We start from the raw sequence: 57,671 nt of genomic DNA on the forward strand, positions 1-57,671 counted from the left end.
ACAAAAATGGTTTTAAAAAAGGAGGCGGAATTATGAGAGAATTGGAATACGACGGTATAATTATCGGCGCCGGTCCTAACGGGCTTACCGCAGCGGGTTATTTGACAAAGGCAGGCTTGAAGATTGCTATTCTGGAAAGGAGATATGAGATAGGCGGTGGATTAGCCACAGAAAACCTTCTCCTTCCCGGTATGCTTGTAGACAGTCATGCCATTTATCACATGATGGTAGAATATGCTCCACCAATGAGAGATTTCGAACTTGAGACAAAGTATGACCTGCAATGGATCTACCCTGATCTTCAGGTTGTCATGCCTTTTATGGATGGAACCTATATGGCCCTGTACAAGGACCCGGAAAAGACAGCCAAATGTATTGAGAAGTTCTCTATGGCTGATGCAGAATCATTCAGGAATTTCGTAAAAATCACAGACGAAGCCATGGATCTCTTCCTGGCTCCGGCAAGCTATGTGAACCCCATGCCAAGCCTTGAGCAGGTGGCAAAGTTAGAGACTCATCCGACAACGAAATGGGATGACGATCTCGCCGGGTACACACCAAAACAGATAATAGATTCCTGGTTTGAAAACGACAAGGTAAGGACAATGATGCTCTATTGTGCCACTATGTGGGGTCTTGATTATGACCTTGAGGGTCTCGGATACCTTGTACCGCTGATGATAAACCGGGCATGGCATTTCCGTCTTTCTCACATGGGTTCTCACCATATAGCACATCTTATGGGTAAATATATCTCTGAGAACGGCGGCAGGGTAATAAGCGGATGCGAAATAAATAAAATCATTGTTGAGAACAATGAAGCCAAGGGAGTTGAACTTAAAGATGGTACAATTCTCAGGGCAAAGAAGTTTGTGTGCAGCACCCTTAACCCCCATCAGACCTTCTATGACATGGTGGGCAAGGAACATCTCGATCAGGATCTGATCACAAGGCTTGACCAGTGGCATTATTCTGATATGAGCTTTTTCACTACACATCTTGCACTTACAGAGAAACCAAAGTTCAAGATATTCGAAAAGCATCCGGAACTTGAGAATGCACTTATCTATGTAATCGGATATGAAAGCGAGCAGGACCTTGTAGATCACTTTGAAGCATCAAAAAGAGGAGAACTGCATGACGGCGGTTTTAACTGTTGTTTCCCCTCTATTCATGATCCTATCCGTATGCATCGTCATGAAGGCAGCTTTGTCAAACACATTGGTCTTATCTCCCTGGAGTGCGCTCCCTATAATCTGAAAGATGGAGGCCCCCTGGCCTGGAACAAAATGAGAAGACCCTATGCAGAACGCTGCAAAGCCATACTTGAAAAATACGCACCCAATATGAATAAGGATACCATAGTCTGGGACTATATCAGCACACCCCTCGATACGGAAAACAAGTTTCCTGATATGAAGCAGGGTTGCTTTAAACAAGGCGCATACCTTCCGCTGCAGATGGGTTATATGAGGCCCAATGAATACTGCTGCCAGCATGATACTCCCATAAAGAATCTTTACATGGGCGGGGCAAGCACCCACTCAGGCGGCATGATTACCTACGGTCCCGGCTTTAATGCAGCAGAAAAAATTGCTGAAGACCTGAAGATTAAAAAATGGTGGCCTGAACCACGGGGCGTCAAAGAAGCAAGGGATTTAGGGTTATTTTAGCAACTGGAATATAAGGAGGATACCATGTTTATGCGATCAACCGGTTTAGGAAGGACGTTACTCAAGGCTAAAGTTTCAAATATTTTGGCTACGCACATTGTACCAGCCACATTAGAAGAACCTCAGGAAGGGACCACTGAACCCATGCGTATGATTCTGATGATGGAGGTTATTCATCCTGTACACTGGATTGTACGTGGATTTCTGGATCCATCTGATTTGAGGAAGATGATTAAGATAATATTAACGAACCCAATACTCATACTCAAGGGCATAAAGTTCTTTTTTTCAAAAGATCCTGTGTACGGGGACGTATCAGAAGCACATGCACCGGCCCCTAAAGCAGAGGCAGGAAAAGCAGCAAAAGGACCAGGCGCTGTACCTGGACCCGGTACTATACCAACAAGGGCATGAATTTAATGAAGATATAAGAATAAGGAGGGTTTTATGGCAGACAAAAAGTACGATGCGGTTATAGTAGGTGGTGGACACCACGCTACAATCATAGCCTGCTATTTGCAAAGAGCCGGTTTAAAAACGGCTATGTTTGAAAGGTGGCATGAGATGGGTGGTGGCGCCTGCGGCGAAGAATTGCCGGTACCCGGTTTTATTCAGAATGTATGCGCGCATTTTACCAGATTTTATACAAACCCGGCATATAGTGATTTTGACCTGAGAGATCACGGACTGGTCTACCTTTTTCCTGAGAACAATGAGGCGTGGATTTATCCTGACGGGAGCTATATACTGGGCAAGACGATCTTCCCTGTTGTTGATCCTCTTACAGGAAGGGCAGAGTTCTCTCAGGAAGCTGCTGATTATACCATTAAAGAAATCGCAAAAATCAATAAAGATGATGCAAACACTGTTGAAGATGTTATAAGAAGATTTAAAAACAAGTGGAGAAAGGCATTTGGATTGTACCGCTACACGGGCCCGGAAGAATGGGGTAATGGACCTGACCCTCTTGAAGCGCTTTTTGATGACCCGGTTGATGGACTTGATCGTGATATCGCGTTAGGGACAGTTGGTGAAATTGCTACGAAGATGTTCAAGAGTCCTGAAATGCAGACATTTTATATGAGGGCAATTCAGACTTCAAACGGTCTCTTTCCACAGGACAGGCCTGGGCCATATTGGCATATTCATGCCTTGGGTCTCATTCTTTCAGTAGATGCCGCAGCAATCGTAACCGGTGGAACTCATAGTATTACCCATGCACTTCTTCGTGCCTTTGAAAGATACGGCGGTGAATTCTTCGTTCTTAACGAGGTAAAGAGGGTACTGAGTGACAATAAAAAGGCAACCGGAATAGAATTGGTAAACGGCGATAGAATTATGGCCGATATCGTAATTAGTGATTTAAGTATAGAACTTACAATGGACGTGGCTGGTAAGGAAAACTGGCCGGCTGATCTGTGGGCAAGAGGCCAGAAGCTTAAAGAAAAACCCCCTACACTTGATGATAAAGCATATGAGAGAACCCAGCTTCTATGGGGTAATGTTGCCCTAATGGAGGCGCCAAAATATCCTCAGAATCCGGAACTTGGCATGGTCCCGAGATTGTACTTTGGTGAAGCAAACCCCGAGTACTTCCTGAGCGGACAGTACCAGAGGGATCGGTGGGCAAAAGGTATTTCCGACAAGTTGTATCTCCTCGTTGCGCCTGATGTTCAGTGGGACAAGACCCGTGCCCCAGCCGGCAGGTTTGCAGCTCTTGTCGAAGAGTTTACCTGCCCATGGAGGAACTTTTCAGAGAAAGAATGGCTAAAAATGAAAAAGGAGATCGAGTTCAGGATGGTCGAAGAGTGGGGTAAATATGCTCCTAACGTTAATATGGAGAATTTTATATCTGCATGGATCGCCACCCCTGATGATGTAGTAAACAGAAATCCTTGTATGCCACAGGGTGGTTGGGGTGCATTAGATGCCCATTATGAATGCTCCGGAAGGTTGAGACCGTTCCCGGAAATATCCGGATATCGTTTGCCTTTAAAGAATTACTATCTCTGTTCCTCGGCAGCACACTCTGCACATGGTATAGGACGCGGGAGCAGCTATGCATGTTACAAGACTATTGCCAATGATTTTAATCTCAAATATAAACCTTGGGAAGAACGCGGGTGGTAGAAGATTGAAAAAACTTATGATTCAGCAGTGAAAATGTATAACATATGAAACCTCATTCGGAATGCGGCGCATGTCTTGTTCATTGGGTATTTGAAAGGACGGCGCCGTATACCCCTGAAGGTGAAGCAACTCTCCTAGTCAGAAAAATAGTTGGAGTACTGCTCAGCGATGTATCACCAGTAGCTAACGTTGGTTCCCTGTGCAATGGAACAGTCCATGCTGTTTTTTATTCAGCACAAGGGCTTCCCCAACATTATGAGGATCTTAAGCAGAAAAGCAATGAAAATGCAAAAAAGATCCTGCCTGAAGCTATGGAATACATAAATAAAGAAAAAACGCTGGAAGGCAGAATGGCAAAGGCCTGTTTTCTTGCCGCTGCCGCCAATGTTGCCCCTCTGAACGCGCCTTCAAGCCCTTACACTTTTCAAGAAATACGCGATTTGATGCATCACGGAGATGCTGATAAGGCTGTAGTAGGTGACCTTTTCGGGACACTTAAGAATGCCCGCCATGTATTTTATGTAACAGACAATGCAGGTGAAATCGGTTTTGACTCACTTGTTATGCGCCTGATAAAGGATGCTGGTCCCAGGATAACTCTCGTGGTAAAAGAACAGACCTTTTTTGAAGATGCCACCATGGTTGATGCCCGTGCCTTCGGTCTTGATGGGCTTGTTGATGAAATTTTGACTGTTCCCGGTTTTCTGGCACCAAATGAAATGGATGAAGTAACTGAAGCAGCCTTTAAATCGAGTGACCTTGTTATCGCCAAAGGTACAGGAAGTTACGAGGCCTTACGCGGCGAGATACCTGATAAGAAAGCAATTTATATGTTGAAGATAAAATGTAAACCGATTGCAAGAGAATTGGGGATGGATGAAGGAAATATTATTGTAAAAGTTGAATAAAATCTGTATACAATATTTTAATTTTTATGTATTTAAATTCAAAGAAAGGGGGTATACTAATGTTAGATATGAAGGGAAAAGTTGCGATTGTCACCGGTGGCGCTAAAGGACTCGGAAGGGCGTTTTGTGAAGGATTTGCCCGGGAAGGAGTAAAGGTTTTAGCGGTTACCCGTAAAGACATGAAAGGATTGGAAGAAACAGTAAAAGCAGTGAGAGAAGCAGGATCTGAAGCGGAGTATCTCCAAATTGATGTGACATCCAGAGCAGATACAGAGAAAATGGCAAAATTTGCAATGGAGAGATTCGGCCGAATTGATATCCTGGTAAACAATGCGGCATTCTACTATGGTGTTGAACGTAAGGGATTCGACCAAATAAGCGATGAAGAGTGGGACATGATGATGTCAGTAAATGTTAAAGGTTCCTGGCTTCCCACGGTTGCAGTCTTTCCTTTTATGAAGCAGGCAGGAAAAGGGAAGATTATCAATCTCACATCAGAAGTCTTTTTTACTGGTTCCCATGGTTTTGTTCACTATGTGGCAACAAAGGGCGCTATTGTTGGGATGACCAGGGCTCTGGCCATTGAACTCGGGCCGCATAACATCTGTGTCAATGCAGTTGCACCAGGTTTCACAGACACAGAAGCGAGCCGCACAATTGCAGATGTCACAAAGTACGATACATCCAAAACACCTCTAAAAAGACTCGGGGTGGCAGAAGATATCGTAGGAGCTACTATCTTTCTTGCATCAGATTCAGCAGATTTCATAACCGGACAAACCATCCTTGTGGATGGAGGAAAGGCAATGCATTAAAAAAGAGCAATGCACCAAAAAAAATAAAAAAGGGGAGGATTCATGAAGATTTATGATTGTGTTCCAGGTCTTGAGTTTGATGAAAAATTAGATTTTGAGGTTTCGCCGGCTTGGTTTCTGGATGCTACGCACTCTGTCCCGCCATGGACACCTATGTTCGGTTGGTTCTGGATACATTTCTGCAGGCATGGCATGCAGTATGGCGCAGAAAAACTTTCATTACCCACGGTTAAGGGATGGGACTGGAGGTTTAAGGACGGAGGGGGGTATCTTGCACTACTCATAGTAAAGGACCCTGAGGAAAAAAAGGCACGTGAGGAGCGTTTCAAGACTGCAATTATGCCTTTCATCCAGGATTTCAAAGGCCTGTGGGACGGTTTTGTGAAAGAGATTGTGGGTAAGTACGATGCGCTGAAGATCAATCTCGATACAGCCTCCAATATAGATCTTCTGGAGAATTTTGAAGGAACAATTAATGTCTGCATGCGTATGTGGGAAATACACATGTATATGATGTACGGTGTGTATACTGCTTTCGTACTTTTTGAACAGATGACGAGTCAACTTCTCGGCTTTAATGATACAGACCCTCGTTTTCACAAACTCACAAGCGGTTTCGACAATAAGAGTTTCCAGGTAGATAAAGGCCTCTTTGATCTGGCCAATAAAGCTGTAAGTATGGGACTCAAGGATGTATTTATTTCCTCGGCTGCTTCAAATATGAGAAGTGCCCTCAATGCAACGCAGAACGGACAGGAATTTCTCAAAGCCTTTGATGATTTCATGGAAAAAGAAGCAGGGTGGAGACTGGAGAGGATGGCGGAAATCAATGTCCCCACATGGCTCGAGGATCCGACGCCTGCCTTTAATGTGATAAAAATGGCTCTTGAGAAGGGCATTGTCTACAACCTTGAGGAAGAAATGAAGAAACGTGAAGCCGAAAGATTAGCAACGGAAAAAGAGGTGCTTGAAAAAATAGCCCCCGAACAGCGAGGCTGGTTTACGACACTTCTAAGGCTTGCACAGAACTGCGCTTGGTTCAGCGAAGAACATAACCACTATCTTGATCTTTATGCACATGCAATGGTCAGAAGGAGCGTCGTAGGTGTTGGAAAACGCTTTGCAAAATTAGGTACGATCGAAACCACTGATGACATATTTTTCCTGATGCCCGATGAGGTAAGAAAGGCATGCATTAACCCTGACATGTTTAATCTCAGGCCGATTGTAGACCGCAGAAAGGCGGATTGGAAGGAGTGGGGTACAAGAGACAATCCACCAGCATTTATGAAGGAAGGTTTTACTTTTGAGGATGCAATGGGAGGACTTGTGGGATCCATGGATCCTATCGCCCTGAAGGTAGTCGTGGGTACCATGCCTGTAGCAAGACCTGAGCTGAAAGCTGATCTATATGGTGTATGCGGTTCACCCGGTGTAGCTGAGGGTACTGTAAAGGTTATCTGGAAAGAAGAAGAGCTGTCAAAGATCGTTAAGGGTGATATTCTGGTAGCGCCTACTACATCTCCAAGCTGGACTCCTGTTTTTTCATTGCTGGCAGGCGTTGTGGTAGACAGAGGTGCAAGCCTTTCGCATGCCGCTATCGTTGGCAGGGAATTCGGCATACCAGTTGTGATGAATACCTTCGAGGGCAGCAAGATCCTGAAAGACGGGATGAGAATCAGAGTAGACGCAAATATGGGTGCAGTATACATTCTTGACAAGTAGCATTAACAACAAGAGATAAATCGAAAGGAATGCTTCCATTCGATGGATTGGATGAAACTTGAAAGGATGTTTTGAATTTAAGGATCAGAGGGTCCAGGCTCATCGCCTGGCCCCTCGGCCTTTAATCCTTGATTGTGTTTTTGGCCGTACCAATCTGTTCGGGATGGTGGCTTATTAGGAGAGCGCTATGGATATGAAAGAAATATATTGGCTGGACGAACTATCCAAGGATTACAGAGAAGTTGTGGGGAACAAATGTGCAAACCTGGGAGAGCTTATAAAAATCGGCCTTCGTGTGCCTTATGGATTTGCTCTTTCCGTAAAAGCCTATGAAACATTTATGGAACAATCAGGGCTAAAGGAAAAGGTTGACCATATAGTTGAAAAGGAAACAAAGGCAGGTCTTGATGTAGATAAAGAAATTGACAGGATGATAAAAATGAGCGCAACAATAAGGGAGGCTATCGAGGAATGTGAAATGCCCCCGGACATGGCAAGGCAGATCGGTGAATTTTATACGGGGCTTCAAAAGAAGGTTGGCATTCCTGATGTAGCCTGTGCAGTAAGATCAAGCGGGGCTGTAAGTATGCCTGGCCAGATGGAAACCTATCTGAACATAAGCGGTGAGTCTGAGATCATCAGGAATGTGAAGAAGGTTTGGGCAAGCGCCTATACAACACGGGCAATCGTCTTCAGGCTGAAAAGCAACATGCCGATGTCATATGCGCCTATCGGTATTGCGGTGATCATGATGATCGAGGCAAACAGTGCAGGCGTTACTCTGACAGTCCTGCCAAGCGCCGGTGATCTCGATCGTACCATAGTTGAGGGTAACTTTGGTCTTGGAGAAAGTGTTGTCAGTGGTGATATAACGCCTGACTCTTTTATAATAAACAAAATTGATATGGCAATAGAATCAAGATCTGTGGCTGAAAAAACAAAGATGGTTGTCTTTGGAGAAACAGGGACGATAATCGTAGAAATACCTGAAACTCTTAAAAAAACACCTTGTCTTGATGATAATGAAATACTCGAGATAGTAAGGATTGGCAAGGAAGTTGAAAAATATTTCGGTTTCCCCCAGGATATGGAATGGGTAACGGATAAACGGTTTTCTTTTCCTGAAAATATTTTCTGGGTGCAGGCCAGAGCAGCAAAATATACAAAGAAAGAAGCTGGAAAGGATGAAGCTTATGTAGCAGACCTTATGCTTCAACTCTTTAGAAAGTAGGAGGTTCACATTTATATAAAAATGACTTTTTTTAAGGTTAAATCCGGTTAAATGGATGGATTGCGTTCTGAATGCCGATGAGGTCACTGCGAGTTCTGATCCTATAATTTTACCAATTTTTTAATAGGGAGGTATTATGGCTATACTTTTTGTACAACACTGGGGTGTTATGAAGAACAAGGAAAAAGAATATGAAAATTTCATTATGAACACCCATATGCCTGTTATGGAGAAACTGGGACTAAGAGTTGTCGGAGGTTTTTACGTGGTAGTAGGGGCAGGACCACACATAGCCGCCATATCCACAACAGAAAATGTTGAGGATTTCCAAAAAATTGTGACTTCTGCTGAATATACTCAACTTCTTGAACAGCTTTTTCCTCTTATATTGAACTATTCAAGTAGACTCTATGTATCTTATGGTCCAATTGAAGTAAAAAAATACGATATCCAGTTTGGTATGTGGAAATTTAATCAATATTTTGACATTATTCCAGGTATGGTCGATGAATATAAAATATTTGTCCGTGATAAGTTCATTCCAGAAATGGAACGGTTAGGAATAAAGATAACGAATATCTGGAAGGCAGTCATCGGTTCAGGTCCGTTCATTCTTTCTGAAGGCAGTAGCCCTGGCTTACAGGAGATTGCCAAGGCTATCGATACAGATGAATATAGGGCTCTTATGAGAGAATTAAAATCAAAATATATTATGAATTTTCAAAGCAGGATAATGGCTCCAACGAGAAGGGTAGAAATACCATATTTTATAAAAAGTATGACTACAGGATTAAAAAACTTGACTGGAGGAATATAAAATAGCCCCTAAAACATATTCCTACATCTCAGCTTGAACACCCAAATACACCACCACAAAGACGGCCAAAAAATTATTTTTTTGGCCGTCTCCTCCCTTGAAAAATTTCACAAAAAATGGAGTGTTCGATATTCCGATAATAACAAAATGTGACCTGCCTATATTTATAGGCAGGTTCGGCAAGCTTATGAGCAACAAAATTACAGCATGTTTATGTGACAGAAAATTGAAAAGAAATCGAAGAATTATTGCAATATGAATGACCTTTATACTTTTATCTTTTTCATTAAAGTTAGTCAGTAACAAATCGCTCCGGAGGGGCGTGTTTCACTAATACGTTTTTTACAAATGTGGAAAAACCTTGGCTTTCCATCTAATAATATAAAAAGGGGTTTTACAGATAATCAAAGCCGGTAAATGTTTTATTCTGGCAGTTCTATTTTTTTGCATTATTCTTGGACAGGCGCAAGCAAGGGATTTAACGGTAAGTCTGCCTTATATCCCTCCACTTGCAGAGACAAAGGATAAAGGAATTCTCGTTGATCTTGTGAAAGCAATGGCCGAGGAGTATAGAGATGGGAAAATTACCTTGTTAGGTGTTTTTCCTTTTCTGAGATCTCTTGAAAATGTTGAAAAGGGAAAAGCAGATTTTCACATGCCCTACATAACACCTACCAATCCCAATAGAATCCTTTTTCAGTACTCCACCGATGTGATATTCAAGGTTATGTTTATCCTTTGTACAAACAAAAACAATAAAGATATTAGCCCAACAAACTTGAACAAGTACAAAATCGAGACCGATGTGGGCGTTAAGTATATCCTGGATGGCCCGATACCCAATATAGTTGGCTCTCCCAGTCTTGAGTCAAGTGGATATAGGAAGAGTAGACGGCTGGGTAATGGCCATGCCTGAAACAGATATGGGCCTCAAGAAACTCGGGCTTAAGAACATCAAAAGGTGGGAATACAAGAAATTTGACGTGAAGGCGCTGCTGCCTCTCGGTGAAAAAGGCAAAGAGGTGGACAAGATATTGGTCAATATCATAAAGAAGCTGAAAGCAAATGGAAAGTTCGATAAGATCATGGCACCTATCTTGGATCAGAAATATGACAACTGGCAGCCATAAAATGTGACATTATATGCAATGGTTGGAGATCATGTTCTGGTTCTTATCCGCATCAGGTCTGGTCTCCAATCTATACCATATTTTCCAATTAAGATAATTTATCAGTATCGGACTATCTCCAATAAATACGCTCATTACGCTCCGGCAGCTTCATTTACCGGGGCTTGTGTCGCTCCCTCCAACAGCAGAGCTGTCGGAGCCACCCTCTCTCACCCACGAATTGGGCGGGTGACGCTCCACTTCTCGTTCACCATGTGAGCTAAATGAGATGCCTGCCTCACGACGGTTTGCTTGGGGCAACCCGACACTGCTCTGGATTTATATGTAGCCGCCGATTAAAGGATATTACACTGCAAAGGTCGTGTGAATAATTTCGATAAGCTTTTTGGCACTTGGGCTCAACAAGTGTTCTGAAAGAAAAATAAGCTGTACATCTATACATATATTGATATCGGCCATACTCAATATCTTGAGCTGACCTTTCTCTAACTCATTCTTGGCCACTGCCGGGAACATAAGCGCCATGCCTCTGCCTGTTAAAAGATATTTTTTTATCATTTCCAGATTTTCTGCTTCAAAAACAATATGTGGGGTTACCTTGTATTTATCAAAAAATTCCAAAAGAGCCAGCCTCGTAGCAGAACCTTCTCCTGCAACAAGTATGGGCTGCTGCAGCATGTCATCTATTGATATAAGCTTCTGTTGGGCAAGCGGATTCTTGGCACTAACTACAAACTCAATCTTCTCGCTCGATATCGTAAGGGCCGTAATTTTATCATTTATGGGAACCTTGGGGATAATGCCTATATTATCTTTGAATTGCATTATCTTTTCAATGATTTCATATGAAGTACCTTCGGTAATGCTTATCTGTATATTCGGATAATGATCGCTAAAAATGTTTATCAACAATGGTAGGTATGTTTGGGAAAGAGACCTTGATGCGCCAATACGTAACACACCCCTGCCTCCACTATTATATGATGATAGAACATTTTCACATTCCTTTGACTTAGTATATATTTCCTCGGCTATGGGGAGGATCTCTTTGCCAACATCGGTAAGTTGGAGCTGCTTACCCGTGTTTATAAAAAGCTTCGCACCGAATTGTCTTTCCAGGCATTTTATTTTGGTGGTTACTGCAGGTTGTGTAAGGAACAATTGTAATGCTGCGTTGCTGAAACTCCTTTCCTTTGCTACAAAGAAAAAAGCTATAAGGTTATCGAGATTTATCTTTATGTTTTCCATGAAATATTATCATACCAGATTTTTAGAAAAAATAAATATATATAATATCCAAAAAAGATTCCTCAGCTATTAATCAAAAAATGTCATCTTCGCTCTTAAATAAGAACTTGTATGTTCCTGACAAAGTATTGATTTATGCACGTGCCGGTTATTATTGCATCTGATATCCCGAAAATTGCTTCTATCTACTACCCTACCCTTCTTTAATGCAGCCCTTTTGCCTGTCATAGCTTGATAAAAACAGATCCATATAAATATAAAGGAATAATTGTAAAAAATATTTGTATTTCCTGTTTCATAACGTTACAATCGATGTATTCAGAGATGCTTGAAACTGCCTTGCATAATGATAAATCGAATTAAATATATAGAATAATGTTTAATCGAAAACTCTCCTATTTTATTACGCTTTTGTTGGTCGGCGGCATTGGCGGGATTATTGCCCAGACAGTCCTTCTGAGAGAACTGCTGATTCTCTTCTCAGGAAATGAATTCTCCATTGGCGTTATCATAGGGTCCTGGGTCATCTGGGAGGCCATTGGGTCTTTCTTCGGGGGGAGATTGAATAAAAACAATAGTATGAAGGCCCTCATATTATCAATAATCCTGTTTTCAGTATCTTTTCCAGTGAGCATATACGTCACGAGAATATTTAAAACAGTTGCCGGCATCGATCCTGGTGTGGGAATAGGATTATTGCCGACATTCTATTTCTCCGTCATTATTTTCCTGCCTACAGGCTTTCTTCATGGTCTTTTTTTTACAAGCGCCTGTTCAACTCACAATGAAATCACAGGAGAAGGCGCTGTTTCAACGGGAAAGGTCTACTTTATCGAAATGCTCGGAACAATTGTCGGGGGTCTGACAGTTAATTATCTGCTTATCATTTATTATAACTCTTTTCAGATAGCTATTGGAGTTACCATTGTTAGTACGTTGGTATGTTCATTCTTCTCTTTTTCAACAGGTCTTTCAAAAAATCGCATCATCACAACCCTTTCAATATGTTTGTTTATTGTCTCAGGTGTACTTCTGGCAGGCAACGGAACAGAGAAGATAAACAACCTTGCCTTGAAAAAACAATGGCCTGATCAGAACATGATATACTACGGGAACTCCCATTATCAAAACATCGTCGTTACTCAGAATGACAGTCAATATACCTTTTTCTCCAATGGTATCCCTGCCCTCACAACGCCAATTCCCGACATCACCTTTGTGGAAGAATTTGTGCATTTTCCTATGCTTGCGCATCCTTTACCGGAAAACATACTCATCATAGGCGCTGGTGCAGGTGGCATCATAAATGAGTTGCTTAAATATCCCAGTGTGAAAAATATAGATTATGTTGAAAGGGACCCAATGCTGCTAACAGTCATCCGAATTTTTTCCACTCCGCTGACGCAGAGGGAACTGAATAACCCCCTTGTTAATCTCTATTATATTGACGGAAAGCGTTTTTTAACAGAAATGGCGAAAAAATACGATATGATATTCCTTGGCTTGCCCCCACCTTACACGCTTCAGACAAACAGGTTCTTCACAAAGGAATTTTTTGCAGCAGCAAAGGCAAGATTAAATGATAATGGTATATTTACAATAACTTTGACAGGTTCTCTCACATATTACAGCAAGGAATTGAAGGAACTTAACGTAAGTATTATACATACCATTAAAACTGTTTTCTCTCATGTATATATACTGCCGGGCGATTTCAACCTTTTTATGGCATCAGAAGCCCCGGAGATTGCCCTAATCTCCCCTGCCCTTCTTTATGGCAGGCTTAAGGAATACGGGATAAAGACATACCTAATCACTTTATCACATTTGAACTACCGCTTTAAAGAAAATTGGCGTAATTGGTTTCAATCCAACATAGAGGGCACAACAGCTTCGCTTAATAAAGATTTTTCTCCGAAGGGGCTTTTTTATCATGTTACATACATCAACCTGCTCTTTTCCCCGTATCTGAAAACATTTTTCGATTTTGTAAAGCGGATTAACATCATTGTTTCCATTGTATTCGTAGCATCACTTTTTCTGACGTTCTTTCTGCTTCAGAGAAAATATAGCGGGGCAGCAATTATTTATACCATTGCGACTACCGGCTTTACCGCGATGATCCTTGAGTTGATCCTCCTCTTTAGTTTTCAGATATTTTATGGTTATATTTTCCATGAAATCGGCATTCTAATAACAGCCTTCATGGTAGGCATGGCTACCGGCAGCCTCATTGTCATACTTTTCCTGGACCATATCAAAAAGACATTTCTCACTTTCATTTATACAGAGGCAATAATTGCTCTATTTTGCTTTATTCTTTTCCTGGTATTTCTTTTTCTTGATTCTGCCATCACTTTTAGCCCCCTATTCATACGGGCAATGTTTTTCTTCTTTTTATTTATATCAGGTGCTTTGGCCGGTATGGAATTTCCCCTGGCAAACAAGGTGTATCATACAATCAGTGTAGGCAGAACTGCCGGGGTTTTATACGGCGCAGACCTTCTTGGCGGTTGGATCGGAGGGATTACGGGCGGGGTGATACTACTTCCCGTGCTTGGCTTGTTGAATGGGTGTATCGTACTTATCACATTAAAAATAAGCAGCTTAGTGCTATTGTTAACAACATACAAAAAGTAGTATAATTTATCGTACGTTATGCTAAGCAGACGGACCTTCATAAAAATAGCCTGTATTACCCCGCTTATTTTGAACACAAAACCGGAGATCCTCTCCGGCAGTAATGGTAATCCTTTAAAAGAAGCCCTGTATTATGAAAAATATGATGAAAAAAAGCAGGTTGTATGGTGCCAGCTTTGTCCGAGAGGATGCACCATCCCGGAAGGCGGTTCAGGCTTCTGCCGTGCAAGAAAAAATATAAAGGGAAAGCTCTACTCACTCGGATATGCCCTACCTTGCGCCATCCATATTGACCCTATTGAAAAGAAACCTTTTTTTAATGTGCTCCCCAGAAGTCTCAGCCTTTCCATCGCCAGCGCTGGTTGCAACCTGAGATGTAAATTCTGTCAGAACTGGCAGATATCACAGTCCTCCCCCCTTGAAACTGAAAACCGTTACAGTCCGCCTGATAACATTGCCTCCATGGCAAAGGCAAACAACTGCAAAAGCATTGCCTATACATATACCGAACCGACAAACTTTTTCGAATACATGCTTGATACAGCAAGGGCAGCAAAAAGTAAGGGCATCCTGAACGTATCTCATTCAAACGGTTATATAAATCCGGAACCGTTAAAAGAGCTTTGCAAATATCTTAATGCGGTAAATATTGATCTAAAAGGATTTAGTCAGGATTTTTACAACAAGGTCTGTGAGGCAGAGCTTGACCCTGTCCTGGAAACGATAAAAACATTAAAAAAATCCGGAATATGGGTAGAGATTACCAACCTTGTGATTCCAGGTTACAATGATGATCCGAAGATGATTACAAAGATGTGTGAATGGTTAAAAAACAATACCGGAATTGATACGCCTGTGCATTTTTCACGGTTTTACCCAATGTATAAACTTACAGGCGTCTCTCCTACTCCTGTGAGCACGCTTGAAAAGGCAAGAGAAGCTGCATTAAAAACAGGTCTGCACTACGTTTATATCGGGAATGTTCCAGGACACCCAGGGGAAAACACTTACTGTCCAAAATGCAGGAAAATAGTAATTAAGAGGGCCGGATACAGCATGCTGGAAAACAATATGAAATCAGGGAAGTGTAAATTTTGCGATGAAAAGATAGGGGGCATATGGAACGCTTAAGAACAATTTTTAATTTTGAATTATTAATTTTTAATTTTAAAAACATTAGAATAACAGCGTTTATTATATGTTTATTCCTTTCCCCTACTTTGGCTATGGCTGATGAAGGATCACAAAAAGTAAGAAAACAGGTTTATGCCGGTTCTTTTTATCCGGCAGATAAAGGTATGCTTGAAAAGAAAATAGACAGCTTTTTAAAAGAAGCAGAGTCAAAATGTGAAAAGATAAATGCTCCTTTGATGGGCATTGTGGTCCCCCATGCTGGTTATGAATATTCCGGTCAAGTTGCCGCATATGCATACAGTCAATTGAAAGGCAGGTCCTATAAAACAGTCATTATTATAGGTTCAAGCCACAGAATGCCCTTCAGAGGTATTTCCATCTACCCTTCCGGCACATGGGCAACACCCCTGGGCAAGGTGGAGGTAGATCAGAAGGCAGCACAAACAATTATGGAGCAGTGCAAGGCCATCAAGGTCTTTTCTCCTGCATTTGAACAGGAACATTCCCTTGAGGTCCAGTTGCCCTTTTTACAAAAAACATTAAAATCCTTCAGGATCGTTCCATTACTTATCGGGTCAATTGATACTAATGATTACAAAACACTTTCCTATGCACTCGTGAAGATGCTGAAACAAAACCCGAAAGACACACTTATCGTCGTTTCATCGGACATGTCTCATTATCACACATACAATAAAGCAAATCGGATGGATGAGCCTGCATTAAAGGAAATAGAGGCGCTTAATACGGATAGGCTACTTGATGGTTTAAATAATGGAGGGTATGAGTTGTGCGGTGCCCAGGGGGTCATTGCTTTACTGATGACATCAAAAGCGCTGAATGCCGAAGCAAAGACTCTGCATTATGCCAATTCCGGGGATGTTACTGGAGATAAGGATCGCGTTGTCGGGTACGGTGCGGTCGCCTTCTATTGTCCTGTCGACAGCCATGCACTCAATAAAAAAGAACAAAAAATACTCCTTATGATCGCAAGAAAAACCATGGATGAGTATATTGCAAATGGGAATATCCCAAGATTCCAGATAAAGAAGGACAGGCTGCTTGAGAAGAGAGGCGCCTTTGTTACACTCACAAAAAAAGGTGAGCTGAGAGGATGCATAGGGTCTATTGTGGCCGTTGAACAACTCTATAAGACAGTTTCGGAAATGGCCGTTGCAGCTTCAAGCAGAGATCCCCGTTTCCAGCCTGTTTCCAGTAATGAACTAAAAGACATCCACATTGAAATATCTGTTCTAAGCCCGTTAAAACTGATTAACAGCCCGGATGAAGTTGAAACAGGAAAACATGGGCTATATATAACCAGAGAAAATTACTCGGGACTTCTACTCCCGCAAGTTGCAACAGAGCAGAGGTGGAACAGGGAAGAGTTCCTGAAACAGACGTGCCGTAAGGCCGGTCTACCCACGAATGCCTGGAAAGAAAAGGGAACAAATATCTATACCTTCACGGCTCAGATCTTTTCAGAGTGAAGAAATACTATCTAAGATGAAGACTAATCTGTTATAATTTGTTAATGAAATACAAGAGGGGTTTTAAGTGAGAATAGGATGTTTTCAATTATACGATCCTGTACCGGAGTGTAACGAACCATACGTCCTGGCCACATTTCAGCCATGGATTGATGTTAACAATGTCGGAAGTATGATCCTGAACGAATTGGAGACACGATTCGGGGCAACAGAATTTGGGACACTATTCAAACCAGGCCACTTTTACGACTTTACAAGATACCGGCCTACTATCCACCTTGAAGATGGTATTCGTGATCTGTTAATTCCAAATACAACAATTAACCATGTAAGAAGAGAAGGAGAAAATGACCTTCTTCTGCTTCGTCTCCTGGAACCCCATGCCAATTCGGAGTTTTATATCAGTTCTGTTTTGAAGCTTTTAAAAAAATTCAAAGCAAAGAAATATATCATCCTGGGGAGCATGTATGACACAGTGCCTCACACCAGGCCTTTACTAATCAGCGGATATGGGATGGGAGAAACAGCGCTTCAGGATTTGAAAAAAGCAGGTGTCTTACCTATTGCCTATCACGGACCTTCAACTATTTTAAATCTAATCACAAAAGAAGCATCAGAATCAGGGATTGAAGCAATCGTGCTAATTGTATCTTTGCCCCAATACGTTGTATTAGGAGAGGATTATCTGGGGAAAGTCAGACTCATGGAAATACTGAACATGCTGTACAACATCCCTGTGGATAAAGAAGATTTCGAAAGGGCTCTGGAGCAGCGTAATATGATAAATGAAAGAATGGAAAATTCCCCGGAGATTAAAATGCTCCTGCCGCAGCTTGAAAACATGTATGATATACGGATCAAAGCAATGGAAACAGAGGGCACCGCTCAACTGACCCCTGAAATGGAAGAAAACCTTTGGAAAGCAATAGGAAAAGATATCGGGAAAGCATAGATCTTATTTATCGCTTTCGTCCGACAAATTATCGATGCCTACTATGTCGGTTGTTCCAACATAGTTCTTCACCTGATATTTTCTTAATGTCATCAGCTTTCGTGTTATTTCGCCCATCCGGATAATCTGTTTTTTTATATTTTCAAGTCTTTTTGATTGTTCATCATTGGCCTTGTCCCCAAACATCAAAATCTCTGTCTCGCCTATGATAACCTGAAATGGCTGATTCAATTCATGGCATACTGCGTCGGCCATCTCAAGGGCGCTTTTAAGTTTTTCATTTTCAAATCTTTCTTCTTCCATTTGTTTGCGGATTTTAATATCAGTATGTGTACCGATAACCCGCATCGGTTTGCCATCCTGCGTCCTGCTGATGACCTTGCCGCGGTTCAGAATCCACTTGTATTTACCATCTTTGCACTTTAATCGATGCTCGCTGCTATATACAGACGATTCTCCTTCAAAATGTTTATTGATTTCAGCGTACACATGTTCCCTGTCATTCGGATGTAAACGCTTGTCCCACTCATCAAACGTATCTCCTATTTCATCATCTGAAAAACCAAGCATTTCCTTCCATTGACTTGAAAAATAAACCTTGTTTGTTTCTGCATTCCAGTCCCATACACCATCACCTGATCCTTCCAGAGCAAATTGCCAGCGTTCTTCACTCTCACGCAGTTCCATTGTCCGCTGTCGGACAATCGCCTCAATCCGATAACGTTGTGATAAAAGCTGAAACAAATAAAAAACCATTAAGATTGTAAGGATAAAACCTGCTACAAATACATAAATATACATTATGTTAGTATTTTTGGAAATAAAGGCCTGGTTAGGATAAATGTCAAAATACCAGATACGTCCTGCAAATAAAATGTTCTGTGTATAGTTCAAGTCCGGATCGTTTATTGGTTCAATCAATCCAAGCCTCGAGGTATGTGAATATAATAATTGTTTCTCCGATGGAACAGTGCTGTCAAAAATCTGGAATGGAAGTCCTGTAAATGCTGTATTTTTGAGAGTCTTTTTTATCAGATCTTCTATTTTAAACATTCCTACTACAAAACCTTTTATATTTTTTCGACGTTCTTTTATGGTTGTTGTGTCCACTTCCTTCTTGTAAACAGGCAAAAAAACCAGAATGCCTTACTGATTTTCCTGCTCCTGTGCAAGCATGATACATTCCGTTGCAACCGGCTTGCCTATGTCACGGGCCAACTCCAGTGCTGAGAAACATTCCCGATTTGACGCCATATTAAAACCAATAATACTCTTATCCTCTAAGAATGTTTCCATGTAATACACAGGATAGTATTGATCATGATCAACAGCCCTGACTAACCTTTTATTTTCGTTAAATTCCGTTAAACGGAATCCTTTAATTCCATCTTTTTGAGCTGCAATTTCAAATGATTTTCTTTGTGAGTGTTCCACTCGCGGAATCCAAGAAATCGACACGAATTCGGACTTTTCAAGAATAGGCAATACAAAATTATTAAACTATGTCTTTGTAATAGAAGATGTGGTTTTAAAAAATCGGCATATCGCGTCAAGCTCCCGCAAATTATCCGAAAGACCATCCTCGATGAGGTTGACTCGTTCTGAGGCACCTATATTGAACTTTTCTATCAAAACCTTTTTGGTCTGGTTTTTTAAATACCATGAAAAATCGAAGCATATCGCAAATCCTGAAACAGCTATGAGAACTATAGTCAACAATTCCCTCCATGTAAATAGAAAAAAATAGTTGAAGTTAGCATGTTTATTGACTATTTTTCCGTTTCCGTCTCCCATGCCTTTGCCCTGATGCTTGTCCATTGGCTTATTCTATTCTTCATTAAAGGTCATTTCAAATCTTGTTTCACCCGGCTTTGGGAACTTACTTTAACTTTGAAAGCAGGATATCTGTTATCTTCTCAGACGCCCTGCCATCACCATAAGGATTCACGGATTTCGACATTTTTTCATATAGGGCAGTATTTTCCAAGAGGTCCAGGGCTCCTCTTACGATATTATCCTGATCTGTTCCTATAAGCTTAACAGCACCTGATTCTATGCCTTCAGGTCTCTCGGTAGTGTTCCTCATAACAAGAACCGGTTTGCCCAAAGAGGGCCCTTCCTCCTGGATACCGCCGGAATCGGTTAAAATCAGATATGAATTGTTCATTAAAAAGACAAACCGTTCATATTCAAGAGGTTCGATAAGATAAATATTTTTGATCCCGCTTAACATCCTTTTTACCGGTTCTTGCACATTCGGATTTAAATGAACAGGATATACAATAGTCACATCATTCCTTTTTTCAGCAATCACCCGTAAGGCCTTGCATATATGTTCAAAGCCTTCCCCGAAATTTTCCCGTCTGTGGCCAGTAACAAGAATAAGTTTTGTCCGTTGAGCGTTAAGTGCTAAATTATAATTATTTTTAAAAAAATCCAATAAAACCTTTTGTTTGATTTTTGATTTTTGACTTTTGACTATCTGCAGGAGTCCATCTATGACGGTATTCCCTGTTACCCATACCTTTTCTTCAGGGATACCTTCGTGTAAAAGGTTCGATTTGCTTCGCTGCGTGGGGGCAAAATGATAATCGGTTAAAGCGCTTAAAAGATGCCTGTTTTTTTCTTCAGGAAAAGGGCTGTACTTATCGTATGTCCTGAGTCCTGCTTCAACATGGCCTACAGATATTTTTAAATAAAAAGCGGTGAGCCCTGCGATAAATGCAGTTGTTGTATCTCCCTGAGCTAATACAATATCCGGTTTGACTGTTTTAAAAACCTCTTTAAGCCCTTTAAGAGATTCTATTGTTATATCAAATAAATCCTGGTTTTCCTTCATGATATCCAGATCATAATCAGGGGAAATTCTGAAAATGGAAAGTACCTGATCAAGCATTTGTCTGTGTTGTGCAGTAACACAGACAATCACGTAAAATCTTGATTCATGCTTTTTAAGCCTGTTTATCACAGGCGCAAGCTTGATGGCCTCCGGTCTTGTTCCAAAAACAATAAGTATCTTCTTCATAATTTTTAAATTAATTTAAATTTTAAAGTCTTGCTATATACAACAAATCTTCGCCATCCAACAATTCGTCGGACAGATAAAAGGTGTCTTTTTGAAAACGCTTTTTTGTTTTATTTTTAATAAGCCATTTTATAAGAGGGTAGATAACCTTCCACTTTTTAACCTTTCTATTAGCTTCTATTTTTTCAATGTTGAATCCATATTTTTTCAGGATATATTTAATCTCAGCATAAAAAACAGGATTTATATGCTGGTGATCATAGTCATCCAATTGATGTCTGGATTCTTCAGCAATCGAGCCGTAATACTTAAAATAATCGAGATAACTGTAAAATAAGAACCTTATTCTTGATTTGATCGACATTACATTAGGCGTACTAAGAACAAAATAACCATTTGTTTTAAGCACCCTTGAACACTCTCTTATCAGATGATGAGAGTTTTCTATATGTTCTATCCCCTCGATACATATCACGAAGTCAAACATCCTGTCTTTAAATGGCAATAAATGATTAAGATTAAGCTGCACTGCCCTCCCGTTTCTATAAAGAATGTTTTTATCCTCAAGATCACCTAAAAAAACTGTAAATCCCATACTTTCAAGTTTTTTTGACAGTGCACCCTGACCTGACGGAATATCAAGGACAACACCCTTTTTCATTCCTTCCATAAAATTTAAAATATGTTCGGTAGTACCTTGTAAAGCATAACTCTTAAGCTCTTTCATAATCGAAATCCTCTGTTTAAATCAAAGCAATGCTGCCTTATTTACCGCTGATTTTTAAACCTTCTATATATAGAGACGGGGAGCCGCATGTACCATAAAATCTTAAATCATTCCCGATCTCTTTCACATTGTTCAACATTTCAAAGATGTTTCCTGAAATAATTACCCCTTTAAAAGGTTTTTTGCTACCGTTTTTACATAAATATCCAATTGCACCGAGGGAAAAATCCCCTGTTACCGTATTGGCAGTATGAGTTCCCATAAGCTCCTCAATGATAAGACCGTTTGTCAGCTCATCTTTTATATCCCGCATACCCTTCTCAATAAAAAAGCCTCTCGTTGCACATCTCGGTGGTTCTTTCACCCCTCCCCGCTCACAATTACCTGTAGATGGCAAATTATATTTACGTCCATAATAATTGTCATAGAGAAAAGTATTAAAATACCCGTTCTCTACAACGATGTTTTCAAAGGAGGGAACTCCTTCGCCATCAAATGGGAAACTATCCATTCCATGCATACCGGAGTCTTTTATATTAATAATCTCAGAAAAACATTTTGTTTCTCTCCTGTCCTTTAACATGGTTTTATCCTTATAAAGGTTCTCTGAAAGAAAAGAATCTGAGAGTATCCCCAGTATATCGGAGGATGCCTGCGGGCTGAGTATCCCATCATATGCACCTGTCTCAATCTGCTCGCTTGAAAGAAAAGAGATAGTTTTTTGAGCTGTATGTGTCCCGAAGGTCCTTGCATCGATTTCATTCAAACGGTTGGACCATATCCAATCGTACCATGAAACCTCATCTTTATCCTTTGCAACTGCCATGGCGGAGAGCATATATAATGTCTTTCTGCTTTCCGCATTTAACCCGTTGGAATTAATTATTTTTACCTGAATCTCCGCTTCCTGAAGCTCACAGTTCCTTGTAACAACAATTTTTTTATCAAAATCAATGATTGCCTTTTCCATCCCTATAAGTATGTCAACTTTGTACATGTCGTCAATTTCAAGACCCTTGCTGTCATATATGCTCATAGAGGGGTAGTCTTTGTACTCCTCGGAAAATCCGGCGTTTTCATCTTCTTCTACATATGGCAAAAGTGTAACGCCATTTTCAATCAGAGCCTCAATTGCACTGTCACCCCGGTCATATGTATAGGAAAAAACGAGTCTTTTATCCTTGATGCCTCTCAGTGCAATGCCCTCCTCTTCTTTGATCTCAACACCGCATAACTGGGCATCTTTGGTTTCATATTTTTTTAGTTTTTCCTTCAGGAAAAAAAGTTCGTAACCGTCAAAGGTTTTGCCAGCCCTGTCTTTTAGCTTTTCATAATCCATCTGTTCCTCTTATTGTCAGTCTTTAGTCGTTAGCTCCTGCTTTCCCTCTTTATTGCCCCGCCTCAGGTCAATACACCAAAGCTTGCTTCGAAATGGTTCCATATTCTTGCCTTTGATACTCCATCCGCTTGCGGCGGGGTGATTCATTCTCTGCAGGCAGAATATACTTCCCGCTTTTTTTTTTTTTTTTGACTTTTACTATTCACCTTTCACTACTTTTACCATCGCTATCTCATCACATTCCGGAAATTTTGGACATTTTATACAATCAGACCATATTTTTTGCGGAAGTTCTTTTTTGTCCACAGTCTGGAAACCGCATTTTTTAAAAAAATCTTCCTGGTAGGTCAGGAGAAATACTTTTTTAATTTTAAAGTGATAAGCCTCATCAATACAGGCATTTACAAGCTTTCTGCCGACACCCTTGCCTCTGAAGGGCTCTGCAACGCAGAGCGACCGTATTTCCGCAAGATCTTCCCAGCAAATATGGAGGGCGCCTGCACCGGCAATTGTACCCTTTTCCTCAAACACAAAACAATCCCTCATGTTATCATACAGTTCACCAAGGGATCTCGGCAGCATCTCTCCTTTTGAAGCAGAGAAATTTATGATGCTGTGGATCTGTTTTATATCTTTAATACCGGCTTTTCTCAGCATTATGCAACATCTCCTCTGACCTTAAAATAGTTTTTTCCGTAATAATTGCTCCTCCGAGCATACGTGCAATTTCATCAATTCTTTCTTTTGTTGAAAGTTTCTTTATATTTGTCATGGTAGCTTGCTGTTCCTGAATTTTCTCAACCAGGAAGTGGTGATCACCGTACACTGCAATCTGAGGGAGGTGTGTTATACATATTATCTGATGTTTTTTTGAAAGGTCTTTCAACCTTTTTCCAACCATATCCGCCACCCTGCCACCTATTCCGGCATCAATTTCATCAAAAACAAGGGTTCGCTCCTCATCGCCCCCGATAACCTTTTTTATGGCAAGCATGATCCTCGACAATTCCCCGCCTGACGCTATCTTTCTTAATGGCTTTGGTTGTTCTCCTGGGTTTGTACTTATCAGCAGTTCTACATCATCTCTGCCATCTTCATCAATCATACCCTTATCCGTTATCTCCACCTTGAATTGCATACCCTTCATGGAAAGAAAACCAAGCTCATCAATAATTGCTTTCTCTATTCCCGGAACTCCTACCCTTCTTGATGCAGACAGGCTGTCTGCAAGTTGCCTGATCCCGGCGTCAAGCAATATATTATTCTTTTCAAGCTCTTCAATATCATCAGAGATACTTTTCAGATAGGCGAGCCTTTTTTGAGCTGCATCTTTATACATCATAATGTCTTCATAGGTTTTTCCGTATTTATTTTTGAGTGCATACAATCTTGATAACCTGTCATCGAGTTTTTGAAGCTCATCAGGATCGTCATCCAACATTTTTTCCATACCCTTTATTTCAAGTAAAACATCCTCAACAACAAAAGACATCGATTCTATCCTGGCTTTCAGCTTCTCTATGGCCTCAATGTCCCTAAAAGGCTTTAAAAGCATAATGAAGGTTTTAAGCACTCCGTATACTGCATTATCGTCTTCATACATGCCTTCCCTGACCGATACAAGGGCATTCCTTATTTTCTCTGCGTCTTTCAAGACCTTGAGTCTTTCTTTAATCTCATCTTCTTCGCCTTCCCTAAGATTCTCCCTTTCTATCTCATCAATCTGGAACTCAAGGAGGGCAATTTCCTTATCGCGCCCGGCAATCTCTTTTTTCTTTGTCTCCAGCAAAATAGTGATTCCCTTCATCTCTTTGACCTTTCCGGCAAGGGATTCCCTCGCATCCTCAAGGGACAGGATGTTATCTAACATTACGATATAACTTGTTTTATCAAGAAGATATTGAAATTCATTCTGGCCGTAAATATTTATTAGCACATTACCCAGTTCGTCCATCCTGCTTAAGGTAACCGGGCTATCGTTCAGCAATGCCCTTGATCTGCCGTTGGCATTTATTATCCTTTTCAGCAAATACTCCTTATCTCCTTTGAAAAAATACCCTGTTACTTCTGCCTGCCCGGCATTGCTCCTGACCATCTCGGAAGACGCTTTTGCGTTGATAAGCGTGGATAGTGCATTTATTATTATGGATTTGCCTGCCCCTGTTTCACCTGTTATTATATTCAGACCATCTTCAAACTCAACCTGCAGTTCATCAATGATTGCAAATCCCGTTACTTTAAGAAAGGTGAGCATTGCTACCTTTCACCCCATTTAAGTTTTGTTCTCAATATTTCAAAATATCCTCTCTGCAAGGATTTAATAAGGCTTACCGTATGTGTTGATTTTTTCATAATAACCTCATCCCCATACTCCAGCGGGATACCTATCTGCCCGTCAAGGGTAAGGACAACCCTCTCATCAGCGGATAATAACAACGCTCTTATCGTCACACATTCAGGCAGTATAATCGGCCTGTTAGTAAGCATATGCGGACATATCGGTGACAGTACAACGTTTTTCAAAGAGGGATAGATGATCGGCCCTCCGGCAGCTAACGAATATCCTGTCGATCCAGTGGGGGTAGATACGATAAGCCCGTCCCCCCTGATTGTCGTCAAGTACTCATTATCTACATATGTCTCAATATCAATAATCCGTGCAAGTGTATCTTTTGTAATTACAGCATCATTCAGGGTTGCAAGCTCAAATATCTTCTCTCCTCCCCTTATTACAACAACGTCAAGCATAATTCTTTTTGATATTTCATAATCGTCTTCGAACACACGCCCCAATACGGAGGGAAGTTCTTCTGCCGAGATCTCTGTTAAAAATCCAAGGCTACCGAGATTTACACCCAGTATTGGCACATCCTCCCTCTTCACATGCCTCGATACGCTAAGCAGTGTTCCGTCGCCTCCAAGCACCATTATCATATCGGCTCCATCGCCTATATGTTCTAATTCAACGCTTTTTTCATAACCAAGCATCCTGGCGGCATCTTCTTCCAAATAAATATCTTTCCGATTCCCGAATTCTTCTATAATATGCTCTGCTATCTTGGCAGCATGTGCATGGCCTCTTTTGCACACAATGTGGATTCTTTTCATGCAAATACCCCTTGAATTACGTCAATCGATTTGCTGCCCATTCTTTAATAGCAAGGTCGGAGATTGACGTATTACGTTATTTATACAATGCCTGTTAATATTTACAGTTTAATTCTTTAAATATTCGTCTCTCAAGTAAAATGATACTTCTTTGAGCATTTTAAAAGCATTTTCTACAGTCGCCGTTCTATCGGGATTGAGCAGGTTGCATGTAGCCGGCGCAAGCAGGCTGTTTTCAATAATCATCTCCCTGTCGATCCCTTTTTTCTCCAGAATTTCCCACATATTCATAAGTCTATCAGATATGCTTTTCACATCCTCTTTTGAAAATTCCTCATAATAAGTCGGCACTATGCCCCAACTGATCAGATTACCTCTTTCCAGATATTCCTTAACTTTATCGTACGTTACAAAAATATCCCCGAAAGCATACGCATTGAATGACAATATCTCAATATTCAAAGAAAGTATAAAATCCCAGTCAGGTCTTCCGCACAGATGCAATCCGCGCGGCCCTTCTATGTTCTCAAAAAAATTGTTGACTTCTTTTTTGGCTCTCACATTTTCATATCCGCACATGGCATTGAATATAAATTCAAGACCAGGGTCATCCAACCACACAAAGGCATTCTCATTCCTCGTCTTCAGCTCTTTGTATTGCACATTTATCTTTTTTTTAATAAAAGAAAATACAAGGGTACGCATTTCATCATTATAAACTATAGGTTTATCATTCTCATCAACTATTTTCAGCGCAAGGCTTACCGGACTTATCACCTGACCTCTGATGGATTTGTATGCAGCAAGGTCCTGAGATAAAAAATGCCGGTATACAAGCGAATTTCTATCCAAAATTCTAAAAAAATCAGGGTCATCTTCTTTCTCAAGATATGCCGGTATATCCTCCATAAACTTATCCGTATCAACAAAAATCCTTAATCTTTCCTTATCCATTACAATTCCTGGAAAATTTTCCATGGCCTGTACATACATGTCTTCATAAAATGAGATTCTCGGCAACTGTGGCCAGAAAGGAACATCCACACCAAGTGCACATTTCAATGCAGCATCAATATCGATATGCGGCATAATCCCCATTGCAGTCGTTGACAACTCCCCTTTAAATCTCAACCTGTTATTCACATTTAATCCTTAACAGATGGGTAAACTGTTGTCAATTTTTATCTCCTGCTACCAGAGGGATTGCAGTTTCAATATAAAGCACACACTTTGGAAAACAATTACTCATATTAATTTCACAAATTCCTACATCAGATATTTCAATCAATATTTTCAATTAAGATAAGTATGGGTGTCGGGCTGTCCCTGGCAACCGTTGCAAATGACATATCCGGGTTCAAATTTCGTGGCTGGCAACAAATAGACTTTTATGCGCGGAGAAAAAACTGGTTTATCAACGTTGATCGAATTCTGAAGATGGAGATTGTTTAATCAGCAGTCGGGAGAAATGAATTATCTCCTTTATTGGACGTCCATTTCGGGAATAATTCGGCAAAATTCAAGGGATCGTAGCTGGAATGTAGATAGATTTGGGGAAATTTCTTGTAAATCTTCTGTATGGTGTAAATTTTTCGTAATAACATCAAAATATGTGTATCTCCTGACCAGATCACTTTAGAAAATTGATCCAGCGCTGCCTTTGTACAACAATTGGCAACAAAGCGGCAATCCATGTCAATGAATGTCTCTAACTCTGTTTTGCCACCTATCGCAAATTCCCGGCAAACAGAAACAATCTGTGCATACAGAGGTTCTTCTCTATAATCAAAAACTTTGCCACGCATTTTCAAGGCTTCAGAGAGCATATCGATCTGCTCCAGGTAGATCAACTGGTGCTTCCAGATTTTGTCTATCCATTCAACACCATGGTCTCGCCGGTTGTGATATGTGTTTAAAAAGCTCTCGAAACCCCTTTTTTGCTCTTCATAGATTTCCAGCGATAACCTAATATCCAGGTTGTAAGCAACATCTTCTATGACCGCTAGAAAATCGCTAAGCTCTTGATACAGCATGGGCAGGTATTTCCGGTATTCCTGGTTCTGAATACGCTTGATAAAACCGATATAACTGAATATCTGGTTGATATGTGTGGAATGGATGTGACCGGGCTGCCGGAATATGCCTACATTTTGCATATTGGTCTTGCGGGGATCCTCGAAACGGAGGATATCCATGTCCCTTGGAATATATGCCGAGAACATATTGGCGTCCAGAATATTTTCATACTGGCTTTTTTGTAGTGCCAATTTAATGGAATAAGGGTATCTGTCCGTTTCTTTCATTCAAGCCAATACTTCAGATATAAAGGAAAAGTATTGTAATGTCAAGGGAAATTGAACAGTTTGTCAAATAGATAAAAACAGGTACAGCCTTTTTTGCAGCAAATAAAAGCAATTCTTCAGTGGTAGTGGATGGTAGTTATATATTAACCTCTATACCCTACCCTATCTCGCTTTATCTACTTTTATACGTCCTATTTTTGCTCTATGCCGGTTGTTCTAAAAAACATAGAGCAAATTTATTGGCCAAAATAACTACATTAAGCCCGGTGTTACTTTTCCTGAACCGCACCGGAAACAACTTTGAGCAAACTATCAGCCTGAGGATTCCTGGCTATTCTCCGGATGAGGATATCAGTAGGGGTGAGTTTCTTTTTGTGGTAATAGGCTTGATTCAATCCATTACGTACCTTTACTACAGCCCCATCCACAGCAATGCCGCCAAACAACCCTTTTGAGCTGGCAAAGCTCACAATGTCGGCACTGAGGTTGGCTGTTGAAGCTGCTGCTCCCATACCGACAGGCCCTACGGCAACACCGACATCTGCTCCGAGTTTAGCGCTATTCCCAAGGAGAGCTGTGACACCCCGGTCGGTCATGGCAAGAAGTATCACTTCAGAGGCCTCACCACCTGCCTGAAGACCAAAACTTGCCTCACCAATTGTGTAAAAGGCAGGTCCTGCCCAGGTTCCAGATTTCCTGTCACGTACTACGAAGACCCCACTGCCTCCGGAGACACCAAAAACAAAGGCACCTTTCAGGACCTGTGGGGCAATAAAGACACCCTTGGCATCCTTTATAAGATTGCGAAAACCTTCCATCTCCCGGGCATTAGAAAAGTTTTCCAGGGTCATCCGTGCCTTATCTACCAGTTGCGCGCTGTCCTTGGCATCATCGGCACACAACGGAGATGTCATTCCGGAAAAAGCTAAAAGCAGTGCTCCTATGAGCAAAACACTTTCGATCCAATAGCCACATTTTTTTGTCTTCATATTCTCTCCTTTGTCTCCAGCTTTCGAGCTGAAGATGTATTTTTACCTCAGTAAGCTCTTCAATCAGGTTCTCTATGTTAATTCTTCTGTTGTATTGCTCAATACCTCATAATCGATGAAAAGGCCAAATCCCGTGATGACACATCTTCTCATGATATGCTTTTTCTGTATACCTGCACATGGGATATCATTTATTTTACTATACAAAAAATGTTTCCGCATTCCACATACGTGTAGTTGGGATATCCTTCAATATTTCAATAACTATCTGGCACTGATTGGAAATTAAATGATAGGTACATTGGTAAATCATCGCTCTCCCTGTTAAAACAGTGAATAATTGTCAGTAAATATCGAATAGCTAAAAACCTTAACAATCCTGCGCTGTGCTTACCTTTTCAATCAGAAATATTTATTTGTATACTTTATTTTCCGTATTTTGCCTGATTATTACAAGTAATTTCATACCTGCCCCAGCTCATTTTATAGGTATACTTCTCTTCTATGGCCGATACGGATGATTAGTATGACGAGTTCTTTCTCTTTCTCCTCATAGATAACCCTGTAATTCCCAATGCGAAGTCTGTAATAATCTTCATTTGCACCGGCAAGTATTATTATATTGTTTTTCAGAATCTCCGGGTTTTCAGCAAGGATAAGCAACTTTTCTTTGATGATTTTTTGATGAGGCAGGTCAATCTTTTTTAAATCATGGAGTGCTCTGCCGAGGAATTTAAGCTCGTACACTCCTTTTAAACCCCAATTTCTTTCCAAACTTCTTTTGCGTCTATTATCGTGTCTCGCCCTTCTTTAAGGTCCTTCATTCTTTTTTGCACAAGTTTGAGATCAAGAAAATCAAAGTAAACAGCAAGCGCTTTTTCTATTACAGAACTTTTCTTTTCACCGAGTTCATTTGCGATTGAATCCAATTCCAGAGAAATATCCTCGTCAAGGGTAATATTATGTCTTATCTGCATACAGCACCTTTCAGCATACACAAATTATACACATATATTGTACCAAGTCAAATATAAAACAAAATTCAAGTGGATATCGGCAATTGATTGACTGAAATATTGAAGGATATCAACTATCTAACAACATCACGCCATATTTATAACTAATTTTTCAAAACGTTCTTTTTGGGCTTTGCATATAGGACAGACTTCCGGTGGAAATTCCCTTGCGCAGAGGTAGCCGCATACCGCGCATCTCCAGATCGCATAGGAGAGCCGGGTAGTACCTGTTTCAAGGAGCCGTCTCTTTTTAATCCTTTCTTCTTTGGGTGGTCTTCTCTCCGGAATAGGGTTCAACGGTCTCTTACCATCCGCTATTTCTCTGGTCACATAGAGAGCACAGTAACAGGCACCATGCTCGTTCAAGTCGACATCTCTGTAATTACAAGGGCATATGATATCAAGATCATCTTCCTTTTTTTCATCGGCCAACCTGCAAGGGCACGAGGGATAACCATATCTTCTCTTATTAATAATAAGACCCATGATCAGGGCTTTTGTAAATTCCTTGTCCGGGTTCAGAATGTATCCTTTTGACTCTGCGTCTTTTGATAATGCATCAAAGGACACATCTACGTCATGTAAGTCCACTGTGTCTTTATTAATCATATTCCTATGCCTTCCTTTATCTTTTCGACATCATAACCAATGACGCATGCTTCATTATTGATTACAAGGGAAGGAAAAGAACATTTCGGGTTCCAGTGTTTCAGATCCTCCAACATTTTTTCCCTTTCTTCTCCTTCAAGAATGTCCATATCAACATAGTCATATTGTACTCCGATTTCGTTAAGGAAAGCCTTTGTCTTTTTGCACCATATGCATGTGCTTAATGTATAAAGAACCAGATTTCCTTTGTCGCTGCCGCTGATATGTGTCGTTGCCATAGATAATTCTCCTTCATATCTGATTTAATTACCGGGCTGTAAAGATTTGCCGATAAATCAGGCTCTCGTGAATTTCCAGCGTTATGAGCAAACCTTTTTCGCTACTTTACGAAAATGCTGCCCGTAAATCATCAAAGTTATAGCCTCGGAAAAAGATTTTCTATAGAATATCAAAGCTTTTATGAAAAGTCTCCAGTAATACACCTGGGTTATGCCATTTCCAAGAATCCCGATATACAGCATGGATTTCAGAAGAGCCTTGACCCCACCCTTCCCTATCTTTCTTTTCCCGTAAGGAACATGATATTTCAGGAATTGACATATTCTCTGATAATAAGGTCCGGGGCTGTATATGGTTTTAATGATCCTTTGATAACCTTCAATAAGCTTTGCTCTGTCCATTCTGGAAATAAAGTTTATACTGCCATCCGTGTTATCCCCTGAAGCAATCAGATCGAGACGATTCTCTTCTTTCAGCCTCTGCCATAATCTCGTATTAGGCAAAGCATTCAATAACCCAACCATAGCCGTTACTACACCGCTCTCCTGGATAAATTTGATTTGTCTTGAAAAAATACTCTCATCGTCATTATCGAATCCGACTATGTAGCCGCCAAGGACTTCGATGCCTGATGCTTGAAGTTTTTTAATAGCCGCTGTCATGTCACGCTTGCAGTTCTGATTTTTTGAACACTCTCTTAAGCTCTCCTCGTTCGGGGTTTCCAGCCCGATAAAAACCTGTCTGAATCCGGCTTCAACCATGAGACGAACCAGTATTTCATCATCGGCAATATTTATTGAAGTTTCGGTAAGGAAATCAAAGGGATAATCATGTTTTTTCAACCATTCAATTACATGGGGCAACAATTCTTTAATGGCATTTTTGTTGCCGATAAAATTATCGTCAACAATAAAAATGCTGCTGCGCCACCCCCTGTCATAAAGGGCCTGAAGCTCATTCAGGAACTGTTCTATACTCTTCAATCTTGGTTTGTGGCCATACATTGAGGTAATGTCGCAAAAATCGCAATCAAAGGGGCACCCTCTTGAAAACTGAATCATAATAGAGGCATAATCCTTTATGTTTATTAAATCCCAGCGTGGAATTGGCGTCATGGATAAAGAAGGAAAAACAGAAGACCTATAAACTTTGCCGGGATTGCCTTCCTTGAGATCTCTAAAAAAATCCGGCAAGGTCATTTCAGCCTCGTTCAGCATAATATGATCTATAAGCGGCAGGTATTCTTCGGTTGTCCCGTTAAAAAGAGGACCTCCTGCAACAACTTTTTTCCCCAGACGAAGGCATTCCTGCAGGATTTTAGAAACAGATTCTTTTTGAATCAGCATGGCGCTTATAAAAACATAATCAGCCCATTGAAGATCTTTTTCCATAAGTTCGTGAATGTTGAGATCAGCCAGACGAATCTCCCAGTCATCAGGGAAAAAAGCAGCAATAGTCAACAATCCCAGCGGTGGGAAAGCAGCTTTCTTGGAGATGTACTTTAATGCATATTTAAAGCTCCAGAAGGTATCAGGATATTTTGGGTATATAAGAAGTGCTTTCATAGTTTTTTATAATGTCTGGACCGTCCCTTTCGGTCAATGGTTAAATATTGGTTTTTGCCGTTTTCTGATCTTCTACAAATGTATATTGGAATAACAAAATCGTTTCTTGAATCCCTTCAATTATTTTCTAATGCAATTATTCTCTATTAAGAACCCTAGTCGATGCAGACACTTGGTATATCCGCATTTTTACCATTATTTATATTTCATTCTATGCTTTAAATGATTCATTCTCAATAGATTTTTTTTGTTTCAAGTTAACCTTGTGATAAACATGAAAGTGTCTGCTCTAATTATAACAGATATATATAAATAGTTGTAAATTTTAAATACCTCCAGAAAGACTTAAATTTTGCTCCACTCCACTCGCCTTCTCTGATTGCGTAACTCCGGTAATAGTGGTATAATATTATTAGTTAAAACTCCATCAAAGAATTGAAGGGGTGAACAATGAAAAAATATATATTATTAATTATATTTTTATTTCTGCTACTATCCCTTGCCCTCCCTGCCGAAAGCAGATATTATGGCGGTCATCATCATTACGGGCATCATGGATGGTATGGTCAACGAGTTTTTTTCGGAACATCGCTCATAATACCATGGTATTTTCCTGTTACGTATCCTGTATATGTCAACTCCCAGCCGGTTGTTAATAATGCTCCTGCGCCAAATCAGGCATATGCATATCCGGATCCAGAATTTATCGCAAAGTATAAAAAAAGTGAGAACCCTCCAGGCGAATGGGTTACTATTCCCGGCCAATGGGTAAACGGCACCTGGGTTCCTCCACACAAGGCACAGGTTTCGGTAAATCCTTAACATCTCTTTAATGAAAATTATAAGTGTGAAAACATTCATATTATCTTTTATAATTCTTTGTTTGACCTTTTCGGGTGCCATAGCAGACTCTTTTCGATGCCCTAACGGAGACATTGCTTCAACAGGCGACAGAATCGGCGAGGTTGCAATAAAATGTGGGAACCCGACTTATAAATCCCATCGGATAATAGAAGGCGGATCATATAAGGGATTTACAACCATTGAGATAGAAGAATGGACTTACAACATGGGTCCACGTGATTTTGTATATACCTTAATATTTAGAAACGGTATTCTCTCCAGTGTAGAATCGGGCGACTACGGCAATTGATATTAATAAACAATACATTTATTCCTGCATTCGGCTGTCTTATTTCCCGTGCACTCAGCTTTTATCCCTACCATATGGCATAATAAGAGATCATATTTTAAAGGATCATCGGGGGAAAACTCCTTCAGTACCTCAGTTATCTCCTTTGCTGCCCTGTATGTAGGTGTTTTACACCCCGTCCAACCGAGACATTTACTGATCTTGAATATATGTGTATCAAGGGGAATAATCAGGTTTTTCTTATCGATAAAATCCCATAAACCCGAGTCTACTTCATCTTTCCTGACCATCCATCGAAAATAAAGGTTCCACCTCTTCAACGGATTCGATTTTAACGGTTTCGGGAAAAAAAATGTAAGTTCATTATTATTTTCGAAATAATGCTCCCTCGCTTTCCACAGTGTTTCTCTTGTGTTACCTTTATAGAAGTGTCTGATCATATTCCCAATACTGCCGAATTCATCGATGATCCTTTTCAAAACATTGAACAGGTCAATGATGTCTTTATCTTTCTGGAACCGATAATACAAACCGTCAAACCCAGAAAAATCACCCTTCTTTATAAATGTTAGCAAATTGATTCCCATATGCTCGAAAATGCTTGTAAGAAATCTCTTGAAAATATCTATTTTTCCATAGGCAAACTGGGAGGCAAGAAAACCTGCAATCTCCTTATCTATGACGTTTTCGTATCTGTGCATAAATTCTACAGGATCATTGTTGATGAGTCCTCGCAGGCACTCTCTTTCTTGTTTATATATTTCTTCCAGATTAATTTGCCATCTCCCTGTTTATATTTCACGGTTCACAATAAAAGTATTTGAAAAAACAAAATAATTATCATAAACAGATTGTTCATTTGCTACCTGCTGCATTCAGCCTGTTTTTCCATTCGATGATACGGTCTTTGAACGCCCTTCCTGTTTCTTCCACATTTTCATTCCATTCATCCCATGCCTGAACATTGGGTTCTACACCGCTGCCCGTAATGCCTATCTCTCCCAGACGATTTAATACTTTCTCCCTGATAACCGTCTTGCTTTTCAGAGTCTCTTCTAAAAATTTATTTTGCATTATTTCCATATCATATTTAAATGGTTCCTTCAAACCTTCACATATAGCATTAAATATCTTAAGCAACCTATCGTTATTACTATTAATATCAAACTCATCAATTAATCTGTCTATCAAAATCGACTTCTTTAATCCTTCGTCTGCTTTAATTCTTGCAATCTCCTTGTCAACACCATTTCTCTCAATTATCCCCTCAAGATATCTTTTCACCACCGCTTTAACTTTGTTTTCCGTCTCCTTCAAAGCTAAAGATTTCCTTTCCTCATCATCCATGACAAGACCTTTTGTTCTCTCCATGGCCAATTCTATTGCACTTTTTATCGCCGACATTATACACCTCTGAAATTTGAAATTAATACCAGGGAAACAAAATCTTCTCTTTTGACTTTATTATTTATTATCTTTTTAATCTTTTACAATCCATTTTATTGCACCTTAATTATCTCATGGCCACAACATCATTAATTTCCAAAATCAACCTGATAGGCATCGCCTTTATCGTACACCTGGGGGCTGTATTCCACAACAAGGGCATCTTCAAGCCCGTAGAAGATATGTCCGCAATTTGTCTTTACCCTTATTCTGTCACCCTTTACCAGGATATGTTCTTCCTGTCTGAGGGTTTCCATATCCCGGAAAATTGCCCTTACTCTGCCTCTTACCATATAAAATGTTTCTTCTTTTTGCTTATGAACATGACTCCCTCTTAAAAATCCTTTTTTTAATTCAAAGAATGCAAGATGTCTTATATCTTCTTTATATGCAATCTGTGCAAATTCTCCTTTTTCTTCGACCCACCATTTTGCGCCATCAGTATCTTTTGTGTTGGGAAGCTTCTCAATTGTTACCATACTCATCATAACCTCTCTCATCTTTCACGGGTAATTTTTCAACATAATATAAAGGTTACTTTTAAAGGGGTCAAGAAAAAGAGTTTACAAGACATTATATATCCACAGCGCAAGGTATGATCACGCCTATGGATTCTGCTGCCAATGGAGTTTTTGTGTTAGAGGATGATACATTGAATTTGCAATATTCAGGTTAGCAATGCTTCTCATTATGGAAGGACTTAATGGTTAAAATCAGTTTGTTCATCTGATCCTTATCGAGTACATTATCAATCATTGCTTTTGCTGGTCCGATCAACATGGCATTGGCCCTACTACACAGAGTTTCGGAAACGAGAATTACCGGTTTATTTATTGCATAGGCATAGCCTGATTCGAAGGCTGTGCCGGTATCATCTCCGTCAACAAGAGCAATGACAATGTCGCATTCAACCAATAACTGGAGGCACTTCTCCATGATCTGCATACTCATTAAAAGCTTTGTTTCTATATCGCCTTCAATATTGGGCGTATGTTCAAAGGGGTCGATTATGATAATTTCCATTGCAATTTTGTTTCGATCAACAGCATGACTTATTATTTTGAGGAAATTTTTCTTAAATTCGATCTGCTTCTCTGTGAAACAAGGATGGGCAAAATAGATTTTCATCTCCAAGCAATCCCCTCCACTAAAGATCTACTTCTTCTATTCGCGCTATCAATGCCTCCAGATCCGCTTCATCGAAAGAAGGGCGAAGGACGTTTGCAGCGCCCCGATAGAACTGGTATCTACCGGTGAATGGATTCTTGCGTATGTTGCCCTTGCAGACAGAACCTTTTCGTACTTCCATCCACCATCTTACTGAAGACGGTTTTTCTTTGTAATCATACTTAGTCATCGTAGAATCCCCTCTACATTTAACAACACTTAGCATAACATAAACCTGATCAATCAAATTAAGATATTAGCTATGCAGAACCAATAATGATTATTATTACAAAAATATCTTGCCGGGATTCAATATATTATTGGGATCAAAGAGCTTTTTTATATCCTTCATGGTGGCAATTGTTTCGTCAGACAACTCCATCCCTATATAAGGTGCCTTTGAGATGCCAACCCCATGTTCGCCAGAGAGTGTACCGCCGAGTCTTAATGTTTCAGCAAATATCTCCTTTACCGCCTCTTCTGCTTTCTCCCTGTCTTCTACCGTATCCCTAATCATGATGCTTACATGAAAATTGCCGTCACCGGCATGTCCGAAACTTAAAATTGGAATGCCAAACTTCTTCTCCATTTCCTCAAGAGCATGGATAAGAACCGGGATTTTCGATCTGGGCACCACAACATCTTCGGCTATTTTTATCGGATTAAGATTGTATGTGGCCTGTGAAAGGGTACGCCTTGCCAGCCAGAGTTTATCTGCCTCATTCTGGTCCTGAGTCATGGTGCATTGAACTGCTTTATTTTCAAGAACAATTTTTTTGACCCTTTCTGCCTGTCCTTTTATGGACTCGCTATCTCCATCAACTTCAATAAGAAGCATGCCTCCGATACCCTCAGGAAGCCCCATGGGATTAGCCTGTTCGCTGCATTTAATCGATGCTCTATCCAGAAACTCGATTGTTGAAGGAACGATCCGTGCTGCAATAATTGCCGAAACTGTTTCAGCAGCTTCCTCAACCTCCTGGAAAAGTGCTAAAATAGTCGCTTTTGCTTCAGGAAGGGGAATAAGCTTTAAGATGATCTTTGTAATCACACCAAGTGTACCCTCGCTTCCTACAAAAAGACGGGTAAGGTCATACCCTACTACACCTTTCATTGTTTTAACACCGGTTTGTATAATCTCACCGGTAGGTTTTACGACTTCCAGACCAAGAACATAATCCCTTGTAACGCCATATTTTAAAGAATTCGGGCCGCCTGCACATTCTGCTGCATTGCCTCCAATACTGGAATATTTATAAGATGCCGGGTCAGGCGGATAAAAAAGACCAAATTTTGCAACTTCTTCCTGAAGTAAAAACGTAATCGCACCCGGCTCAACAACAGCAACAAGATTCTTTGTATCAATTTCGAGAATTCTGTTCATCTTTGTAAAAGACAGTACTGTTCCACCCTTGAGCGGTACAGCTCCACCAGTCAAACCGGAACCTTGTCCCCTGGGGATTACTGGAAAAAGATGCTTGTTGGCAAGAATAAGTATCTGCGATACCTCCCCGGATGAAGAAGGAAATACAACAAGATCCGGTATTGCCCCATCTGTTCTTGCATCATAGGAATAGCATTTTCTATCTTCAATGGAAGTAAGAACATTCTCTTTTCCCACAATTTTTATGATTTCATTGATAATTATATTGTCCATTTTTTCTTGTCCTCGTACATTTAATATTTATAAATTTTATTGCTGTCGGATTGAATTAACCTGCTTTGCAAGCTCATCTCTTAATTCTATGGGAGATACAATCATTCTGAAAGCATATCTCCTCCGGGCAACAGATTGTATGATAATCTTCCCGAAATTCAAGAATTTGCCGAGGGAAGGCTGGTATATGTCTACCATTTGTATTGTTTCCAAAGGGATATCACATGATCTTCTTAATGGAAAACCGACTCTCAAAAGAAGTCTTTTATTGGTTATACCGATTTCAGAGTTTTGAAGGCTTATGGAAGAAAAAATACCCCATATCACACCAAGAGCAAGCAGGGCTAAGGCAGATAAACCCTTAGAAGGTATCCACAATCCTGCAAGGATTATCAGCGTTCCAGGGCCAAGAAGCGTAGCCCAGTGCAGCTTTGTGCGATATACAACATGTTCTCCATCTGTCAGTTTATCTTCAATATAACCCATATTATTTCTCCGGCCATGCAACTCCACTATTTCTTAAAAACAGCCCCTGTAGATGCTGATGTTACCTGTTTTGCATATCTTGCCATATAACCGTCCTTTATCTTAGGCTCATGCTGTTTCCAAACCTTTTTTCTCTTCTCCATTTCTTTTTTGCTCACAACAAGCTCAACAGTCTTCTTATTGAGATCAATTTCAATCTTGTCTCCGTTTTTCACAAATGCTATGGGGCCTCCTTCTGCTGCTTCAGGCGACACATGCCCGATGCAAAGCCCTCTTGTTCCGCCCGAAAACCGTCCGTCTGTAATAAGAGCGCATGCCGCATCAAGACCCCTGCCTGCAAGGATACTTGTGGGGGTAAGCATTTCCCTCATTCCAGGACCACCCTTCGGCCCTTCGTATCTGATTATAACTGCATCTCCAGCCTCTATTTTACCGGCCATTATTGCTGCCCCTGCTTCTTCTTCGCTTTCATATACTTTAGCTTTTCCCTTAAAATGCCATATGCTCTCCAAAACACCTATCCTCTTTACTATTGAACCGCCAGGCGCAAGACTTCCGTGAAGTACGGCAAGCCCCCCTTTCTCGTGATAAGCATCTTTCACCGGTCTTATAACAGTGTTGTCTGCAATCTCAGCATATTTGATAAGGTCTCCTATCTTTCTACTTTCCACTGTTAAGCATTTTTTGTTAATAAGATTTTTTCTTGAAAGCTCTTTCATGATGCCATACACACCCCCTGCTTCGTTTAAATCTTCGAGATGATGTGGTCCTGCAGGGCTCATGTTACATATATGCGGAACTTTTTCGGAAATCTCGTCAAATAATGCGAGAGGCAATGTAATTCCACCTTCATGGGCTATTGCAGGAAGATGCAAGGCCGTATTTGATGAACCACCGAAAGCCATATCAACTGTAATAGCATTTTTAAATGAATCTAATGTCATTATATCCCGAGGTTTTATATTCTTTTTTATAAGCTCAACAATTTTCTTGCCTGTTATTTTAGCAAGTCTTATTCTTCCTGCAAAAACAGCTGGTATAGTACCGTTTCCCGGCAAGGCAATACCGAGAGCTTCAGACAAACAATTCATTGAATTTGCTGTAAACATTCCGGCACATGAGCCTGCTCCCGGACAGGCACATTCTTCAAGCAATGCAAGCTCCTCCTGACCCATAAGATCGGCTGCTACCTTGCCAACTCCTTCAAATACCGATATCAGGTCTACGTCCTTTCCCTTGAATCTTCCGGCCAACATAGGCCCACCGCTTATCATAATGCAGGGTATGTTAAGCCTCATAGCAGCCATCATCATACCGGGAATAATTTTGTCACAATTAGGTATAAGTACAAGACCGTCAAAAGGACATGCCTTTGCCATAACCTCAATTGAATCACAGATAAGTTCCCGTGAACCAAGGGAATATTTCATACCCTCATGGTTCATGGCAATACCGTCGCAAACACCAATGGTAGGGAATTCCATAGGTGTACCACCTGCCATACGCACTCCATCCTTTACTGCCTGTGCAATTTTATCAAGATGTATATGACCCGGTATAACCTCATTGGCTGAGTTTACTACACCTATAATCGGCCTCTCTATTTCTTCAGGCAGATAACCCATTGCGTAAAAAAGGCTCCTGTGAGGTGCTCTGTCAATCCCTTTTTTCATTTTATCCGATCTCATTATTGCCTCCTATATCAACAGAATTTTAAGTTTAAGCTAAGGAAATAACTATTGGAGTTTCCTATTCCATCATTCAACATTTAAAATTCAACATTCGACATTGCTTTTATTACGCTCTTTTAAATTTATCATTCAACAGTCTTTTGAATCTTGGTATATAAATAATATCAAAGGCCTCTTCCTTGTCCGGAAAAAGTTTTAACGCATATTTTTTAACCCCTTCAACAATCTTTATCGCTTCATCATGGGTAATGTTATGATTTTTAATAAATTCTATTGCAAAATCCACAACAAATCTTAATTGCCTGAGCCTTTTTTCTTCATCAAGGAGTTCTTTATTCATGACTTACCATTATTATATGAAACAAGTAAAAAATCCGGAACAGGTTAAAACTGTTTTCTACCTTTATTTTTTCGTTTTGAGCCTTGCTTCAAAAAATTCCATGAAAATCCACAGACATATGCCGAAAGAGATTGAAATATCGGCAACATTAAATGCAGGCCAGTGGTAGTCTTTGTAGTATACATCAAGAAAATCAACGACATATCCATAGGAAATCCTATCGTATATATTCCCTATTGCGCCCGATAATATACATGTTAAAGAAAGCCTTTTGAAAAACTGCGTCTTGTATGTAACAATAACAAATATAAGCAACCCGATAATAAGTAGCGGAATAACAGTAAATATATACTTTGCATAAGCATGCTGTGACAAAAGGCTGAAAGCCCCTCCATAATTCCTTGCATGGACAATGGAAAAGAAGGGTGTAACATCATAGTGGCGGGCAAACGCCAGTCCATTGACGACAAGCAGTTTTGTCCATCTGTCGAGAAGAAAAATAAAAGGAACTATAAGGAATACAAGGTGTCGGCGCATCTTTTGCATACATGGGTAAATTGCCCGGTTTCGATCAGATCCGTTGTATACTGCCAGCATCTCCCGCATTTCTCTCCCTCTGCCCTGAGAACAGTAACTTCAACCTCGTTTTCCTTTTTAAGCTCAATCTGGGATACAATAAAAATATCTTTAAGCTCATCGCCTAATTTTTTTAATAACTCATATTCGCTCTCAGGCACATTGAGGACAACTTTTGCATCGAGTGAATGCCCAATTACTTTTTCAGCCCTTTTTTCCTCAATTTTTTTATTAACTGTTTCCCTTATGGCCCATATCTTTTCCCATTCTTCTTCGCTCTTTGCATCAATAAGCTCTTTTTTAACAACAGGAAATGTTGTTAACAGCACGCTCTCTTCATTGACTGTTCCCTTTAAATATGACCACATCTCTTCGGCAGTCGAAGAGAGCACAGGCGCAATAAGTTTAAGAAACGAAATGAGGGTTTCATAGATTACAGTTTGAGATGCCCTTCTCTTAATCGAATCCTTTTTTTCCACATAGATCCTGTCTTTAACGATATCCAGATACAGGGAGCTTAGATCAACAGAACAAAAATTATGAATGCTGTGGTATATTGTATGAAATGCATAATCGTTATAACAAGTTGTAACTCTATCTATTAATCTTTGCAGCCGTGATAACATCCATTTATCAAGATATGACATCTTCTCATAGGGGACCATATCCTTTTCAGGATTGAAATCATCATTTATGTTTGCATGGAGGAATCTCAAGGTGTTCCGGATTCTCCGGTAAGTTTCAATAAGTCTGTTTATAATATCCTTGGATATCTTTATATCATCTCTGTAATCTTCATAGGTAACCCAGAGCCTCAGAATCTCGGCACCGTATTTTTCTATTATTTCTTCAGGGGATATGTTGTTTCCAGAGGATTTTGACATTTTCCTGCCTGTACCGTCCACGACAAAACCGTGCGTTAGCACAGATTTATACGGAGCAGCGCCTTCATTTGCCACAGAAGTCAAAAGAGAGCTATGGAACCACCCCCTGTGCTGATCGCTTCCTTCAAGATACAAATCTACAGGGTATTTCAGCTCTTTTCTTTTTTTACATACCGCTGCCCAGCTCACCCCTGAATCAAACCATACATCAAGAATATCTTCTTCTTTCACAAAAGTATCATTACCACAATGTTTGCAGGTCATACCTTCCGGAATAAAATAAGATGCCTCTTTCTCGAACCAGATATCAGCTCCATGTTCCATGACAAGATTTTTAATTTTATTGAATGTTTCATCACTCCAGAAAGGTTCCCTGCATTGTTCACAATAAAATATGGTAATCGGAACTCCCCATGTTCTCTGGCGTGAAATACACCAGTCCGGCCTCATCTGAAGCATGTTGTATATCCTGTCATGCCCCCAGGCCGGTATCCATTTTGTCCTGTCTACCTCTTCAAGAGCCTTTTGTCGAAGACCAAGTTTATCAAGGGAGATAAACCACTGTTCAGTTGCCCTGAAAATTACAGGTTTTTTACAACGCCAACAATGAGGATAAGAATGTTCAATCTGTTCCTTATGTAAAAGAAGCCCAAGTTCTTCAAGTTTGCTGATGACATGTTTGTTGCTTTCAAAGACGTTCATGCCTTTAAAGAATTCAACTTCTTCAAGGAATTCACCTCTGTCATTTACCGGTGAATAAACATCAAGCCCGTATTCCAGTCCTGTTTCGTAGTCCTCTTCACCATGTCCGGGAGCGATGTGAACAGATCCTGTGCCTGTATCGTTTGCCACATAATCTGCATACACAACAACAGAGTCCCTTTCAATAAAGGGGTGCCGGAATGTAAGTCCTTTAAGCCTTTTAGCCTCTATCTCATCTATTATCTTATATGTTTCGATACCTGCTTTTTTCATGATATCTTCAACAAGGTCCTTGAGCACGATATATACCCCTTCCTGTGTCTCAATGGCTTCATATGTAAAATCAGGGTTTATGGCTATGGCAAGGTTTGCCGGCAGTGTCCATGGTGTTGTTGTCCATATAAGCATAAAAATTGGTTTATCAGGGTAACGGTCAAAAACACCCTCTCTTTTCTGTGTGTAAGGAAATTTTACATAGACTGCATCAGATTTCTTCGTATCATATTCTATTTCTGCCTCTGCAAGGGCAGTAAGACAGTTTGTGCACCAGAGGACAGGCTTCTTTTTCCTGTATGCCTCGCCTCTTTCGAAGAATTTTTGTACTTCCCCGATGATGGTTGACTGATAATCAAAATCCATTGTGATGTATGGATGTTCCCAATCCCCGATATTGCCGAGTCTCTTGAACTCTTCTCTCTGGATATTCAGGAATCCTTCCGCATAGGTACGACATTGATGTCTTATTTCTATTTTAGATAATGCAAGTTTCTTTTCCTTTGTATTCTTCTCGATCTGATGTTCTATCGGCAACCCATGACAATCCCAGCCCGGTATATAGTCAGCCCTGTATCCTGACATGAACTTTGATTTTATAATAATATCCTTCAGTATTTTATTTAATGCAGTTCCAAGATGAATATGACCGTTTGCATACGGGGGACCATCATGAAGTATGAAAGAAGGATTTCCCTCATTTTTTTTAGTAAGTTTTTGATAAACCTCCGTCTCTTCCCAGAATTTTAGTATTTCCTTTTCCTTGATCGGAAGATTGCCTCTCATTGGGAAGGGCGTCTTGGGTAAATTTAATGTGTCTTTATAGTCCATGTCATGCCTGTCCTTTTATTAAAAATTTAGTAAAATTAACATAAAGAGGCTATCTATGCAAGAGTTTAACTTATTCCGAAAATATCATCAGAGGTCCGGGCGCTATGTTTTTTGTATTTTCACATTATCCCGTATAAATTCTTCTATTTCTTTCTCTTTTCCCCAATAGAAATGGTCGGTTGAAATAATCTTTAGCGATTTCTCCACAACAGGCATTTCTTTGTAAAATTTCATCAGGCTGTCTATGGGGGATATATCATCATATTCGCCGCCTATAAAATATATATCCTTTCTAAATTTGCTCAATTCTTCTGTTGAATAAAATGCGAAAGGGTATGATACAAGAAAAAGCGCATTTACATCTTTAGCTTTTTCTACAGCTCTGCTTGCCGCCCAGGCTCCAAAAGAATACCCGGCAAGTACCATGCAGGCGTCCTCGTTTATGTTTTCTTTCAGGAATGCCAGTGATGCGATTACGTCTTTTACCTCTCCTTCTCCTTCATCGTAGGCACCCATGCTCATTCCAACACCTCTGAAATTAAACCTTAACGTTGTAAATCCATTTTCAAAAAAACCGTTGTCTATAGCATCAACAACATTATTATGCATACTTCCACCATATAAAGGGTGCGGGTGGCATATAACAACACCTGCTTCTTTTCCGTTTTCACGTATTACTCCCTCAAGTAAACAGTCGGATGCTATAGAGACCCTTTTTATTGACATACCTTATTTATTTTGGTAGTTTTCTATCGAAAAATCAACAAGGAAATATCATGGGTTTTTTTAAAAAGAAAGAAAAAGAGATAAAACCATATAAAGAAATTGATATACAAAAAGAAATAAAAAAAGCCGAAAGAGATGAATCGCTCTGGATAAAATGCAGCTCCTGTCAGGAACTGCTTTACAAAAAAGAGGTTGAGAGGAATCTGCATGTCTGCCTGAAATGCTTCTATCATTTTCCTATTAGCGTTGAAAACAGGATAGCATTGACCTTTGACAAAAACACCTTTAACGAACTTTTCAATAAAATAGCTCCAATTGATTTTCTTAAATTTAAGGATACAAAACCATATAAGACAAGATTAAGCGAAACACAGGAAACAACTAAAAAAAGCGATGCAATGATATGCGGAAAAGGGAAAATAAACGGAATTGATGCGCTGGCAGCTATTTTCGATTTTTCATTCATGGGCGGCAGCCTTGGTTCCGTTGTCGGCGAAAAAATAACAAGAATACTTGAAGAAGGGGTAAATCAAAAATTACCTGTTATAGTTTTCTGTGCATCAGGTGGTGCGCGTATGCAGGAAGGCATTATGTCACTTATGCAGATGTCAAAAGTATCGGCTGCAATATACAGGTTAAAATCCGAAGGAATTCCCTATATCGTTGTCCTTACAGATCCTACGCTGGGCGGCGTTACTGCAAGTATGGGCATGCTGGGAGACGTCATCATTGCCGAACCGAAAGCAATGATAGGCTTTGCAGGCCCGCGAGTGATAAAAGATACAATTAAAGAGGAATTGCCACTGGGATTTCAGAGGGCTGAATTTCTTCTTGAACATGGAATGCTGGATATGATTCTGCCAAGGAAAGAACTAAAACAGGGATTATCAAGGATACTTTCGTTAATAACATGATGAGATATTCCGATACTATGAGTTACCTTTACGGTCTTGAGAAATTCGGAATGGTATTCGGACTTGAAAATATTAAATGGTTACTCAGCCTTATTAACAATCCTCACTCCCGCCTCAAAACTGTTCATATCGGGGGTACTAACGGCAAAGGCTCTGTTGCAAGTATGTTATCACACATATTAAAAGAAGCAGGATATACAGTAGGCAAGTATACATCACCACATCTTATATCCTTTAACGAAAGAATCACTGTCAATGAGAAAGAGATTACCGACAAGGAAGTTTCAGAGCTGACAGAGACAATAAGGAAAAAGGCTGAAAAAGAAAATAAAGGAAAATTTTTTACCTTCTTTGATTTTACAACAGCCCTTGCATTTGAACATTTTTCCAGAAAAAAAACGGATATCTCCATGATAGAGGTGGGTCTTGGGGGACGTTTTGATTCCACAAATGTGATAGACCCTTTGATAAGTATTATAACCAATGTATCCTATGACCACACGGAACAGCTTGGAGAAGATATTGCCGATATAGCAAAAGAAAAGGCGGGTATAATAAAAGATAGTACACCCGTTGTCACCGGAGCACAGGGCACATCCGTACAGCTAATTGAAGCGACAGCAAAAAGTTTCAACTCTCCGGTATATAAACTCCACAGGGATTTTTCCTATAATAAGACCGGAGATCAGATAATGTCTTACAGGGGCATCAATAAAAGTATTGACAATCTTTCAATTAATCTAATGGGAGACCATCAATTTGTTAATGGGGCAATATCCTTATGCGCCGCTGAAGTATTGTCATCCTTTGGATTCGATATAAAGGAGGATTCCCTTCGTAAGGCACTCTCTTGTATGAAATGGCAAGGCAGACTTGAAGTAGTAAAGAAAAACCCCACCATTATTCTCGACGGTGCGCACAATCCTGACAGCGCAAATGTCCTTGCAGAATTTTTTAAATCTCATTATACAGATAAAAAGAAAATGTTAATTTTCGGCGTTATGAAGGATAAAGATTATAGAAAGATTATTGAAAAAATAGTACCATTTACAGATACAGTTATTCTTACAAGACCGGCAACAGAAAGAGCTCTGCCGCCAAGCGAAATTGAAGGATATATAAAGAATCCTTTTGTCACAGAAGATGTACGGAGCGCTCTTATAAAGGCAAAAAGCATTGCCGATAGAAACAGCCTGATTCTTGTAACCGGTTCATTTTATACAATCGGGGAGGCAAAGGCAATCATTGATGAAATTTTTTAAAATTATACTCTTAGTTTTCATTATTACAGCACCTTTTGTCGTTTCAGGAAAACAATCTGATTTCAAGTCCTCTTTAACGACCCCGATAGATATATCAGCTTATTTCCTTGAGCAGGATAAAGATCAGAACATATATACTGCCAAAGGAAAGGTTGAGTTAAAAGAGGGGACAAGGTTGTTAAATGCCGATTATGTTACTTACAATACAAGTACCCAAGAGATATTTGCAGAAGGAAATGTAATTCTTCGTGAAGGAGATGACACAGTTGAGTGCAGTAAGCTGCATTTGAACCTTGCTACTAAAATGGGTAAGATAGAAAAGGGGAAGATATTCATAAAAAGAGGTGATTTTAACATCACCGGCACAGAAATAGAAAAAATAGGCGAGTCAACATACACTATTAAAAACGGTGAAATGACAACCTGTGAAGGAGATAGACCTGCCTGGAAATTTACTGCAAATGATGTAGAACTGACTGTTGAAGGCTACGCCAAAACAAAAGGTACAAAATTTCAAATTTTAAATCAGACTGTCTTTTATTTGCCCTGGGGTATTTTTCCCGTAAAAACGGAAAGACAGTCCGGATTTCTTATACCCGGAATAACATTGTCAAGCAGAGACGGCATGTTAATAAAAAATTCATATTTCTGGGCTATATCCAAGGACAAAGACGCCACGTTTGATCTTGATTATATAGAAAACAGGGGATTCAAGCCTGGCGCTGAATTTAGGTACGCACTCAAGGAAGATTTGCAAGGTTCCTGGTATGCTTCAATTATCAGCGACAAAGATTACGACAATACCAGATATCAGATTAAGGGCAAACACGAGCAGGTTATTGGTAAAGACATGGTTTTTAAGGTAAATGCCAATTATGTTTCCGACATTGATTATCTCAAAGATTTTGGAGAAAGTATTCAGGAAAGAAGTGAGGACATGGTGAAATCAACGGCTTATATTGAAAAACCTTTGACGAGATCTCTTCTCACTTTCGAAACGTCTTACATAAAAGATCTTACGCAAAGAGATAATGATTATACACTTAAATATTTACCCTTTGCATCCTTTTTCACAGAATATATTCCTATTATGAAAGATACATTTTATACTGATGTCCGGGCTGACTATACAAATTTTTACAGGGAAAGAGGTGATACGTATTCAAGGCTAAACTTTGAGCCAAGCTTAAGATTGCCCTTTTCTTCCAACGGCATAAATCTTCTTCTTAACGGTACGCTTTACGAAACAGCTTATTTTATCAACTCCTTACAAAATGACAGCAAAGATACAAAACTTCGCCAGACAGCCAAGATTGAAGCAGACATGAATGTCCAATTTTTCAGAAATTATTATACTGAAACTTTTAACCTTGGCGAAATGCAAAGCCTTATAAAACCAAATTTAAAATATACCTTCATACCGAACACATCTTTTGTTGACATTCCCAACATTGATTCGTCTGACAGATATTATCAGACAAATACTTTAACATATTCACTAAACCACTACCTTAATACCTTCACTCCGGATGGGTCAAGGGAAATATCTCTTTTTGAGATCGAACAGACTTACGGGATTTCCGGGGGATTAAGACCTTCAAAACTTTACGAAGGGTCAAGTGGACGGTTTTCTGATATAAAAGCAAGATTAACTCTCTATCCGATAGAAAATTTTTCTTATGGAAATGAAAGTATATTCAATACAAGCGGCATCGGTCTCAAAACTATGAGGAACTCATTGAGTCATAAAATACCTGACATATATACTATGAATCTTAGTCACAGTTACACAAATCAGTTAACTAATGAACTCTATTACGAATTAGCCGGTAAATATAAATATTTTGAAGGCAAATACCAGATCAGATATTCCTTTTATGACGGCATGTGGATAGATACACTTTACCAATTCACATATCATCCAAAATGCTGGGCAACAACGCTTACCCTGAGCCAGTCAAAAAGGCCAAGGGATACGTCTGTCAGGCTGTCCTTTGACCTGGCAGGCATTACAACAAGATGATTTATATGAGTAAAAAAGTTTAAGCTGTAAAGCCAGGAAGTTGAAGGGTTGAAAAAAGCAGCAACTTCTCATCTTCTCAAGCTCGTATTTCTTTATTTATCAGGAGGCATTAATGAAAGGCATTATACTTGCCGGCGGTCTTGGAACAAGGCTGCAACCTCTTACAAGGATTACTAACAAGCACCTATTGCCGATATACGGTAAACCAATGATCTATTATCCCATAGAAACCCTTATTCAGGCCGGCATAACAGATATCATGATAGTAACCGGCGGAAATAATGCAGGAGATTTTTTGAAGCTTCTGGGGAACGGCATGGATTTTGGTTTAAAACATATTAACTACACCTATCAGGAAGGTGAAGGCGGTATTGCAGCAGCTCTGTCTCTTGCAGAATATTTTGCAGACAAACAGAAGGTATGTGTTATTCTTGGAGACAATATTATAGAAAAAAATATAATTAAAGCTGTAATGGATTTCAAGGCACAAAAAGCAGGGGCAAAGATTCTCCTGAAAGAAGTACCCGACCCGGAAAGATTCGGAGTAGCACAGATAGAAAACAACAAGCTCATCAATATTGTAGAAAAACCCAGACAGCCTAAAAGCAATCTTGCAGTCATAGGTATCTATATGTATGATGCACGTGTTTTTGATATAGTAAAGACACTTAAACCATCGGATAGAGGTGAACTTGAGATTACAGATGTAAACAACGCATACGTAAAAGAAAATAAAATGACATGGGAAATGCTCAAGGGGTGGTGGACAGATGCAGGTACATTTGAATCACTACTTCGTGCTAATATACTCGTCTCCCAAACAGGAACAAATAATAAAGACCGTGAATAATGAATAACTGAAAAAGGCGGTAGATATTAGAAATACTATTCACTAACGACTATTCACTGTATTTAAGAATTGGAGGCCTGATGATAAAGGACGTAATTGTAAAACAGCTAAAATATATACCCGATGAGAGAGGCAGGTTGATGGAGATACTCAAATGTAACGAAGAGATTTTCACAAAATTCGGTCAGGTATATATTTCAACCACATATCCTTATGTAGTCAAAGCATGGCATTTTCATAAAGAGCAGGATGATTTTATTGTATGCATAAAGGGTATGCTGAAACTTGTTCTATATGACAACAGAGATGATTCACCCACGAATGGAGAAATCAATGAATTCTTTATCGGTGAGTTCAATCCATCCCTTGTTAAAGTCCCTAAATCGGTTTATCACGGCTGGAAATGCATAACCGCTGAAGAAGCCATTGTATTAAATGTTCCAACAGAACCATATAACAGGGAAAAACCTGACGAGTACAGGATAGACCCTCATGAAAATAATATACCATACAACTGGGAGAGGAAAGATGGATAACATAAACATACTCGTTACAGGCGGATGCGGTTTTATAGGTAGCAATTTCATCCGCTATATGCTTTCAACGCATTCCTACAACATAATTAACCTTGACAAGCTGACCTATGCCGGTAATCTCGAAAATCTTAAAGGTATAGAGAACGATAAACGGTACACTTTTATAAAGGCCGATATTTCGAGCAGATCAGATCTGGAAAAGGTATTTGAAAAAAATATAGATATGGTTGTCAATTTTGCAGCAGAATCTCATGTGGATAGAAGCATTATAGACCCTGATGCATTTATCATGACAAACATCAACGGCACATTCAATCTCCTTGAAATGGCAAAAAAGAAGGAGGTTAAAAAATTCATACAGATCTCAACAGACGAAGTCTACGGGTCTCTCGGCAAGGAAGGCAAATTCAAGGAAGACACGCCTCTTGCTCCTAACAGCCCCTATTCCGCATCCAAAACATCGGCAGACATGCTTGCAATGGCATATTTTAAAACCTTCGAAACACCTGTAATGATAACAAGATGCTCAAACAACTACGGCCCATACCAGTTTCCTGAAAAATTAATTCCATTGATAATCACAAATGCCCTTGAAAATATCGAACTGCCTGTTTATGGAGACGGTATGAATATAAGGGACTGGATACATGTTTTAGACCATTGCGCAGCCATAGATACGGTATTGCATAAAGGCACAGTCGGAAACGTCTACAATGTTGGCGGTGAAAGCGAAAAAACAAACATTGATATAGTAAAGCTTATTCTGGACATTCTCGGAAAACCTCATTCATTAATAAAATACGTCAAAGACAGACCGGGCCACGACAGGAGATATGCAATAGACCAGGCCAAAATTAAGAAAGAACTGGGCTTTCAAACAAAAAACAGCTTTGAAAAGGGCATGGAAGACACAGTAAAATGGTACGTAGAAAACAGGTCATGGTGGGAGCGGATTAAAAGCGGGGCATACCTGGAATATTATGACATGATGTATAAGAACAGATGAAAATTATTATCCTCGGGGGTAAAGGTTTAGTAGGAAAAAATATTTCACCGCATTTCAGTACCTGCCATGAAATTATTACCGTAGATATTGAAGAATGGGATATTACAAATATTGAAAAAAGTGAAGAATTTATACGGCAATATACACCGGATGCAATTATAAACCTTGCGGCAGTTACAAATGTTGACGGCTGTGAAGATAATGTTGAACTCGCCCGGAAAGTAAACGGAGAAGCCCCTGGATTTATCGCAGAAATCTGTGAAAAATATCATGCTAAACTTATTCACTTAAGCACTGATTACATATTTAACGGCAAAAAGAATACGCCTTACATTGAAGAAGATGCTCCTGATCCGCAGTCAGTATACGGTATTACAAAACTCACCGGCGAAAGAAACATAATGAGGAAAAATCCATCGTCCCTCATAATAAGAGCCGAATGGGTATACGGAGACGGCGGAGAAAACTTTATAACAAAAATCAAAAAAATAGCAGACGAAAAAGGCATGGTCGAGGTGGTTAACGACCAAAGAGGCGCACCTACATACGCAAAAGACCTGGCCTTACCGTTAAAAACTCTCATCGAGAATGGAAATTCTGGGATTTATCATATTGCAAACAGCGGCTCATGCACATGGTTTGAATTTGCCAAAGAAATTTTCTCACAGCTTCAAACGGAAATAGAGGTTAAACCGATTACATCCACCCAGCTAAACAGAAAAGCAAAAAGACCGTCATATTCAGTATACGATTGTTCAAAACTTCAGAAAGACACCGGCATTGTAATGAGAAGCTGGCAGACAGCCCTTAAAGAGTACCTGGGCTGAACAGCGTTATGAAGATAATCTTTTTTTCAGATGCACACCTCGACAAAAAAGATGACGGGAGAAAGGTCTTTCTCATGCGATTTATCAACGATGTATGCAAAGATGCAGATATGCTGGTCATCATTGGAGACCTCTTTGAATTCTACCACGGCTATGACGGGTATATCTATCCATGGTACAAAGAAGTCATAGATTCGCTGAAAAACATAGCTTCTAAAGGTAAACGTGTATACTTCATTGAAGGGAATCATGAATTTCAAATGGGCAGCTTTTTTGAATCATATACAGGCATCAAATGCATGGATGACCTGGTATTAGATATTGAAAATAAAAAGTTTTTAATTATTCATGGCTATCAATTAAGGAAAAGCTATCTTGTCAGATTTCTGAAAACCTCTTTTATCTATGCAATAATGGATATGTTCGGGCCGGTGCTGACATGGAAAATTGCTGCAATTTCAGGCAAGTTTCTATCCAATAAGAAAAAAACCTTTAATGTAAAAGCACTTGATTTTTTCAGAGAATTAGGTCAAAGAAAGCTTGATGACGGTTATGACGCTGTTATATTCGCACATTCGCACATGCCGGATAAAATGGAATATATTTCAGGAGATACAAAAAAATACTATCTGAATACCGGTGATATTATAAAATCCTCAACCTATGTGGAATACAATACCGGAACAGGGTTTGAGATTAAAAAATACTCAATAACAGTTCAGCCATAAAATCAATGCACGGCAGCAATAGGGAGATCGAGAGATATTGCCCAGGCCTCCCACTCAAGGGCAGTTTTTGTTATAAATATCTCCATGAGTTCTTCGTATTTTATGCCGGTCACTTGCAAACCAAGTTCTTTAGCAAACCGATTTAGAAAGTGGTCCTCCAGTGCCGCAACAGCTATCCATCCATTACGGGTTTCATACAGGTTATATTGAGGTAATGCACCCCCAAGAAGTCCACCCGGAATAGTAAGCCCATATCGTAGTGGGACAGCAAAATTTTCAGCGCTTTCAGAAAGGGCTACTTCCGCATAACCTGAACCATTGCCTCTTTCACGTACATAAAGAAGAGCAAGAGCACTGCTCACTGCTCTCTCTGCACCCGCAAGATCAGCAAGAAATGTAAGCGGCATATTTGGCGGCAAGAGAAGTCCAACTGCTGCCATGTAAGTTAAATCATGGCCTGCTTTGTTCTGGTCCGGTGCAGGATACCCGACAATAGCTACCTGACAGAGCTTGGGGTATCTGGAGTGAATATCGGCCCAGCCCAATGACAGACGATCAAGGGCAGATGGCCTGCTGGAGGTGAGAAATATGTCGCATTCTTTCATCAGACTCTCAAATGTTTCACGGTCACGGAGATTCTTAAGATCAAGGCGCATAACATTTTGCCCTGTGCATAAAACCTCATACCAGCGGGAAGACATTTTTTCAAAAGGGTCTCCGTCAGGCGGCTCAATTTTTGTAACAGAGGCTCCCAGACTTTTCAGCTTTTGTGCGGCAGCAGGTCCTGGAAGATTAAGAGCCAGACTTACAACCTTGATGTTATGAAGCGGTTTGTTTTTATCATCCATAACCTATCTCCTGACTATTTTTCAATGTTTCTGTGCACTGCTCCAGTCATTATAAATAAAACCAAAGATCGGGCACATCTTTCGCATCAGCGGTTTTAAACGGCTCAACTATAAATGAATCATTTGCCATTTCACCTCCCGGGAACTTTTGATTCTGCTTCCCACCCCTGCATATGTTGCAGACTGATTATTATAAAATGTCTTGCAGAAAAATAACATACTTTTACTAAATCCTTAATATGCGAGTGGATTAATAGCTTGCCTGATTTTGCTTGACTTCATACTGTTCTGATTGTAAAACGTAAATATTCCAATAACATATTTATCTGTTTTTGAATCCAGTGAGATTGTTTGAAAGATAGTTTAATAGACTGGAACAGTTTGGATAGTTAAGAGGGGAAATGCCGAATAAATGTTTTGAAGATCTTGAAATCTGGCAGGAAGCAAGAAGACTCACAAACAACATGTATGCGATCACAAAAAGAGAAACCTTCTCAAAGGATTTTGGTTTCCGTGATCAGATCAGACAAGCTTCAGTTTCCATAGTGTCCAATATAGCCGAAGGTTATGAACGTGAAGAAAATCAGGAGCTTTCACAGTTCCTTTCCATTGCCAAAGGATCTTGTGGAAAAGTAAGAAGTCAATTATACATTGCTCTTGACCAGGGATATATTGATGCAAAAGAATGCGAAGCACTCATCATTGAGTTCAAAAAACTCTCCGTTTCAATACACAATTTCATAAACCATCCTGAAAAAACAACATCAAACAACACAAGCATAGATGAACAGCCTAAACGAGGGAGCATTAAAAAAGAGCTTGAAGCAATATTCGATGAAGTAGATAAAGAAAAAGTTTAACTTTATCGTACCCTTTCCTGCAAGTCTATGATAAATTTATAACATTGGAAGAGAGTAGTAACCAATGGAACAATTGCTCCAGTTTTGCATAAGGAGGTGTGGTTATGAATAAGAATTATAAGACAAAACAACGAGTTACCCTGAAACCGGAGGTATGTGGTGGAAGGCCATGCATCCGGAACACCCGCATTGAGATAGCAATAATATTGGATGGACTGGCAGAAGGGATGACAGAGACTGATATTATGGACCATTATCCTCAACTTATTATAGAGGATATAAGGGCTGCCCTATCATATGCCGCTGAGCTTTCTCATGAAAGCATTTGGAAGACGGCCGTATCCGCATGAGACTAAAGCTGGATGAAAATCTGTCGCGTCACCTGAAACTTGCCCTTGAGAATCTTGGGCACGATGTTAAAACAGCGGCAGAAGAAAACCTCCTATCCCATCCCGATACTGAAATAGCCGCAGCAGCGAACAAAGAAAATCGGATACTATTTACCATGGACATAGAATTTGCGGATCTTCGGAAATACCCACCTGGTAGTCATCCCGGAATTGTTCTATTCCGTCCTGCCACATTTGGGCCTTTGTCGGTCAATAAATTTATCATCGAATTTGTACGTTCTACCGATTTAAGCGAGTTGGAATCTTGCGTTGCCATCGTTGATCCAGCCAAGGTTCGTGTCAGATCACCAAAGAAGCGTTCATAACTTACAAAAAAACACACAACCTAAAATTTAATATTTCAACTTTTTATAAAATTTATTTTTCCACTGACATAATGTTGTCAGTTTCATAGTATATAATTTTCATATGTCCAATTTTTTGTTTGTATTTATAAAGTTAGAGTTGTAGAGTTTTTTATACGAACAACAAATGGGAACTACAAATGACAAATAACGATTTACAAATTACGAATGATAAAACATCTTAAGTTTCAAGGGTTTTACTTGAAACTCGACAATCGACATTTTATAAGGGGGTAAAGTGGAATCTCATATAGCGATTTTCAGGGGTAAAGAGATCAGGAAGACGATTCATAACAATGAATGGTGGTTTTCGATTGTTGATGTTGTATCTGTGCTGACAGATTCAAAAGATCCATCAGGGTACATAAAAGATATGCGTCGTCGTGACGCAGAGTTATCCAAAGGGTGGGGGCAAATTGCCACCCCCCTTTGGATGGATACTCCCGGAGGAAAACAAAAAGTCAATTGTGCCAACACTGAAGGCATTTTCCGCATTATCCAGTCAATTCCCTCCCCCAAAGCAGAACCATTCAAACGCTGGCTGGCAAAAGTCGGCTATGAGCGGGTGCAGGAAATTGAAGACCCGGAACTGGGAACAAAGAGAACTCGTGCGCTATACAAGGCGAAAGGTTATTCGGATGACTGGATAGAGAAAAGGATGCGCGGTATCGCCGTTCGTGCCGAATTGACTGAGGAATGGAAAAACAGAGAAGTCGGGGCTGAACGTGAATATGCTATTCTGACCGCTGAGATTTCCAAAGCCACCTTCGGGTTGACTCCATCAGAATACAAAGATTTGAAAGGGTTGGAGCGTGAAAACCTGCGGGATCATATGACCGATCTTGAACTGATTTTTTCCATGCTCGGCGAAGCAGCCACAACGGAGATTACAAAAACCCAGGATGCCCAGGGGTTTGATGAAAACCGTACTGCTGCCAAAAAAGGCGGTCGAATAGCCGGTGATGCCCGTCAGGAATTGGAAAAAGAAACAAAGAAGAAAGTTGTAACTTCGGAAAACTATCTGGAGATAACACAGAAGGATAAAAAGAGGCTCAAAAAATGAAATAGTATTTAAGTTACCTGGAAATGGGCGAGAGGAAGGACATATTTTCATGTGGCTTTGATTATAAAATACTAAAAAGGGGGAAACGATATGGCAACAAAGAAAACAGTTGTGAATGCAGAGTTCTTATATCTGTCCTTAGAGGATATCATTATTGAGGAACAGATCAGGTCAAGCATCGACACGGAGAGTAATTCCTTCAAGGCCCTTATGGAGTCCATTAAAGACCGGGGTATCTTAGAGCCTGTCCTTGTAACGCCGAAAGACGGCAAATACCTGCTCCTCTGCGGGGAACGCCGTTATCTTGCTGCACTGAAGTCGGGACTCCCGACAATACCGGCGCGTATCCTTGATGCGATCACTCAGAAGGATGAAATACTTGCCTTCCAACTGACAGAGAACCTCCAGAGGGAAGACTTGAATCCTATCGATCAGGCAAAGGGAATATTGGCATTTATTCAGGCAAGACATTCCGACAAAAACTATGATGTGGATGGGGCGATTAACGAGTTGGTTAATTATGATAGAAGACCTGACGGGGTATCTGATGCAATTGCCGCAACAGTTGCGGCAATTCTTCAAATCTCTGGAAAGTCAACAAAGACGCTGTTTAACGGACTTTCACTTTTAAAACTTCTCCCCGAGATTCAAGTAGCAATCAGAGCAGGAAACCTCCCCGTTTCTCAGGGGTATCTCTTCGCTGCCAACCTCGATTGTCCCGACCGCATGCAGATATTTACCAACATCATGAAGACACCCGTAACCAATGCCACGCTGAATAATTTGCTCACAGCATATAAAAAAGTCAAACCAAAGCCGGGCAAAACGAAGCTCATACCTATGACAAAGCAGATTGCCAGCTTACGATCTTTTGAATCAGGCGTTGAGGTGGGCTTTGCAAAATACACAGGGCCTGACCTTGAGACGCTTCGTGATGAGCTGCGGACTTTTCTGGCCTTAGTGGAGCTGCGGATACCGATTGCTCCGGAACCAGCCCCGGAGAAGAAAAAGCCACCACAGTTGTGAAAAAGGTGAAAGGTGAAAAGAGCATACAGCCGAAGCTGCGAAGTTGGGAGGTTGGGAAGTTTGAATAATGGAATACAGAATTCGAGATTATCAATGCGAGGCAAACATTTAATTCTGTCACTGCGAGGCGAAACCGTGGCAGTCTCGCTAAAAGACATTGGCTCAAACTGTTCAAATGGTTCAAACAGT

The 57,671-nt window shown here is 40.1% G+C and carries 59 protein-coding genes and 1 pseudogene; 29 read left to right on the forward strand and 31 right to left on the reverse strand.

Annotated features, from left to right (window positions below; all coding sequences use genetic code 11):
* From NT010_15000 to NT010_15045, 10 genes are all read left to right on the forward strand, one after another.
* Positions 1-1,673: NAD(P)/FAD-dependent oxidoreductase (locus NT010_15000; protein MCX5807348.1), on the forward strand; the 1,673-nt coding region annotated here is incomplete at its 5' end.
* Between the two features lie 24 nt (positions 1,674-1,697).
* Complete coding sequence (locus NT010_15005) at positions 1,698-2,087, forward strand: hypothetical protein (GenBank protein ID MCX5807349.1); 390 nt, start codon at positions 1,698-1,700, stop codon at positions 2,085-2,087.
* A 33-nt stretch (positions 2,088-2,120) separates the two neighbouring features.
* On the forward strand, positions 2,121-3,803 hold the full coding sequence (locus NT010_15010; protein ID MCX5807350.1) for an NAD(P)/FAD-dependent oxidoreductase: 1,683 nt from the start codon (positions 2,121-2,123) through the stop codon (positions 3,801-3,803).
* A gap of 44 nt (positions 3,804-3,847) precedes the next feature.
* Positions 3,848-4,711 carry an ARMT1-like domain-containing protein gene (locus tag NT010_15015; GenBank protein MCX5807351.1) on the forward strand — a complete coding sequence of 288 codons (864 nt, stop codon included), beginning with the start codon at positions 3,848-3,850 and terminating at the stop codon, positions 4,709-4,711.
* A gap of 59 nt (positions 4,712-4,770) precedes the next feature.
* Positions 4,771-5,526, forward strand: a complete 756-nt coding sequence (locus NT010_15020) for an SDR family oxidoreductase (protein MCX5807352.1) — start codon at positions 4,771-4,773, stop codon at positions 5,524-5,526.
* Positions 5,527-5,568: 42 nt separating this feature from the next.
* Positions 5,569-7,251 carry a PEP-utilizing enzyme gene (locus tag NT010_15025; protein ID MCX5807353.1) on the forward strand — a complete coding sequence of 561 codons (1,683 nt, stop codon included), beginning with the start codon at positions 5,569-5,571 and terminating at the stop codon, positions 7,249-7,251.
* Positions 7,252-7,438: 187 nt separating this feature from the next.
* On the forward strand, positions 7,439-8,482 hold the full coding sequence (locus NT010_15030) for a PEP/pyruvate-binding domain-containing protein (protein MCX5807354.1): 1,044 nt from the start codon (positions 7,439-7,441) through the stop codon (positions 8,480-8,482).
* Positions 8,483-8,618: 136 nt separating this feature from the next.
* The gene (locus NT010_15035) at positions 8,619-9,299 is read left to right on the forward strand and encodes a hypothetical protein (protein MCX5807355.1); all 681 of its coding nucleotides are present in this window, start codon (positions 8,619-8,621) and stop codon (positions 9,297-9,299) included.
* A gap of 547 nt (positions 9,300-9,846) precedes the next feature.
* Positions 9,847-10,215, forward strand: a complete 369-nt coding sequence (locus tag NT010_15040) for a hypothetical protein (GenBank protein MCX5807356.1) — start codon at positions 9,847-9,849, stop codon at positions 10,213-10,215.
* Positions 10,208-10,429 carry a hypothetical protein gene (locus NT010_15045; GenBank protein MCX5807357.1) on the forward strand — a complete coding sequence of 74 codons (222 nt, stop codon included), beginning with the start codon at positions 10,208-10,210 and terminating at the stop codon, positions 10,427-10,429. Before NT010_15040 ends, NT010_15045 begins: the two co-directional genes overlap by 8 nt.
* 345 nt (positions 10,430-10,774) lie before the next feature.
* On the opposite strand, the gene NT010_15050 is transcribed toward NT010_15045, so the two are convergent.
* Complete coding sequence (locus tag NT010_15050) at positions 10,775-11,677, reverse strand: LysR family transcriptional regulator (GenBank protein ID MCX5807358.1); 903 nt, start codon at positions 11,675-11,677, stop codon at positions 10,775-10,777.
* A 375-nt stretch (positions 11,678-12,052) separates the two neighbouring features.
* Between NT010_15050 and NT010_15055 the strand changes: the two genes are divergently transcribed.
* The 4 genes from NT010_15055 (at position 12,053) to NT010_15070 (ending at position 17,893) form a co-directional block, all read left to right on the forward strand.
* Positions 12,053-14,317 (forward strand): methyltransferase, encoded by a 2,265-nt coding sequence (locus tag NT010_15055; protein MCX5807359.1) that lies wholly within the window; start codon positions 12,053-12,055, stop codon positions 14,315-14,317.
* A gap of 18 nt (positions 14,318-14,335) precedes the next feature.
* Positions 14,336-15,448 (forward strand): AmmeMemoRadiSam system radical SAM enzyme, encoded by a 1,113-nt coding sequence (gene amrS / locus NT010_15060; GenBank protein ID MCX5807360.1) that lies wholly within the window; start codon positions 14,336-14,338, stop codon positions 15,446-15,448.
* Positions 15,436-16,941: an AmmeMemoRadiSam system protein B gene (gene amrB / locus NT010_15065; protein ID MCX5807361.1), complete on the forward strand. Its 1,506-nt coding sequence runs from the start codon at positions 15,436-15,438 to the stop codon at positions 16,939-16,941. Before amrS ends, amrB begins: the two co-directional genes overlap by 13 nt.
* A 67-nt stretch (positions 16,942-17,008) precedes the next feature.
* Complete coding sequence (locus tag NT010_15070; GenBank protein ID MCX5807362.1) at positions 17,009-17,893, forward strand: PAC2 family protein; 885 nt, start codon at positions 17,009-17,011, stop codon at positions 17,891-17,893.
* Positions 17,894-17,896: 3 nt separating this feature from the next.
* Here the strand turns inward: NT010_15070 and NT010_15075 are convergent, their stop codons facing one another.
* The 17 genes and pseudogenes from NT010_15075 to NT010_15155 form a co-directional block, all read right to left on the reverse strand.
* Entirely contained in the window at positions 17,897-18,580 is a 684-nt protein-coding gene (locus NT010_15075; GenBank protein MCX5807363.1) for a PAS domain-containing protein, read from the reverse strand.
* A 267-nt stretch (positions 18,581-18,847) separates the two neighbouring features.
* A pseudogene (locus NT010_15080) lies at positions 18,848-19,378 on the reverse strand (CHASE domain-containing protein).
* Between the two features lie 15 nt (positions 19,379-19,393).
* Positions 19,394-19,711 carry a hypothetical protein gene (locus NT010_15085; protein ID MCX5807364.1) on the reverse strand — a complete coding sequence of 106 codons (318 nt, stop codon included), beginning with the start codon at positions 19,709-19,711 and terminating at the stop codon, positions 19,394-19,396.
* 61 nt (positions 19,712-19,772) lie between these two features.
* Entirely contained in the window at positions 19,773-20,918 is a 1,146-nt protein-coding gene (gene wecB / locus NT010_15090; protein ID MCX5807365.1) for a UDP-N-acetylglucosamine 2-epimerase (non-hydrolyzing), read from the reverse strand.
* A gap of 22 nt (positions 20,919-20,940) precedes the next feature.
* Entirely contained in the window at positions 20,941-21,645 is a 705-nt protein-coding gene (locus tag NT010_15095) for a methyltransferase domain-containing protein (protein MCX5807366.1), read from the reverse strand.
* A 37-nt stretch (positions 21,646-21,682) separates the two neighbouring features.
* On the reverse strand, positions 21,683-22,984 hold the full coding sequence (locus NT010_15100) for a TldD/PmbA family protein (GenBank protein ID MCX5807367.1): 1,302 nt from the start codon (positions 22,982-22,984) through the stop codon (positions 21,683-21,685).
* A gap of 198 nt (positions 22,985-23,182) precedes the next feature.
* Positions 23,183-23,641, reverse strand: coding sequence for an N-acetyltransferase (locus NT010_15105; protein MCX5807368.1), 459 nt, complete (start codon positions 23,639-23,641; stop codon positions 23,183-23,185).
* Positions 23,619-25,238, reverse strand: coding sequence for a DNA repair protein RecN (gene recN, locus NT010_15110; GenBank protein MCX5807369.1), 1,620 nt, complete (start codon positions 25,236-25,238; stop codon positions 23,619-23,621). Before recN ends, NT010_15105 begins: the two co-directional genes overlap by 23 nt.
* Positions 25,239-25,240: 2 nt before the next feature.
* Positions 25,241-26,092, reverse strand: a complete 852-nt coding sequence (locus NT010_15115; GenBank protein MCX5807370.1) for an NAD(+)/NADH kinase — start codon at positions 26,090-26,092, stop codon at positions 25,241-25,243.
* Positions 26,093-26,200: 108 nt separating this feature from the next.
* Positions 26,201-27,235 (reverse strand): hypothetical protein, encoded by a 1,035-nt coding sequence (locus tag NT010_15120; protein ID MCX5807371.1) that lies wholly within the window; start codon positions 27,233-27,235, stop codon positions 26,201-26,203.
* Between the two features lie 305 nt (positions 27,236-27,540).
* Positions 27,541-28,395, reverse strand: a complete 855-nt coding sequence (locus NT010_15125) for a hypothetical protein (GenBank protein ID MCX5807372.1) — start codon at positions 28,393-28,395, stop codon at positions 27,541-27,543.
* 269 nt (positions 28,396-28,664) lie between these two features.
* A complete protein-coding gene (locus tag NT010_15130; GenBank protein MCX5807373.1) occupies positions 28,665-29,384 on the reverse strand; it encodes a lipid-binding SYLF domain-containing protein in 720 nt (239 codons plus the stop codon).
* Positions 29,385-29,867: 483 nt separating this feature from the next.
* Positions 29,868-30,131: a type II toxin-antitoxin system RelE/ParE family toxin gene (locus NT010_15135; GenBank protein MCX5807374.1), complete on the reverse strand. Its 264-nt coding sequence runs from the start codon at positions 30,129-30,131 to the stop codon at positions 29,868-29,870.
* A gap of 5 nt (positions 30,132-30,136) precedes the next feature.
* Positions 30,137-30,361: a CopG family transcriptional regulator gene (locus tag NT010_15140; protein ID MCX5807375.1), complete on the reverse strand. Its 225-nt coding sequence runs from the start codon at positions 30,359-30,361 to the stop codon at positions 30,137-30,139.
* 126 nt (positions 30,362-30,487) lie between these two features.
* Positions 30,488-31,009, reverse strand: a complete 522-nt coding sequence (locus tag NT010_15145; protein MCX5807376.1) for a ferredoxin:glutaredoxin reductase — start codon at positions 31,007-31,009, stop codon at positions 30,488-30,490.
* On the reverse strand, positions 31,006-31,287 hold the full coding sequence (locus NT010_15150; GenBank protein MCX5807377.1) for a glutaredoxin family protein: 282 nt from the start codon (positions 31,285-31,287) through the stop codon (positions 31,006-31,008). The genes NT010_15145 and NT010_15150 overlap by 4 nt, the downstream gene beginning before the upstream one ends.
* Before the next feature lie 81 nt (positions 31,288-31,368).
* The gene (locus tag NT010_15155; GenBank protein MCX5807378.1) at positions 31,369-32,853 is read right to left on the reverse strand and encodes a B12-binding domain-containing radical SAM protein; all 1,485 of its coding nucleotides are present in this window, start codon (positions 32,851-32,853) and stop codon (positions 31,369-31,371) included.
* A 450-nt stretch (positions 32,854-33,303) separates the two neighbouring features.
* Between NT010_15155 and NT010_15160 the strand changes: the two genes are divergently transcribed.
* Entirely contained in the window at positions 33,304-33,675 is a 372-nt protein-coding gene (locus NT010_15160; GenBank protein MCX5807379.1) for a hypothetical protein, read from the forward strand.
* A 10-nt stretch (positions 33,676-33,685) separates the two neighbouring features.
* Positions 33,686-34,006 carry a DUF2845 domain-containing protein gene (locus NT010_15165; protein ID MCX5807380.1) on the forward strand — a complete coding sequence of 107 codons (321 nt, stop codon included), beginning with the start codon at positions 33,686-33,688 and terminating at the stop codon, positions 34,004-34,006.
* 2 nt (positions 34,007-34,008) lie between these two features.
* Here the strand turns inward: NT010_15165 and NT010_15170 are convergent, their stop codons facing one another.
* From NT010_15170 to NT010_15225, 12 genes are all read right to left on the reverse strand, one after another.
* Entirely contained in the window at positions 34,009-34,731 is a 723-nt protein-coding gene (locus tag NT010_15170) for a TIGR02757 family protein (protein ID MCX5807381.1), read from the reverse strand.
* A 130-nt stretch (positions 34,732-34,861) separates the two neighbouring features.
* Positions 34,862-35,410 carry a hypothetical protein gene (locus NT010_15175; protein ID MCX5807382.1) on the reverse strand — a complete coding sequence of 183 codons (549 nt, stop codon included), beginning with the start codon at positions 35,408-35,410 and terminating at the stop codon, positions 34,862-34,864.
* A 131-nt stretch (positions 35,411-35,541) separates the two neighbouring features.
* Positions 35,542-35,940 (reverse strand): cupin domain-containing protein, encoded by a 399-nt coding sequence (locus NT010_15180; protein ID MCX5807383.1) that lies wholly within the window; start codon positions 35,938-35,940, stop codon positions 35,542-35,544.
* Between the two features lie 184 nt (positions 35,941-36,124).
* A complete protein-coding gene (locus tag NT010_15185) occupies positions 36,125-36,580 on the reverse strand; it encodes a nucleoside 2-deoxyribosyltransferase (GenBank protein ID MCX5807384.1) in 456 nt (151 codons plus the stop codon).
* A gap of 19 nt (positions 36,581-36,599) precedes the next feature.
* On the reverse strand, positions 36,600-36,809 hold the full coding sequence (locus tag NT010_15190; GenBank protein ID MCX5807385.1) for a hypothetical protein: 210 nt from the start codon (positions 36,807-36,809) through the stop codon (positions 36,600-36,602).
* A 96-nt stretch (positions 36,810-36,905) separates the two neighbouring features.
* A complete protein-coding gene (locus NT010_15195; GenBank protein MCX5807386.1) occupies positions 36,906-38,276 on the reverse strand; it encodes an FAD-binding protein in 1,371 nt (456 codons plus the stop codon).
* A gap of 36 nt (positions 38,277-38,312) precedes the next feature.
* Positions 38,313-38,762: a PH domain-containing protein gene (locus NT010_15200; GenBank protein ID MCX5807387.1), complete on the reverse strand. Its 450-nt coding sequence runs from the start codon at positions 38,760-38,762 to the stop codon at positions 38,313-38,315.
* 26 nt (positions 38,763-38,788) lie between these two features.
* Positions 38,789-40,450: a dihydroxy-acid dehydratase gene (gene ilvD / locus NT010_15205; GenBank protein MCX5807388.1), complete on the reverse strand. Its 1,662-nt coding sequence runs from the start codon at positions 40,448-40,450 to the stop codon at positions 38,789-38,791.
* A 109-nt stretch (positions 40,451-40,559) separates the two neighbouring features.
* Positions 40,560-40,793: a hypothetical protein gene (locus NT010_15210; protein MCX5807389.1), complete on the reverse strand. Its 234-nt coding sequence runs from the start codon at positions 40,791-40,793 to the stop codon at positions 40,560-40,562.
* A 63-nt stretch (positions 40,794-40,856) separates the two neighbouring features.
* Positions 40,857-41,339, reverse strand: coding sequence for a signal peptidase II (gene lspA, locus NT010_15215; protein ID MCX5807390.1), 483 nt, complete (start codon positions 41,337-41,339; stop codon positions 40,857-40,859).
* Entirely contained in the window at positions 41,303-44,059 is a 2,757-nt protein-coding gene (gene ileS / locus NT010_15220) for an isoleucine--tRNA ligase (protein MCX5807391.1), read from the reverse strand. The genes lspA and ileS overlap by 37 nt, the downstream gene beginning before the upstream one ends.
* 102 nt (positions 44,060-44,161) lie before the next feature.
* Positions 44,162-44,785, reverse strand: coding sequence for a hypothetical protein (locus tag NT010_15225; GenBank protein ID MCX5807392.1), 624 nt, complete (start codon positions 44,783-44,785; stop codon positions 44,162-44,164).
* A 50-nt stretch (positions 44,786-44,835) separates the two neighbouring features.
* On the opposite strand from NT010_15225, the gene accD reads away from it, so the two are divergent.
* The 8 genes from accD (at position 44,836) to NT010_15265 (ending at position 52,931) form a co-directional block, all read left to right on the forward strand.
* Entirely contained in the window at positions 44,836-45,699 is an 864-nt protein-coding gene (gene accD / locus NT010_15230) for an acetyl-CoA carboxylase, carboxyltransferase subunit beta (GenBank protein ID MCX5807393.1), read from the forward strand.
* Positions 45,696-46,961 (forward strand): bifunctional folylpolyglutamate synthase/dihydrofolate synthase, encoded by a 1,266-nt coding sequence (locus tag NT010_15235; GenBank protein MCX5807394.1) that lies wholly within the window; start codon positions 45,696-45,698, stop codon positions 46,959-46,961. Before accD ends, NT010_15235 begins: the two co-directional genes overlap by 4 nt.
* The gene (gene lptD / locus NT010_15240) at positions 46,948-48,984 is read left to right on the forward strand and encodes an LPS assembly protein LptD (protein MCX5807395.1); all 2,037 of its coding nucleotides are present in this window, start codon (positions 46,948-46,950) and stop codon (positions 48,982-48,984) included. Before NT010_15235 ends, lptD begins: the two co-directional genes overlap by 14 nt.
* 112 nt (positions 48,985-49,096) lie before the next feature.
* The gene (locus NT010_15245; protein ID MCX5807396.1) at positions 49,097-49,834 is read left to right on the forward strand and encodes a sugar phosphate nucleotidyltransferase; all 738 of its coding nucleotides are present in this window, start codon (positions 49,097-49,099) and stop codon (positions 49,832-49,834) included.
* Positions 49,835-49,914: 80 nt separating this feature from the next.
* Positions 49,915-50,370, forward strand: a complete 456-nt coding sequence (locus NT010_15250; GenBank protein MCX5807397.1) for a dTDP-4-dehydrorhamnose 3,5-epimerase family protein — start codon at positions 49,915-49,917, stop codon at positions 50,368-50,370.
* A 1-nt stretch (position 50,371) separates the two neighbouring features.
* Positions 50,372-51,376, forward strand: a complete 1,005-nt coding sequence (rfbB, locus tag NT010_15255) for a dTDP-glucose 4,6-dehydratase (protein MCX5807398.1) — start codon at positions 50,372-50,374, stop codon at positions 51,374-51,376.
* Entirely contained in the window at positions 51,373-52,203 is an 831-nt protein-coding gene (rfbD, locus tag NT010_15260) for a dTDP-4-dehydrorhamnose reductase (protein MCX5807399.1), read from the forward strand. Before rfbB ends, rfbD begins: the two co-directional genes overlap by 4 nt.
* Before the next feature lie 8 nt (positions 52,204-52,211).
* Positions 52,212-52,931 carry a UDP-2,3-diacylglucosamine diphosphatase gene (locus NT010_15265; GenBank protein MCX5807400.1) on the forward strand — a complete coding sequence of 240 codons (720 nt, stop codon included), beginning with the start codon at positions 52,212-52,214 and terminating at the stop codon, positions 52,929-52,931.
* 2 nt (positions 52,932-52,933) lie between these two features.
* On the opposite strand, the gene NT010_15270 is transcribed toward NT010_15265, so the two are convergent.
* Positions 52,934-53,779, reverse strand: a complete 846-nt coding sequence (locus tag NT010_15270; protein MCX5807401.1) for a CoA transferase — start codon at positions 53,777-53,779, stop codon at positions 52,934-52,936.
* A 401-nt stretch (positions 53,780-54,180) separates the two neighbouring features.
* On the opposite strand from NT010_15270, the gene NT010_15275 reads away from it, so the two are divergent.
* The 5 genes from NT010_15275 to NT010_15295 all read left to right on the forward strand — a co-directional run bounded on the left by NT010_15275 (position 54,181) and on the right by NT010_15295 (position 57,482).
* Positions 54,181-54,639, forward strand: coding sequence for a four helix bundle protein (locus NT010_15275; protein MCX5807402.1), 459 nt, complete (start codon positions 54,181-54,183; stop codon positions 54,637-54,639).
* A gap of 104 nt (positions 54,640-54,743) precedes the next feature.
* Entirely contained in the window at positions 54,744-54,989 is a 246-nt protein-coding gene (locus NT010_15280; protein ID MCX5807403.1) for a DUF433 domain-containing protein, read from the forward strand.
* The gene (locus NT010_15285) at positions 54,986-55,354 is read left to right on the forward strand and encodes a DUF5615 family PIN-like protein (GenBank protein ID MCX5807404.1); all 369 of its coding nucleotides are present in this window, start codon (positions 54,986-54,988) and stop codon (positions 55,352-55,354) included. Before NT010_15280 ends, NT010_15285 begins: the two co-directional genes overlap by 4 nt.
* Positions 55,355-55,631: 277 nt before the next feature.
* Positions 55,632-56,456, forward strand: coding sequence for a Bro-N domain-containing protein (locus tag NT010_15290; GenBank protein MCX5807405.1), 825 nt, complete (start codon positions 55,632-55,634; stop codon positions 56,454-56,456).
* A gap of 90 nt (positions 56,457-56,546) precedes the next feature.
* Complete coding sequence (locus NT010_15295; GenBank protein MCX5807406.1) at positions 56,547-57,482, forward strand: ParB/RepB/Spo0J family partition protein; 936 nt, start codon at positions 56,547-56,549, stop codon at positions 57,480-57,482.
* The last annotated feature ends 189 nt before the right edge of the window (positions 57,483-57,671 follow it).

This window comes from Pseudomonadota bacterium (assembly GCA_026388275.1).
Lineage (GTDB): Bacteria > Desulfobacterota > Syntrophorhabdia > Syntrophorhabdales > Syntrophorhabdaceae > JAPLKB01.

Excerpts from the sequence above, each read along its gene's own strand:
- NT010_15250 (MCX5807397.1), top strand. The coding sequence starts at position 49,915 with ATGATAAAGGACGTAATTGTAAAACAGCTAAAATATATACCCGATGAG.
- NT010_15270 (MCX5807401.1), bottom strand. The coding sequence starts at position 53,779 with ATGGATGATAAAAACAAACCGCTTCATAACATCAAGGTTGTAAGTCTG.
- NT010_15115 (MCX5807370.1), bottom strand. The coding sequence starts at position 26,092 with ATGAAAAGAATCCACATTGTGTGCAAAAGAGGCCATGCACATGCTGCC.
- NT010_15125 (MCX5807372.1), bottom strand. The coding sequence starts at position 28,395 with ATGAAAGAAACGGACAGATACCCTTATTCCATTAAATTGGCACTACAA.
- NT010_15045 (MCX5807357.1), top strand. The coding sequence starts at position 10,208 with ATGCCTGAAACAGATATGGGCCTCAAGAAACTCGGGCTTAAGAACATC.
- NT010_15095 (MCX5807366.1), bottom strand. The coding sequence starts at position 21,645 with ATGAAAGAGCTTAAGAGTTATGCTTTACAAGGTACTACCGAACATATT.
- amrS (MCX5807360.1), top strand. The coding sequence starts at position 14,336 with ATGCTAAGCAGACGGACCTTCATAAAAATAGCCTGTATTACCCCGCTT.
- NT010_15020 (MCX5807352.1), top strand. The coding sequence starts at position 4,771 with ATGTTAGATATGAAGGGAAAAGTTGCGATTGTCACCGGTGGCGCTAAA.
- NT010_15035 (MCX5807355.1), top strand. The coding sequence starts at position 8,619 with ATGGCTATACTTTTTGTACAACACTGGGGTGTTATGAAGAACAAGGAA.
- NT010_15235 (MCX5807394.1), top strand. The coding sequence starts at position 45,696 with ATGATGAGATATTCCGATACTATGAGTTACCTTTACGGTCTTGAGAAA.
- NT010_15025 (MCX5807353.1), top strand. The coding sequence starts at position 5,569 with ATGAAGATTTATGATTGTGTTCCAGGTCTTGAGTTTGATGAAAAATTA.
- NT010_15010 (MCX5807350.1), top strand. The coding sequence starts at position 2,121 with ATGGCAGACAAAAAGTACGATGCGGTTATAGTAGGTGGTGGACACCAC.
- lspA (MCX5807390.1), bottom strand. The coding sequence starts at position 41,339 with ATGCAAAAGATGCGCCGACACCTTGTATTCCTTATAGTTCCTTTTATT.
- lptD (MCX5807395.1), top strand. The coding sequence starts at position 46,948 with ATGAAATTTTTTAAAATTATACTCTTAGTTTTCATTATTACAGCACCT.
- NT010_15195 (MCX5807386.1), bottom strand. The coding sequence starts at position 38,276 with ATGGACAATATAATTATCAATGAAATCATAAAAATTGTGGGAAAAGAG.
- NT010_15285 (MCX5807404.1), top strand. The coding sequence starts at position 54,986 with ATGAGACTAAAGCTGGATGAAAATCTGTCGCGTCACCTGAAACTTGCC.
- NT010_15245 (MCX5807396.1), top strand. The coding sequence starts at position 49,097 with ATGAAAGGCATTATACTTGCCGGCGGTCTTGGAACAAGGCTGCAACCT.
- amrB (MCX5807361.1), top strand. The coding sequence starts at position 15,436 with ATGGAACGCTTAAGAACAATTTTTAATTTTGAATTATTAATTTTTAAT.
- NT010_15155 (MCX5807378.1), bottom strand. The coding sequence starts at position 32,853 with ATGAAAGCACTTCTTATATACCCAAAATATCCTGATACCTTCTGGAGC.
- NT010_15050 (MCX5807358.1), bottom strand. The coding sequence starts at position 11,677 with ATGGAAAACATAAAGATAAATCTCGATAACCTTATAGCTTTTTTCTTT.
- NT010_15225 (MCX5807392.1), bottom strand. The coding sequence starts at position 44,785 with ATGTCAATAAAAAGGGTCTCTATAGCATCCGACTGTTTACTTGAGGGA.
- NT010_15180 (MCX5807383.1), bottom strand. The coding sequence starts at position 35,940 with ATGATGAGTATGGTAACAATTGAGAAGCTTCCCAACACAAAAGATACT.
- rfbD (MCX5807399.1), top strand. The coding sequence starts at position 51,373 with ATGAAAATTATTATCCTCGGGGGTAAAGGTTTAGTAGGAAAAAATATT.
- NT010_15085 (MCX5807364.1), bottom strand. The coding sequence starts at position 19,711 with ATGGACAAGCATCAGGGCAAAGGCATGGGAGACGGAAACGGAAAAATA.
- NT010_15275 (MCX5807402.1), top strand. The coding sequence starts at position 54,181 with ATGCCGAATAAATGTTTTGAAGATCTTGAAATCTGGCAGGAAGCAAGA.
- NT010_15130 (MCX5807373.1), bottom strand. The coding sequence starts at position 29,384 with ATGAAGACAAAAAAATGTGGCTATTGGATCGAAAGTGTTTTGCTCATA.
- NT010_15140 (MCX5807375.1), bottom strand. The coding sequence starts at position 30,361 with ATGCAGATAAGACATAATATTACCCTTGACGAGGATATTTCTCTGGAA.
- NT010_15295 (MCX5807406.1), top strand. The coding sequence starts at position 56,547 with ATGGCAACAAAGAAAACAGTTGTGAATGCAGAGTTCTTATATCTGTCC.
- NT010_15145 (MCX5807376.1), bottom strand. The coding sequence starts at position 31,009 with ATGATTAATAAAGACACAGTGGACTTACATGACGTAGATGTGTCCTTT.
- NT010_15190 (MCX5807385.1), bottom strand. The coding sequence starts at position 36,809 with ATGACTAAGTATGATTACAAAGAAAAACCGTCTTCAGTAAGATGGTGG.
- NT010_15030 (MCX5807354.1), top strand. The coding sequence starts at position 7,439 with ATGGATATGAAAGAAATATATTGGCTGGACGAACTATCCAAGGATTAC.
- NT010_15210 (MCX5807389.1), bottom strand. The coding sequence starts at position 40,793 with ATGAATAAAGAACTCCTTGATGAAGAAAAAAGGCTCAGGCAATTAAGA.
- NT010_15005 (MCX5807349.1), top strand. The coding sequence starts at position 1,698 with ATGTTTATGCGATCAACCGGTTTAGGAAGGACGTTACTCAAGGCTAAA.
- NT010_15100 (MCX5807367.1), bottom strand. The coding sequence starts at position 22,984 with ATGGATTATGAAAAGCTAAAAGACAGGGCTGGCAAAACCTTTGACGGT.
- NT010_15265 (MCX5807400.1), top strand. The coding sequence starts at position 52,212 with ATGAAGATAATCTTTTTTTCAGATGCACACCTCGACAAAAAAGATGAC.
- ileS (MCX5807391.1), bottom strand. The coding sequence starts at position 44,059 with ATGGACTATAAAGACACATTAAATTTACCCAAGACGCCCTTCCCAATG.
- NT010_15280 (MCX5807403.1), top strand. The coding sequence starts at position 54,744 with ATGAATAAGAATTATAAGACAAAACAACGAGTTACCCTGAAACCGGAG.
- NT010_15150 (MCX5807377.1), bottom strand. The coding sequence starts at position 31,287 with ATGGCAACGACACATATCAGCGGCAGCGACAAAGGAAATCTGGTTCTT.
- NT010_15160 (MCX5807379.1), top strand. The coding sequence starts at position 33,304 with ATGAAAAAATATATATTATTAATTATATTTTTATTTCTGCTACTATCC.
- NT010_15015 (MCX5807351.1), top strand. The coding sequence starts at position 3,848 with ATGAAACCTCATTCGGAATGCGGCGCATGTCTTGTTCATTGGGTATTT.
- NT010_15185 (MCX5807384.1), bottom strand. The coding sequence starts at position 36,580 with ATGAAAATCTATTTTGCCCATCCTTGTTTCACAGAGAAGCAGATCGAA.
- recN (MCX5807369.1), bottom strand. The coding sequence starts at position 25,238 with ATGCTCACCTTTCTTAAAGTAACGGGATTTGCAATCATTGATGAACTG.
- NT010_15075 (MCX5807363.1), bottom strand. The coding sequence starts at position 18,580 with ATGGAACTGCGTGAGAGTGAAGAACGCTGGCAATTTGCTCTGGAAGGA.
- NT010_15165 (MCX5807380.1), top strand. The coding sequence starts at position 33,686 with ATGAAAATTATAAGTGTGAAAACATTCATATTATCTTTTATAATTCTT.
- ilvD (MCX5807388.1), bottom strand. The coding sequence starts at position 40,450 with ATGAGATCGGATAAAATGAAAAAAGGGATTGACAGAGCACCTCACAGG.
- wecB (MCX5807365.1), bottom strand. The coding sequence starts at position 20,918 with ATGAAGAAGATACTTATTGTTTTTGGAACAAGACCGGAGGCCATCAAG.
- accD (MCX5807393.1), top strand. The coding sequence starts at position 44,836 with ATGGGTTTTTTTAAAAAGAAAGAAAAAGAGATAAAACCATATAAAGAA.
- NT010_15055 (MCX5807359.1), top strand. The coding sequence starts at position 12,053 with ATGTTTAATCGAAAACTCTCCTATTTTATTACGCTTTTGTTGGTCGGC.
- NT010_15200 (MCX5807387.1), bottom strand. The coding sequence starts at position 38,762 with ATGGGTTATATTGAAGATAAACTGACAGATGGAGAACATGTTGTATAT.
- NT010_15175 (MCX5807382.1), bottom strand. The coding sequence starts at position 35,410 with ATGTCGGCGATAAAAAGTGCAATAGAATTGGCCATGGAGAGAACAAAA.
- NT010_15105 (MCX5807368.1), bottom strand. The coding sequence starts at position 23,641 with ATGCTGAGAAAAGCCGGTATTAAAGATATAAAACAGATCCACAGCATC.